64 protein-coding genes (2 of these 64 only partly in view) are annotated in these 57,671 nt (G+C 38.3%); 9 read left to right on the top strand and 55 right to left on the bottom strand.

The window, feature by feature from the left end; all coding sequences use genetic code 11:
- Positions 1-864: the 5' portion of a Na/Pi cotransporter family protein gene (locus ACGTNH_RS09200; RefSeq protein WP_394586422.1), read on the bottom strand. The gene continues 774 nt to the left of window position 1, outside the view; the window shows 864 of its 1,638 coding nt (coding positions 1-864); its start codon is at positions 862-864; the stop codon falls past the left edge of the window.
- 221 nt (positions 865-1,085) lie between these two features.
- Between ACGTNH_RS09200 and ACGTNH_RS09195 the strand changes: the two genes are divergently transcribed.
- Positions 1,086-1,586, top strand: coding sequence for a DUF1189 family protein (locus ACGTNH_RS09195; RefSeq protein WP_394586421.1), 501 nt, complete (start codon positions 1,086-1,088; stop codon positions 1,584-1,586).
- Positions 1,587-1,594: 8 nt separating this feature from the next.
- Here ACGTNH_RS09195 and ACGTNH_RS09190 read toward each other — a convergent pair whose 3' ends face one another.
- Positions 1,595-2,239, bottom strand: coding sequence for an NfeD family protein (locus ACGTNH_RS09190; protein WP_394586420.1), 645 nt, complete (start codon positions 2,237-2,239; stop codon positions 1,595-1,597).
- Between the two features lie 253 nt (positions 2,240-2,492).
- Between ACGTNH_RS09190 and ispG the strand changes: the two genes are divergently transcribed.
- A complete protein-coding gene (gene ispG / locus ACGTNH_RS09185) occupies positions 2,493-3,602 on the top strand; it encodes a flavodoxin-dependent (E)-4-hydroxy-3-methylbut-2-enyl-diphosphate synthase (RefSeq protein ID WP_394586419.1) in 1,110 nt (369 codons plus the stop codon).
- Between the two features lie 36 nt (positions 3,603-3,638).
- On the opposite strand, the gene ACGTNH_RS09180 is transcribed toward ispG, so the two are convergent.
- Both ACGTNH_RS09180 and ACGTNH_RS09175 read right to left on the bottom strand, forming a co-directional pair.
- Entirely contained in the window at positions 3,639-4,055 is a 417-nt protein-coding gene (locus ACGTNH_RS09180; protein WP_394586418.1) for a hypothetical protein, read from the bottom strand.
- A 279-nt stretch (positions 4,056-4,334) separates the two neighbouring features.
- On the bottom strand, positions 4,335-5,039 hold the full coding sequence (locus ACGTNH_RS09175; RefSeq protein WP_394586417.1) for a lytic transglycosylase domain-containing protein: 705 nt from the start codon (positions 5,037-5,039) through the stop codon (positions 4,335-4,337).
- A gap of 165 nt (positions 5,040-5,204) precedes the next feature.
- Here ACGTNH_RS09175 and ACGTNH_RS09170 point away from each other — a divergent pair, with 165 nt between their 5' ends.
- Entirely contained in the window at positions 5,205-5,489 is a 285-nt protein-coding gene (locus ACGTNH_RS09170; RefSeq protein ID WP_394586416.1) for a DUF2624 family protein, read from the top strand.
- A 31-nt stretch (positions 5,490-5,520) separates the two neighbouring features.
- Here the strand turns inward: ACGTNH_RS09170 and ACGTNH_RS09165 are convergent, their stop codons facing one another.
- Positions 5,521-6,414 (bottom strand): deoxyribonuclease IV, encoded by an 894-nt coding sequence (locus tag ACGTNH_RS09165; protein WP_394586415.1) that lies wholly within the window; start codon positions 6,412-6,414, stop codon positions 5,521-5,523.
- A 14-nt stretch (positions 6,415-6,428) separates the two neighbouring features.
- Complete coding sequence (locus ACGTNH_RS09160; protein ID WP_394586414.1) at positions 6,429-7,751, bottom strand: DEAD/DEAH box helicase; 1,323 nt, start codon at positions 7,749-7,751, stop codon at positions 6,429-6,431.
- Between the two features lie 166 nt (positions 7,752-7,917).
- Here ACGTNH_RS09160 and ACGTNH_RS09155 point away from each other — a divergent pair, with 166 nt between their 5' ends.
- Positions 7,918-8,865, top strand: a complete 948-nt coding sequence (locus tag ACGTNH_RS09155) for a 4-hydroxy-3-methylbut-2-enyl diphosphate reductase (protein WP_394586413.1) — start codon at positions 7,918-7,920, stop codon at positions 8,863-8,865.
- Positions 8,866-8,908: 43 nt separating this feature from the next.
- On the opposite strand, the gene ACGTNH_RS09150 is transcribed toward ACGTNH_RS09155, so the two are convergent.
- The 36 genes from ACGTNH_RS09150 to gpr all read right to left on the bottom strand — a co-directional run bounded on the left by ACGTNH_RS09150 (position 8,909) and on the right by gpr (position 44,908).
- The gene (locus tag ACGTNH_RS09150) at positions 8,909-10,024 is read right to left on the bottom strand and encodes a Nif3-like dinuclear metal center hexameric protein (protein WP_394586412.1); all 1,116 of its coding nucleotides are present in this window, start codon (positions 10,022-10,024) and stop codon (positions 8,909-8,911) included.
- Complete coding sequence (locus ACGTNH_RS09145) at positions 10,021-10,722, bottom strand: tRNA (adenine(22)-N(1))-methyltransferase (RefSeq protein WP_394586411.1); 702 nt, start codon at positions 10,720-10,722, stop codon at positions 10,021-10,023. Before ACGTNH_RS09145 ends, ACGTNH_RS09150 begins: the two co-directional genes overlap by 4 nt.
- Before the next feature lie 63 nt (positions 10,723-10,785).
- A complete protein-coding gene (cccA, locus tag ACGTNH_RS09140; RefSeq protein WP_394586410.1) occupies positions 10,786-11,151 on the bottom strand; it encodes a cytochrome c550 in 366 nt (121 codons plus the stop codon).
- 722 nt (positions 11,152-11,873) lie between these two features.
- Entirely contained in the window at positions 11,874-13,001 is a 1,128-nt protein-coding gene (rpoD, locus tag ACGTNH_RS09135; protein WP_188375672.1) for an RNA polymerase sigma factor RpoD, read from the bottom strand.
- 30 nt (positions 13,002-13,031) lie between these two features.
- Positions 13,032-14,861 (bottom strand): DNA primase, encoded by a 1,830-nt coding sequence (gene dnaG / locus ACGTNH_RS09130; protein ID WP_394586408.1) that lies wholly within the window; start codon positions 14,859-14,861, stop codon positions 13,032-13,034.
- A 41-nt stretch (positions 14,862-14,902) separates the two neighbouring features.
- Positions 14,903-15,361 carry a YaiI/YqxD family protein gene (locus tag ACGTNH_RS09125; RefSeq protein WP_394586407.1) on the bottom strand — a complete coding sequence of 153 codons (459 nt, stop codon included), beginning with the start codon at positions 15,359-15,361 and terminating at the stop codon, positions 14,903-14,905.
- Between the two features lie 199 nt (positions 15,362-15,560).
- On the bottom strand, positions 15,561-16,373 hold the full coding sequence (locus ACGTNH_RS09120; RefSeq protein ID WP_394587681.1) for a pyruvate, water dikinase regulatory protein: 813 nt from the start codon (positions 16,371-16,373) through the stop codon (positions 15,561-15,563).
- Between the two features lie 29 nt (positions 16,374-16,402).
- Complete coding sequence (gene ccpN / locus ACGTNH_RS09115) at positions 16,403-17,032, bottom strand: transcriptional regulator CcpN (protein ID WP_394586406.1); 630 nt, start codon at positions 17,030-17,032, stop codon at positions 16,403-16,405.
- 82 nt (positions 17,033-17,114) lie between these two features.
- On the bottom strand, positions 17,115-19,199 hold the full coding sequence (gene glyS / locus ACGTNH_RS09110) for a glycine--tRNA ligase subunit beta (RefSeq protein ID WP_394586405.1): 2,085 nt from the start codon (positions 19,197-19,199) through the stop codon (positions 17,115-17,117).
- Positions 19,192-20,079, bottom strand: a complete 888-nt coding sequence (gene glyQ / locus ACGTNH_RS09105; protein ID WP_394586404.1) for a glycine--tRNA ligase subunit alpha — start codon at positions 20,077-20,079, stop codon at positions 19,192-19,194. The genes glyS and glyQ overlap by 8 nt, the downstream gene beginning before the upstream one ends.
- Before the next feature lie 277 nt (positions 20,080-20,356).
- Positions 20,357-21,109 (bottom strand): DNA repair protein RecO, encoded by a 753-nt coding sequence (gene recO / locus ACGTNH_RS09100; protein ID WP_394586403.1) that lies wholly within the window; start codon positions 21,107-21,109, stop codon positions 20,357-20,359.
- Between the two features lie 14 nt (positions 21,110-21,123).
- Positions 21,124-21,264: a YqzL family protein gene (locus tag ACGTNH_RS09095; RefSeq protein ID WP_394586402.1), complete on the bottom strand. Its 141-nt coding sequence runs from the start codon at positions 21,262-21,264 to the stop codon at positions 21,124-21,126.
- A gap of 98 nt (positions 21,265-21,362) precedes the next feature.
- Entirely contained in the window at positions 21,363-22,268 is a 906-nt protein-coding gene (era, locus tag ACGTNH_RS09090) for a GTPase Era (RefSeq protein ID WP_394586401.1), read from the bottom strand.
- A 28-nt stretch (positions 22,269-22,296) separates the two neighbouring features.
- Entirely contained in the window at positions 22,297-22,671 is a 375-nt protein-coding gene (locus ACGTNH_RS09085) for a diacylglycerol kinase family protein (protein ID WP_394586400.1), read from the bottom strand.
- A complete protein-coding gene (ybeY, locus tag ACGTNH_RS09080) occupies positions 22,646-23,113 on the bottom strand; it encodes an rRNA maturation RNase YbeY (RefSeq protein ID WP_394587680.1) in 468 nt (155 codons plus the stop codon). The genes ACGTNH_RS09085 and ybeY overlap by 26 nt, the downstream gene beginning before the upstream one ends.
- A gap of 4 nt (positions 23,114-23,117) precedes the next feature.
- The gene (locus ACGTNH_RS09075) at positions 23,118-25,235 is read right to left on the bottom strand and encodes an HD family phosphohydrolase (protein WP_394586399.1); all 2,118 of its coding nucleotides are present in this window, start codon (positions 25,233-25,235) and stop codon (positions 23,118-23,120) included.
- A 63-nt stretch (positions 25,236-25,298) separates the two neighbouring features.
- On the bottom strand, positions 25,299-26,255 hold the full coding sequence (locus ACGTNH_RS09070) for a PhoH family protein (protein WP_394586398.1): 957 nt from the start codon (positions 26,253-26,255) through the stop codon (positions 25,299-25,301).
- Positions 26,256-26,257: 2 nt separating this feature from the next.
- Positions 26,258-27,442 (bottom strand): sporulation protein YqfD, encoded by a 1,185-nt coding sequence (gene yqfD, locus ACGTNH_RS09065; protein WP_394586397.1) that lies wholly within the window; start codon positions 27,440-27,442, stop codon positions 26,258-26,260.
- The gene (gene yqfC, locus ACGTNH_RS09060; protein ID WP_394586396.1) at positions 27,439-27,738 is read right to left on the bottom strand and encodes a sporulation protein YqfC; all 300 of its coding nucleotides are present in this window, start codon (positions 27,736-27,738) and stop codon (positions 27,439-27,441) included. Before yqfC ends, yqfD begins: the two co-directional genes overlap by 4 nt.
- Before the next feature lie 67 nt (positions 27,739-27,805).
- Positions 27,806-28,330 carry a YqfB family membrane protein gene (locus tag ACGTNH_RS09055; RefSeq protein ID WP_394586395.1) on the bottom strand — a complete coding sequence of 175 codons (525 nt, stop codon included), beginning with the start codon at positions 28,328-28,330 and terminating at the stop codon, positions 27,806-27,808.
- Positions 28,331-28,359: 29 nt separating this feature from the next.
- On the bottom strand, positions 28,360-29,349 hold the full coding sequence (floA, locus tag ACGTNH_RS09050) for a flotillin-like protein FloA (protein WP_188375657.1): 990 nt from the start codon (positions 29,347-29,349) through the stop codon (positions 28,360-28,362).
- Between the two features lie 3 nt (positions 29,350-29,352).
- On the bottom strand, positions 29,353-30,699 hold the full coding sequence (locus ACGTNH_RS09045) for an NfeD family protein (RefSeq protein ID WP_394586394.1): 1,347 nt from the start codon (positions 30,697-30,699) through the stop codon (positions 29,353-29,355).
- Positions 30,700-30,817: 118 nt separating this feature from the next.
- On the bottom strand, positions 30,818-31,264 hold the full coding sequence (locus ACGTNH_RS09040; protein WP_394586393.1) for a GatB/YqeY domain-containing protein: 447 nt from the start codon (positions 31,262-31,264) through the stop codon (positions 30,818-30,820).
- Positions 31,265-31,284: 20 nt separating this feature from the next.
- Positions 31,285-31,458, bottom strand: a complete 174-nt coding sequence (rpsU, locus tag ACGTNH_RS09035) for a 30S ribosomal protein S21 (protein WP_082233792.1) — start codon at positions 31,456-31,458, stop codon at positions 31,285-31,287.
- 125 nt (positions 31,459-31,583) lie between these two features.
- Positions 31,584-32,255 carry a deoxyribose-phosphate aldolase gene (deoC, locus tag ACGTNH_RS09030; protein WP_394586392.1) on the bottom strand — a complete coding sequence of 224 codons (672 nt, stop codon included), beginning with the start codon at positions 32,253-32,255 and terminating at the stop codon, positions 31,584-31,586.
- 150 nt (positions 32,256-32,405) lie between these two features.
- Positions 32,406-33,152: a 16S rRNA (uracil(1498)-N(3))-methyltransferase gene (locus tag ACGTNH_RS09025; protein ID WP_394586391.1), complete on the bottom strand. Its 747-nt coding sequence runs from the start codon at positions 33,150-33,152 to the stop codon at positions 32,406-32,408.
- Between the two features lie 11 nt (positions 33,153-33,163).
- Positions 33,164-34,096 carry a 50S ribosomal protein L11 methyltransferase gene (gene prmA / locus ACGTNH_RS09020; RefSeq protein ID WP_394586390.1) on the bottom strand — a complete coding sequence of 311 codons (933 nt, stop codon included), beginning with the start codon at positions 34,094-34,096 and terminating at the stop codon, positions 33,164-33,166.
- 110 nt (positions 34,097-34,206) lie between these two features.
- Positions 34,207-35,334 (bottom strand): molecular chaperone DnaJ, encoded by a 1,128-nt coding sequence (gene dnaJ / locus ACGTNH_RS09015; protein WP_188375651.1) that lies wholly within the window; start codon positions 35,332-35,334, stop codon positions 34,207-34,209.
- Positions 35,335-35,487: 153 nt separating this feature from the next.
- Positions 35,488-37,317: a molecular chaperone DnaK gene (dnaK, locus tag ACGTNH_RS09010; protein WP_394586389.1), complete on the bottom strand. Its 1,830-nt coding sequence runs from the start codon at positions 37,315-37,317 to the stop codon at positions 35,488-35,490.
- 38 nt (positions 37,318-37,355) lie between these two features.
- Positions 37,356-37,907, bottom strand: coding sequence for a nucleotide exchange factor GrpE (gene grpE, locus ACGTNH_RS09005; RefSeq protein WP_394586388.1), 552 nt, complete (start codon positions 37,905-37,907; stop codon positions 37,356-37,358).
- A gap of 138 nt (positions 37,908-38,045) precedes the next feature.
- Positions 38,046-39,068, bottom strand: a complete 1,023-nt coding sequence (gene hrcA / locus ACGTNH_RS09000) for a heat-inducible transcriptional repressor HrcA (RefSeq protein ID WP_394586387.1) — start codon at positions 39,066-39,068, stop codon at positions 38,046-38,048.
- Between the two features lie 98 nt (positions 39,069-39,166).
- Positions 39,167-40,306 carry a radical SAM family heme chaperone HemW gene (gene hemW / locus ACGTNH_RS08995; RefSeq protein ID WP_394586386.1) on the bottom strand — a complete coding sequence of 380 codons (1,140 nt, stop codon included), beginning with the start codon at positions 40,304-40,306 and terminating at the stop codon, positions 39,167-39,169.
- A 66-nt stretch (positions 40,307-40,372) separates the two neighbouring features.
- Positions 40,373-42,187, bottom strand: a complete 1,815-nt coding sequence (gene lepA, locus ACGTNH_RS08990; protein WP_394586385.1) for a translation elongation factor 4 — start codon at positions 42,185-42,187, stop codon at positions 40,373-40,375.
- 91 nt (positions 42,188-42,278) lie between these two features.
- Positions 42,279-42,548 carry a hypothetical protein gene (locus tag ACGTNH_RS08985; RefSeq protein ID WP_394586384.1) on the bottom strand — a complete coding sequence of 90 codons (270 nt, stop codon included), beginning with the start codon at positions 42,546-42,548 and terminating at the stop codon, positions 42,279-42,281.
- Between the two features lie 13 nt (positions 42,549-42,561).
- A complete protein-coding gene (gene spoIIP / locus ACGTNH_RS08980) occupies positions 42,562-43,731 on the bottom strand; it encodes a stage II sporulation protein P (protein ID WP_394586383.1) in 1,170 nt (389 codons plus the stop codon).
- 79 nt (positions 43,732-43,810) lie between these two features.
- Positions 43,811-44,908: a GPR endopeptidase gene (gene gpr, locus ACGTNH_RS08975; protein WP_394586382.1), complete on the bottom strand. Its 1,098-nt coding sequence runs from the start codon at positions 44,906-44,908 to the stop codon at positions 43,811-43,813.
- 152 nt (positions 44,909-45,060) lie between these two features.
- Here gpr and rpsT point away from each other — a divergent pair, with 152 nt between their 5' ends.
- On the top strand, positions 45,061-45,321 hold the full coding sequence (gene rpsT / locus ACGTNH_RS08970; protein WP_188375642.1) for a 30S ribosomal protein S20: 261 nt from the start codon (positions 45,061-45,063) through the stop codon (positions 45,319-45,321).
- Positions 45,322-45,423: 102 nt separating this feature from the next.
- Here rpsT and holA read toward each other — a convergent pair whose 3' ends face one another.
- On the bottom strand, positions 45,424-46,437 hold the full coding sequence (holA, locus tag ACGTNH_RS08965) for a DNA polymerase III subunit delta (RefSeq protein ID WP_394586381.1): 1,014 nt from the start codon (positions 46,435-46,437) through the stop codon (positions 45,424-45,426).
- A 333-nt stretch (positions 46,438-46,770) separates the two neighbouring features.
- On the opposite strand from holA, the gene ACGTNH_RS08960 reads away from it, so the two are divergent.
- Positions 46,771-46,905 carry a YqzM family protein gene (locus ACGTNH_RS08960; RefSeq protein WP_188375641.1) on the top strand — a complete coding sequence of 45 codons (135 nt, stop codon included), beginning with the start codon at positions 46,771-46,773 and terminating at the stop codon, positions 46,903-46,905.
- A gap of 43 nt (positions 46,906-46,948) precedes the next feature.
- Here the strand turns inward: ACGTNH_RS08960 and ACGTNH_RS08955 are convergent, their stop codons facing one another.
- The 4 genes from ACGTNH_RS08955 to ACGTNH_RS08940 all read right to left on the bottom strand — a co-directional run bounded on the left by ACGTNH_RS08955 (position 46,949) and on the right by ACGTNH_RS08940 (position 50,442).
- Positions 46,949-48,016, bottom strand: a complete 1,068-nt coding sequence (locus tag ACGTNH_RS08955) for a DNA internalization-related competence protein ComEC/Rec2 (RefSeq protein WP_394587679.1) — start codon at positions 48,014-48,016, stop codon at positions 46,949-46,951.
- Positions 48,016-49,200 carry a ComEC/Rec2 family competence protein gene (locus ACGTNH_RS08950; protein ID WP_394586380.1) on the bottom strand — a complete coding sequence of 395 codons (1,185 nt, stop codon included), beginning with the start codon at positions 49,198-49,200 and terminating at the stop codon, positions 48,016-48,018. Before ACGTNH_RS08950 ends, ACGTNH_RS08955 begins: the two co-directional genes overlap by 1 nt.
- Positions 49,190-49,774: a ComE operon protein 2 gene (locus ACGTNH_RS08945; RefSeq protein WP_394586379.1), complete on the bottom strand. Its 585-nt coding sequence runs from the start codon at positions 49,772-49,774 to the stop codon at positions 49,190-49,192. Before ACGTNH_RS08945 ends, ACGTNH_RS08950 begins: the two co-directional genes overlap by 11 nt.
- Positions 49,775-49,845: 71 nt before the next feature.
- The gene (locus ACGTNH_RS08940) at positions 49,846-50,442 is read right to left on the bottom strand and encodes a helix-hairpin-helix domain-containing protein (protein ID WP_394587678.1); all 597 of its coding nucleotides are present in this window, start codon (positions 50,440-50,442) and stop codon (positions 49,846-49,848) included.
- A gap of 77 nt (positions 50,443-50,519) precedes the next feature.
- Here ACGTNH_RS08940 and comER point away from each other — a divergent pair, with 77 nt between their 5' ends.
- Positions 50,520-51,323, top strand: a complete 804-nt coding sequence (gene comER, locus ACGTNH_RS08935) for a late competence protein ComER (protein WP_394586378.1) — start codon at positions 50,520-50,522, stop codon at positions 51,321-51,323.
- A 78-nt stretch (positions 51,324-51,401) separates the two neighbouring features.
- On the opposite strand, the gene ACGTNH_RS08930 is transcribed toward comER, so the two are convergent.
- The 8 genes from ACGTNH_RS08930 to ACGTNH_RS08895 are packed head-to-tail and all read right to left on the bottom strand — an operon-like array spanning position 51,402 to position 56,398.
- Positions 51,402-52,130, bottom strand: coding sequence for a class I SAM-dependent DNA methyltransferase (locus ACGTNH_RS08930; protein ID WP_394586377.1), 729 nt, complete (start codon positions 52,128-52,130; stop codon positions 51,402-51,404).
- Positions 52,127-52,480, bottom strand: a complete 354-nt coding sequence (rsfS, locus tag ACGTNH_RS08925) for a ribosome silencing factor (RefSeq protein ID WP_394586376.1) — start codon at positions 52,478-52,480, stop codon at positions 52,127-52,129. The genes ACGTNH_RS08930 and rsfS overlap by 4 nt, the downstream gene beginning before the upstream one ends.
- Positions 52,481-52,511: 31 nt before the next feature.
- Positions 52,512-53,072, bottom strand: coding sequence for a bis(5'-nucleosyl)-tetraphosphatase (symmetrical) YqeK (gene yqeK, locus ACGTNH_RS08920; RefSeq protein ID WP_394586375.1), 561 nt, complete (start codon positions 53,070-53,072; stop codon positions 52,512-52,514).
- A complete protein-coding gene (locus tag ACGTNH_RS08915; protein WP_394586374.1) occupies positions 53,056-53,625 on the bottom strand; it encodes a nicotinate-nucleotide adenylyltransferase in 570 nt (189 codons plus the stop codon). Before ACGTNH_RS08915 ends, yqeK begins: the two co-directional genes overlap by 17 nt.
- Positions 53,626-53,640: 15 nt before the next feature.
- Positions 53,641-53,931, bottom strand: coding sequence for a ribosome assembly RNA-binding protein YhbY (gene yhbY / locus ACGTNH_RS08910; RefSeq protein ID WP_394586373.1), 291 nt, complete (start codon positions 53,929-53,931; stop codon positions 53,641-53,643).
- 1 nt (position 53,932) lies between these two features.
- Complete coding sequence (gene aroE / locus ACGTNH_RS08905) at positions 53,933-54,769, bottom strand: shikimate dehydrogenase (protein ID WP_394586372.1); 837 nt, start codon at positions 54,767-54,769, stop codon at positions 53,933-53,935.
- A 10-nt stretch (positions 54,770-54,779) separates the two neighbouring features.
- Positions 54,780-55,880: a ribosome biogenesis GTPase YqeH gene (yqeH, locus tag ACGTNH_RS08900; RefSeq protein ID WP_394586371.1), complete on the bottom strand. Its 1,101-nt coding sequence runs from the start codon at positions 55,878-55,880 to the stop codon at positions 54,780-54,782.
- Positions 55,880-56,398, bottom strand: a complete 519-nt coding sequence (locus ACGTNH_RS08895) for a YqeG family HAD IIIA-type phosphatase (RefSeq protein ID WP_394586370.1) — start codon at positions 56,396-56,398, stop codon at positions 55,880-55,882. The genes yqeH and ACGTNH_RS08895 overlap by 1 nt, the downstream gene beginning before the upstream one ends.
- Positions 56,399-56,731: 333 nt before the next feature.
- Here ACGTNH_RS08895 and ACGTNH_RS08890 point away from each other — a divergent pair, with 333 nt between their 5' ends.
- On the top strand, positions 56,732-56,884 hold the full coding sequence (locus ACGTNH_RS08890) for a sporulation histidine kinase inhibitor Sda (protein ID WP_188375629.1): 153 nt from the start codon (positions 56,732-56,734) through the stop codon (positions 56,882-56,884).
- A gap of 237 nt (positions 56,885-57,121) precedes the next feature.
- Positions 57,122-57,671, top strand: partial view of a Na+/H+ antiporter subunit A gene (locus ACGTNH_RS08885; protein WP_394586369.1) — the start only. It continues 1,784 nt past the right edge of the window; 550 of the gene's 2,334 nt are visible here — the first part of the coding sequence; the start codon lies at positions 57,122-57,124; its stop codon lies off the right edge, out of view.

The raw sequence follows: 57,671 nt of genomic DNA, 5'->3' as shown, positions 1-57,671 counted from the left end.
ATGAGCAAATGCGATGGTCATCTCTGGATTTAAGTCTAACGTTACACGCAGCCAATCTACAAAAGCGTAAAATGGTACGAGCAGTATTAAGAAGACGGCAGCACCTAGGACGTTAAAGATAACGTGAGCTGCAGCAGCTCTTTTGGCTCCTACGCTAGCCCCAATAGCAGCCAGCACAGCTGTAATTGTTGTTCCAACGTTATCTCCAAATAAGACAGGCAGCGCTGCTTGTAAGTCCATTAATCCTTCGCCAAACAGTTGTTGCAAAATACCAATTGTCGCACTTGAACTTTGAACAATTACAGTAAATAAAGTACCAATGACTACCCCCAATATCGGGTTATCACTCATACTTAACGTTAACTCTTGAAAGGCTTCCAGACTTCTAAGCGGCTTCATGCCTTCACTCATAACATCTAGTCCAAAGAATAAAGCACCTAAACCAAACACAGTCTGTCCCCAATTAGCTACTTTTTTGCTCTTGAAAAAGAATAATAAGAAGGACCCTACTGCAATTATTGGGAGGCCATAAGCTCCAACATCAATACCTATAATAAAAGCGGTAACTGTAGTACCAATGTTCGCACCCATTATAACCCCTATGGCTTGTCTAAACGTCATAAATCCGGCGTTAACTAAGCCCACGGTCAGAACGGTCGTCGTCGTACTACTCTGTACAAGCACAGTTACAAACAAACCAGCTAGAACTCCCATAAATGGGTTGCTGGTAAACTTATCTAATATCTCTCTTAAACGTTCTCCTGCGGTCCGCTGAAGTCCGTCTCCCAAGTATTTTAAGCCAAATAGGAAAATACCTAGACCACCAATGAACTCAAAGATCATCTGTTGCACATCGATTTCCACAGTTTCTCCACCCTTTCTTCATCCAAGTTTGTTTTTATATCTTTATAAAATACCTTCCTCATTATTGACGATGTAAAAATGCTTTGTAAAGGGATTTTTCGAATCTTAACATTAAATTTACATTCGCGTTATTTTGACGAATATTCCTATCTTTTTAACTTGCCTTTATAGAGCGTTGTCGATTACGATAGTATCGATTAATGTAAAGGGGATATTTACATATGAGTAAAACGCAGCAATTAATAAAAAGCTTTTATCATAGCAAGATGCTCGCGGCATTCCGAATTCAGCCAATGGGTAAAGCCATCAGTTACTTGTTTTTCTTAAGTCTTGTCATCTTAATTCCTGTGCTTTTAGGATCTTTGTTCACGTACTTTTTTACAGAGGAAGAATTTACAGCAGCCAGCGGTGTTTCAAGCGGCATTTTTATCGTTATTTTTCTTCCATTTTTATATTTTTTTATAGCAGCCGCATTATTTTGTTTAGTATCTGTACTTGCTAGTATGGCATTGCTATACACACGTATCCGCTCTTTACGTACGGATTATAAACAGTTATGGAATATAACAGCTTTTTCCATCACCGCTCCGACCTTAGTATTTGTTATTCTAGAAATATTTATTTTTTCAAGTTCCTGGTTAATATTGTTGCATCTACTCTTTTCACTCGTCTACATCGGGCTGGCTCTCCAACATTTGCCCATAAAAAATAGACCAGCATAATGACTGGTCTATTCCTCCGTAGGTTTTGATATTTTTTTAACTAATATCCTGGTGCCATCTACGGAAACAACCCTTAATTCGTCTCCTTTATAAATCCATTGTCCATTTGATACAGCGCTGTATTCTTCCTCATCAATTTGAATGGTTCCTACAGGTCTCATGTCCGTCAATGCTTTCCCTGTTTTGTCTACCAAGTCAGCGTAAGACTCCTTCATTGAATTATAACCCATCTCGGAACTTAGCTGATCAACTAAAGCAATCTTTGTCCACATTTCTCTTCTTTTAAATACTTTTAGAAACATAAGAGAAGAAGCACCCCCGATCAACACACCTATCACTGCATATAAACCTGAAACCCAGTTAGGAGCGCTAAAACCAACAGCAATGATCATAGCTGTTGCACCAATCGTAGCTAGCGTACCATCATTTACTACTTTTCCATCAATGATAATTAAAGTTAACCCTAAAATATAAACAAACATCATAAGAGCAAACATATCCGGAGTTAGAAAGGAGTAAAAATAAACGGTAATGAAACCTAAACCGAGTACTCCAAAAAGACCACGCGTATTAACAAGTAATTCTCCAATTAAAAACAATGTACCAAACAGGGTGACGAGCAAAACGATCCAATCGTGCGATAATAACCCCATTCCATTCACCTACTTTCCCTTCCTCTCTATTGTATACGTTTACTTAAACATTTTGTTTCAAAATAGCAGTAAAGTTTTTCATCTCTTTGTCCTCATGATATAATTCTATAGGCTAACATACAATTCTGTCGAAATTATTGTAAACAATCTGTTAGTTTTAAGTGTCTATACTTCTCATTTAAGATGATACCCCTTATAATAAAAAGTGGTATTTATAATGAGCTTTTTTCCAGATATAAAGGAGCGATTATTAATGGCAATAACTCACAGAAAAGATACTCGACCTGTAAAAGTCGGCGATCTGACCATAGGTGGAGCAGATCAAGTTGTGATACAGTCCATGACTACAACTAAAACTCACGATGTAGAAGCTACCGTAGCTGAAATTCATCGTTTAGAAGAAGCAGGGTGCCAGGTTGTTCGAGTAGCATGTCCAGATGATCGAGCAGCGGATGCGATTCCTGAAATTAAAAAAAGAATTAACATCCCATTAGTGGTGGATATCCACTTCGATTATAAAAAAGCGCTAAAGGCCATCGAAGGCGGAGCAGATAAAATCCGAATTAATCCAGGCAATATTGGAAAGCGAGAAAAAGTAGAGGCTGTTGTGGAAGCAGCGAAAGCTAAAAATATTCCGATTCGAATCGGAGTGAATGCGGGATCTTTAGAACGTCATATTCTCGAGAAATACGGTTATCCAACTGCCGAGGGTATGGTGGAAAGTGCACTTCACCATATAAAGATTCTTGAAGACCTAGACTTTCACGACATAATAGTTTCTCTTAAAGCATCGGATGTGAAGTTAGCTATTGATGCTTACGAAAAAGCAGCTGAAGTAATCTCTTACCCGCTTCACCTTGGAATTACTGAATCTGGCACATTGTTTGCCGGAACAGTTAAAAGTGCAGCAGGATTAGGAGCTATTCTGAGTAAAGGAATCGGCAGTACTCTTCGAGTAAGCTTAAGTGCTGATCCCGTTGAAGAAGTTAAGGTGGCCAAAGAGCTGTTAAAATCGTATGGTTTAGCTTCTAACGCAGCTACGTTGATTTCATGCCCTACTTGCGGTCGTATTGAGATTGACTTAATTTCAATTGCTAATGAGGTGGAAGAGTATATTCAAACGATCAAAGCGCCTATAAAAGTAGCAGTCCTTGGATGTGCAGTTAACGGTCCTGGCGAAGCAAGAGAAGCAGATATTGGAATTGCCGGAGCTCGAGGAGAAGGTCTTCTTTTCCGTCATGGGGAAATCATTCGTAAAGTCCCTGAAGACATTATGGTTGAGGAATTGAAAAAAGAAGTCGATAAACTTGCCGAAGAACATTATGAAAAAGAGCGTCTCGAAAAAGAAGAACAAGAAGCATAATCAAAGGTGGACCAAAACGGTCCACCTTTTTTCGGGTTAAAATATTTGAGTTACGGGAGCTAAGAATAATGAAAATAGGATGGAGACAATACTTATGATTATCGCCATATTCCCTAACGTATCCGCTCCACGTCTTTTACCGATAACACCAAATACAATCCCAACGATCCCAAGTAAAAAAGGTGCAAAGAAGAAGGAAAGGATTGCAGCGGATAGTCCCACCCAAGCCATACCTGACTTGACTTCTTCTTCCATGTTCGTCTCTGCTTCCCGAGAACGGATAGGTTCATTTATAGGCATCGCAGCTTCTTGAGCATATTCCTCATCATAGCTTTCACCATAGACAGGTTGATTAGCGACTCTTTCTACTTCTGTAGAATAATCGATTTCTTCTCCATGCTTTTGAAGCTCTTGTTCTTCCTGATCCCCTACAGACTTATTTGTTTCATCCATACAAAACCCTCACTTTCTGTTTGAGAATCAAGCTTAGTATGTGAAGAAACACATTTTTTAGGTGAGGTATATAATGGGATTAACAAAGTAAAGAAGACTGGGAAAAATCTGAACAATACATAAAAACATCCGAACGATTCTGTAGAAATCAGTTCGGATGTTTTAGATTAAAGCACGCAATAGGACCGAGCCTCATAAAGCAAAGAGTGCTATCCTGCGGATGCGACTCATGATCTGCATCTATGCTAAAATTCTTTTTTATGATGCCAGGCTCTTTCATCAATTTGCACTAGCTAAAGTATCATGTGCATTAGCTTTTGACTGGATCTCTTTCGCATACCAGCTTTTTGCATCTCCATTCTCTTCTATATACTCCTTTAAGCCGCCTACTCCTCGATGATAAGCAGTTAGAGCTTTGTCCCAATTATTGTACTTGTTGAATAAAAAATCGAGGTATACTACAGATAATTGAATGGAGTAATAGGGATCAAATAATAACTCTTCTTCATAAGGCAAGCCGGCCATATCAGCAATCCATGGTGCTGTATTCTTCATAAACTGCGCCATTCCATAAGCTTTACCATATTTTGTTTCAGGGCCCACAAGCTCAGGATCAAATGTGTCCCCTGTTTCAACTTTCAGCAATTCGTAAACCATAACAGGGTCTACCTCATATTTTTCTGCTTGTTTAACTAAAAATAAAGCCCAGGGCTTTTTAAATTCACCATTACTGTCTTTGTAAAAAACATTAGCTTGCTCCTCTAAGTATGACCAATTTTCAAAATCATCACTTTGAGATTTATCTGCATCAGAAGTTAAGTATTCGTATTCTGACTGCAACTTCTCATGTTCTTCCGTAAGCTGCTCATTTTTTTTAGCTAATAAACGATTATCTTTATCTTTATAATAATTTACAATCAAAACGGAACCGGTAATTAAAACAATCGTAAAGCTAATTTGAGCAAACATTGTAACAGCTCGCAAAACTAACACTCCTTCTGCCAACAATTCTTCACTTATGGCATACATTGAATCATAATACTTCTCTCTTCTTTAAAACTCAATCAAAACCCCTATGGTAAAAATTAGAACGATTCCTGTACTGTGAACATAAGGTGTACTGAATAGAAAAAGAAGGAGATTGGATAGATGAAAAACATGGCCCAACAGTACATTACCCATAAATTAAAAAACATAACCGCAGAAGAACTAATTTATTTTAGTCAAATGTACGATATCCCTCTTACTTATAAAGAAGCAGAGAAAATTGCAAAAGAGTTAAAGGAAAATAAGGAAAATCCTTTTGAAAAGCAAGGCAGAAAAAGAATGCTGCGAAAACTTGCAGTCATCACCTCTAACGACACGGCCCGGTCTCTAGAAATGTTATTACATCGTTTGGCTAAACAGTATGGCGTAGAAGAGTGGCTTAAATGAAAAAAGAGAGTGCTCTTGAGCACTCTCTTTTTTACTGATTCATAATCTTATCTTTTAGTTCCTCATCAAATGTTCCTTTTTTCAGCATATCAATTTCAAATTGATATGGAGGCTGTTTATTTTTCTTGTCTTCTCCTACATATGGAGTTTCAAGAATTTTAGGAATGTCTTTAAATGTTTTATGGTGCACAATATAATGCAAAGCATCATAACCAATGTGACCAAATCCAATATTTTCATGGCGGTCTTTTCCTGCGCCTTGAATATTTTTGCTGTCATTGACATGTACGACTTTAATTCTGTCGATTCCTACCACGCGGTCAAATTCTTCAAGCACTCCATCGAAATCGTCGACTACATTATAACCCGCATCGTGAATGTGACAAGTGTCTAAACACACAGAAAGTTTTTCATTCAGATTAACTCCTTCGATAATCTGAGCGATTTCTTCGAAGGTTCGACCGCACTCAGATCCTTTTCCTGCCATTGTTTCTAGCGCAATTTGTGCTGACTGGTCTTTGTGCAGCACTTCATTTAAACCTTCAATAATTTTCCCTATTCCTTTATCGGCGCCCTGCCCTACGTGAGAACCAGGATGTAACACGATTTGCTTTGAGCCAATGGCTTCCGTTCGCTCGATTTCATTCCTTAAAAAATCGACTCCTAATTCAAATGTTTCAGGTTTGGTCGTGTTCCCAATGTTAATGATATAAGGGGCATGCACAATAATGTCGTCAATTCCGTTCTCTTGCATATGTTTCGTACCATTTTCAATATTCAATTCTTCGATGGGCCGCCTTCTCGTATTTTGAGGCGCCCCCGTATAAATCATAAAAGTAGATGAACCATAAGATGCAGCCTCTTCACTTGCTCCGAGCAACATCTTTTTCCCCTTCATAGAAACGTGCGATCCAATTTTTACCATAGTTATACTCCTCTCTATCTCTTCTTGCGAAAGCTGTCTCTTTTGAGTTTCTTATAATTTTTGTCTGCTTCTTGTTTCATCTTTTTCTTATAACCTGGTTTAACCTTTTTAGGTTTTTTGACCATGTGTTTTGCTTTCTTTTCAAGATCATTTTGGTTGGGGGTCCGTTTTTGTCTTTCTTTATATGACTTCGCCTCTACCCATTCCCCATCTTTTACTTCATAAAATGTAAATGATAACCCACGCTTTTCTAGCTTCTCAATTAAAGGCAAATCTTTTTCTGTATATAAGTTGATAGCCGTTCCTTCTAAGCCCGCTCTAGCCGTTCGTCCTACACGATGAATATAAAATTCTTCTTCTTTTGGCATTCTGGCATTGATGACGTGACTAACGCCTTGAATATCAATTCCTCTCGAAGCAAGATCTGTGGCTACAATGTATTGATAACGTAAGTTTTGAAGTTCTTTAAGCATGCGCTTCCGTTCTCTTGGACTTAACCCGCCATGAATAATCCCGGTCTCTAAGCCTTTATCTAACAATGCAGACGCCAACTCATCCGCTTGATCTTTGCCATTTGTAAAAATGATGGCTAAATACGGCTGGATGCTTTTTGAAATCTCAAAAATCACATCAGCTGGTTCTTTATGTCGTAGAGCAACTAAACGATGCTCCATTGTCTCCGGTGACGGTTTATCATCTTTAATTTCGATGTGAGTTGGATTAACTAAATATTTTTTGAGGAATGGCTGCAATCGCTCAGGAATTGTAGCAGAGAAAACTAATAATTGAAGGTCCTCATTCATACGAAGTAAAATTTGATCTACATCTTCTATAAAACCTAAATCCAGCATTAAGTCTGCTTCATCGAGCACGAAAGATTTTACATGATGAACGTTTAAAGCTTCTTCCTTTACCATGTCTAAAATTCTTCCTGGAGTCCCTACAATTATTTGCGAAGGATTAGCCGAAAGTTTATCTAACATCCTTTGCTTATCCGTACCCCCAATCACTAAGCTGGAACGCCACACTTCTTCTTTTCCAGCAAGTTGAATTGCTTTTCGCACTTCATTATATATTTGCATGGCTAGCTCCCGAGTAGGTGCAGTTACAACAAATTGCACACTTTCTTCGGCTTCATTTATCTGGTTAAAAAGCGGCAGTAAATAAGCATGAGTCTTACCTGAGCCAGTATGTGACTGGCCAATCATACTTTCACCTCGTAAAGCTGCGGGTATAACCCGCTGTTGAATCGGCGTAGGATTTGTAAAACCCAGCCCCTCTATAATTTGCTCAACACTTGAGCCTATTGCGTATTCCTTAAATGAATGATTACTCATAACGTACTCCTTTAATGTATATTATCCCTATCCTATTATAATCGACTATAGGTTGAATTGCACGGATCATAGAGATTCTTTGTCATATATAGCTTTAGCCTTTATAATAGAGGATGAATTAATTCGTTTCAAAGTTGTTTTTAGAATAAAGAGGAGGATTTATGAAATGGAAGTCATAAAAATCGCCCCTCGCGGTTATTGTTACGGAGTGGTAGATGCTATGGTTATTGCTCAAAATGCTGCAAAAGACCCTAATCTGCCAAGACCGATATATATTTTAGGTATGATTGTCCACAACTCTCATGTTACCGATGCATTTGAAAGTGAAGGAATTATAACCGTTGATGGTAAAAACCGTTTAGACTTACTAGAAGGTATTAATGATGGGACTGTTATTTTTACAGCTCACGGTGTTTCACCAGAAGTTAAAGAAAGAGCAAAGAAAAAAGGATTAATGACCCTTGATGCCACGTGTCCAGATGTTACTAATACCCATAATCTTATTAGAGACAGAGTTGCAGAAGGATATGAAATTGTATATGTTGGGAAAAAAGGTCACCCTGAGCCGGAAGGGGCTATGGGAGTGGCACCCGGGAAAGTGCACCTCGTGCAAACTGAAGAAGATGTTGCAGAACTTAACCTTGATCACGACAAACTGATGATCACAAACCAAACAACAATGAGTCAATGGGACGTCTATGACGTGATGGAAAAAGTGAAAGAAAAGTACCCTCACGTAGAGAAGCATCAAGAAATTTGTATGGCCACACAAGTCAGACAAGAAGCTGTGTCCGAACAAGCAAAAGAGGCTGATTTAACTTTAGTAGTAGGGGATCCAAAAAGTAATAACTCTAATCGTCTAGCTCAAGTTTCAATGGAAATCGCAGGCACTCAAGCTTATCGTATCGCAGACGTTACTGAAATAGATTTGGATTGGCTCGAAGGCGTTTCAAAAGTGGCTGTAACTGCAGGTGCTTCGACTCCTACTCCAATCACTAAAGAAGTAATTAAATTTATCGAACAATTCGATCTTGAAAACGAGGAGACATGGATCCGCGAATCCAAAGTGGAACAGAAAAAAATTCTGCCACGAGTCAGAGCAAAGAAAAAATAAATAAAAAGGCCGCTTGTTCAAAATGAATGAGCGGCCTTTATATTTATAAAAAGTGGAAAGGTTCGGTATTCGATTGAGAAATAATAACTTGAACATCTGTTTCAAAACAAGATTTTATCCATTTCTTCAATTCAGGCATCATTACTTTTTCGACATGATGCCCTGGATCAATTACGTTCAATCCATTTTCTTCAGCTTCTTGTGCAATGTGAAATGTCATATCACCTGTAATGTAAACATCTGCTCCTTGATTTAATGCAGCACTAAAATACTTCTCTCCGCTCCCCCCAAGCACAGCTACTCGCTGTACCATTTGTTCAGGATTCCCCACAAAACGTAAATTGGAAATATTATATTTTTCTTTCACTCGATCACACAATTCCTTTAGTGTCACAGAATTTTTCAGAGAGCCTATTCTTCCCACCCCTTCGGATGAACCTTCATTTAAAAGCGGGTAGAGATCATAAGCAGCTTCCTCGTAAGGATGAGCAGTCCGCATCGCATCTATAACATGGGAAAGTGTAGATTTTGGAAGAATGGTTTCAATTCTTTTTTCTTCCACTTTCTCTAATTCGCCTTTGTTTCCGATATATGGATCACTGCCTTTTTGAGGCTTGAAAGTGCCCTGCCCATTTACTTGAAATGTGCAATGACTATAATCACCTATATGACCAGCCCCAGCATCACTTATAGCATCTCTAACTTGATCCGCATGTGTATCTGGAACAAAAACGGCTAGTTTAATAAGCTCATCTTTTTTTGTTTCAATTAACGGTTTAACATCTTTTATATCAAGCAGTTCGCTCATCACATCATTCACTCCGCCTTGAGCAATATCCAGGTTCGTATGAGAAGCATATACGGAAATATCATGTCTTAAAAGTTTCTGGATCGTTCTTCCTTTAGGGGTGGAAACATCGATCTTATCCAATTTAACAAACAGTAACGGGTGATGGGCTATGATGAGGTCAACGTCATTTTCTATAGCTTCGTCTACTACGCTTTCTAAAACGTCTAATGTAACCATAACTTTTTTTACCGTCTGCTTTTTTGAACCCACTTGCAGTCCTACGTTGTCCCAATCAAATGCAAAGCCAGTAGGTGCTTTCTCTTCCAGCTTTGAAATTACTTCCCCTACTGTTAATTCGTTTGGACTCATCTTAGAACCTCCTCTAACCAGTTAATTTCTTTCTCAAATTGTTTAATTTTCTTAAAATCAGGCTCAGAGGCCCTTTTCATTTGTCCAACAATTCGTTGTTTCTTTGCTTTTTCCTCTTCCCACTTCTTACAAAACGCAGAATTCTTTTCCCGGAGTAAATGAGGACCTAACCATAACTGTAACTCTAACATTTTTTCATCATAATTACTTTTGGGATTCCCTTTTTCAGCTACTAAAATTTCATATACATGGCCACTTTCTTCGAGAATGACTTCATTTACTAAATTATACTCGTGGTCAATCAGCCACTTTCTGATCGATCGAGCATCAATATTCGGTTGAGTAATGATTTTAGAGACATGAGTAAGTTTGTCTTTCCCTTTATCCAAGATCTCCTTGATTAAGGGCCCCCCCATCCCTGCAATAACAATTTGATTTACTCGATTATCAATAACTTCTAATCCATTGCCTTGAATCACTTCAATTTGATGGGTAAGCTGACGATTATTTACTTCTTCTAATGCGCTTAAATATGGCCCTCTATTTAATTCGCCTGCTATTGCAAATGCTTCTGGCTCATTTTGACAGACATAGCATGGGAGATAGGCATGATCAGAACCTATATCAGCAAACCTGATAGGCTTTTGCAAAAACTCAGCGACGGTTTCCAGCCGCTTGGATAATTGATCAGCATTCATTACACTTCTTCCCTCTCATAAAAAGAAAAGCTTTCTGAAAGTGCCAGAAAGCTTTTCTAATATTTATTGATGCTCTTCAGCAAGCCATTCTGCTAACGTAGCAGCATCATCACCTGTGTAAAGACCGGCCGGCATAGCGCCATCCCCTTTACCATTTTCAATGATGTCTTGGATTTCAGCAGCATCATATCTTGAGCCAACTTCTTGTAGGCTCGGTCCATTCTGTCCTTCTAAATCCCCGCCATGACAGCTTGAACACTGTTGTTCATACATTTCTTCTGGTCCTGCGGCTGTTTCTTCGCTTTCTTCTCCATCTTCTGCATTTTCAATTGCTTCTCTTTCATTAATTCCTACTGATGATACAACAATCATCACTAGTATTCCTAAAACAGCAATAAGTGCAAAAGGAATCACAGGGTTTCTTCTCATTAGTTGCATCCTCCTTATGTATCCCTTGAAAGTTTGAGAGATGTCTAATCGACTATATTTATTTTACTTGAAATTCTTCCCTTAGGAAAGGGAAAACAGTGAAATCTTACAAAGTTATTAATATTACTAGTACGGCTAACCCCAAAAATCCAAACACCTGTAAATATACCACTTTCTTAAATACCCCCGCTATCATCCAAACCAAGCAGTGAGCCATTATTGCCAAGTAGACAATTGTGTTACTAAATGTTAAATGATTAATAACGTGAATGGTAAGGATAAGGAATAATAATAAGACATGAAAGTTTATCATTCGCCTTATTAAAATGTCGTTAGTAAACCTATACCGATAAGAGGTGTAAGCGATACCAACAAATATCGACAAAAGACCTGTTTGCATTATAATACCCATTTCAGTAAAATAAATGACAAGAAATGAAAGTGGTAACAACAAAAGGTTCATAAAGAAAAAAATAAAAGTTACTATTTTTTCATTATGTCTCGATTTATCATTTAAGCTTATAATGAGAGAGCTTTTATCTTCTCCCTCTGTATATAATGCTAATAAAAAGTCGCAATATCGGGTTGGGAGCAACTTATTTTGTTTCCAATAAGTTATTTCTTTCACAATTGTTTCCTTTCGGTGGTCCATAATGATCACCCCGAAACATTTAATAAAACTTTAGGGACCATCTTATAGGCCCCTAAAGATTAGTACGATTTTATTCCATAAAGTCTTTGAGTCGTTTACTGCGACTTGGATGTCTAAGTTTTCTTAAAGCTTTAGCTTCAATTTGACGAATACGCTCTCGCGTTACTCCAAACACTTTTCCAACTTCCTCTAAGGTGCGAGTACGACCATCATCTAACCCAAAACGAAGACGTAATACATTTTCTTCACGGTCGGTTAACGTATCTAAAACGTCCTCCAGCTGTTCCTTTAACAGCTCATAAGCTGCATGGTCAGAAGGAGAAGTAGCCTCTTGATCCTCAATGAAGTCTCCTAAATGAGAATCATCTTCTTCTCCGATAGGAGTTTCAAGAGATACTGGTTCTTGAGCAATTTTCAAAATTTCTCTCACTTTATCTGGAGTCAGTTCCATGTCTTGTGCAATTTCTTCAGGAGTTGGTTCACGACCTAAGTCTTGTAATAACTGACGTTGCACACGAATCAATTTGTTGATGGTTTCTACCATATGAACCGGAATACGAATGGTTCTTGCCTGGTCAGCAATTGCACGTGTGATCGCCTGCCTGATCCACCAAGTAGCATAGGTACTAAACTTAAATCCTTTACGGTAGTCGAATTTCTCAACGGCTTTAATTAGTCCCATGTTACCTTCTTGAATAAGATCGAGAAATAACATACCTCGTCCGACATAGCGCTTTGCAATACTTACAACAAGTCGTAAATTGGCTTCTGCTAGTTCTCTCTTAGCTTCTTCATCACCATCTTCAATACGATGAGCTAAACTTATTTCGTCGTTAGCAGATAAGAGATTTACTCGACCAATTTCCTTTAAATACATACGTACAGGGTCATTTATTTTAACACCTGGAGGAACACTTAAATCATTTAAATTAAACTCTTCCTCTTTATTGAGCTGCTGCATGCTCGGATCCTGATCTGAATCACCAATTACTTCAATCCCTTGTTCACTCAAGTACTCATAGTACTCATCCATTTGATCAGATTCCAATTCAAAATTAGAGAGTTTTTCAGCCACTTCTTCATAGGCTAAAATTCCTCTCTTCTTACCTATTTCAAGTAATTGTTCCTTTGCTTGCTCGAGAGTTAGTTCACTTTCATTTTCTTTAGAACGTGATGGCTGTTGTTGCTTATCTGCCATGAGTCCCCCTCCTTCCAACTATCCATACCATTAATGAGTATTTTTCAACTCTTGTTTTCTTCTCAATATTTCCATTGCAATTTCTGCAGCTTTTATGGGGTCATTGTGCTGCTCTGCTTTTTTTTGTTCTGCTTCAAGACTTTTTATATCATTACGATCAGTGTTTTCTGAACGTATTCTATGAAGATAATCCGATATTTCTTGATCTGACATTTCTTCATCCATCCCGGAGGACATCGTCAATTGGATAACTAGATCCTTAAGTGACTGGTCTTCCAGCCGCTCAATAAATTGACTGACGTTTGGTTCATGGCCATCTTCATAGTATGCATATAAGTGCGTAACAATAACTTGGTGTTCAGAAATATTAAAAGCCCCGCCTAATTCCTCTTGCACTTTATCAGCAATGACAGGATTCTTCAACATGTTTGCAATCAGCTTTCTTTCTGCATTATGAAATGCTGGCAGCAGCTTTCGGTGGGTGGAACTTCGTTTGACCGGCACGTTATGCTGCGGCCTTCTTTCATAGGTTTGAAGAAGATTTGCATTGCTTTTTTGTGCTTTAAGTTTTTCCACTTCACTCTTTAACGTGTCTATCGACATTTGAAACTCTTCTGCCAAAGCTTTTAAATAATGCTCTCTCTCAATGGCTCGCTCTAATTGAGCAATCTCCTGTAATACCTTTTCGATATAAGCAATTCGATCTCCTTCTAATTGAAGGTTATAATTTCTACGCAGAAAATTTATAATAAACGACGTATAAGGATCACTTGCTTCTATAACTTCTCTTTCAAAGCGATCTCCGCCAAATTTCTTTATATAATCATCAGGGTCAAGTCCTTCTGGTAATCGTGCTACGTTGGTTTGACAACCCGTTTGCTTTAACAGCTTTGCCGCTTTTGATGCTGCAGTCATCCCCGCAGAATCGCCATCATAACAGACTATCACTCGATCAGCGTATCTCTTAATTAATTGAGCTTGAGTTTCCGAAATGGAGGTCCCCATCGTTGCTACACCATTACGAATTCCTGCCTGATCGGCAGAAAGGACATCTGCATATCCCTCAAATAAAACCATTGTCTTTGACTTGCGTATCGAAGACCTTGCAAGATCAAAGTTAAAAAGCAACCTTCCTTTTTGAAAAAGTTCTGTTTCTGGAGAATTCAAGTACTTTGGTTCTTGATCGCCTAATGACCTTCCCGCAAAAGCAACTGTTTTGCCTAAATGATTTCTTAAAGGAAACATAATTCTACCTCTGAACCGATCAAAATATTCTCCTTTTTCATTGGCATTTAATAAGCCTGCTTTAACCATCGTTTGAGGATGAAAACCTTTCTTCTCTAAGAAAGTTGCGACAAAGTCTGGAGATGTAGGTGAAAAACCTAAGTGGTATTTTTGAATCGTCTCTTCAGTAAACCCCCGTTCTAACAAGTACTGTAAAGCGTTCTTGCCTTCCTTAGAATTACGCAACATATGGTGATAAAGTTTGGTCATCCACTCATGTGCATCCAAGATACTTTGGGCTTCCGGATCAGTTTGTTGAACCGGGGTTTCATTAAATTGCTCAGGAAGGGAGTGCCCCGTTTTATCTGCAACTCTCCGAACGGCTTGCAGAAAACTATACCCTTCGATTTCCATTAGAAACGAGTATACGTTTCCTCCTTTTCCACATCCAAAACAATGAAAGATCTGCTTATCACTCGAAACAGAAAAAGACGGGGTGTTTTCTCCGTGAAAAGGACATAAGCCGAAGTAGTTCCTTCCTTGACGCTTTAATTGAACATATTCACCAACCACTTCGGCAATATCAACGGATTTTCTTATCTCGTCCACTTTTTCTTCTGGAATGTGTCCAGCCATTTTGCATCACCGTACCAGTTATATAGTTTCCTTTTATTTAGCTAAAACTCTCGATCAGCTATTAACACATATAAAGCTTCCGAGAAGTTCCTGCGGTCCTCATCCGTAAAAGCTCGTGGACCCTTCCATTTTTTCTTTCGCCTAAAGGTTTGTTGTCGAAGATGCTTCTGATTCATAATATCAAAGGCTTCCCCCTCTTTAATTAGTTTACCTCTTGGCGTAATAACGTAAACCCCCCGGGGAGTAAGTAATACCGCTAAAGAATAATCTTGAGTTATAACTACATCTTCGGGTTTAACGTGATTTAAAATAAAAAGATCCACAGATTGAGATCCGTGATCGAGAAACGTCCAATTTTCCCCGTTTGTCTCATGTTTAAAATGATTCACGGTAGCCACAAATTTTGGCTCAATCTGAAAACCGGCACACACAGAACGAATTTCTTCCTGCACAGGACAACTATCGGCATCTACCCACACACTCATGTTTTGTTTTTGCATACTTGAGTAATTCTACAATAATCGTTAGATTCCTGCTCTTTTCTTAATGTTTTATTATTCAGAAAAGTATCTTCATGTAAATAGCAATATGATTATTTTTACACAAATAATTATTATAATACATAAGATTTGAAAAATCCATATAAATACCAAGAAAAAACGCGCTTATTTTTTAAGCGCGACATTTCTTCATTTGTTATTAGAGAGAATTTTCCCTCTTTAAATTCATAATAACGTTCGCAGTCTCCTCAACAGCTTTGTGGGATACATCAATAACTTGGCAGCCTATTCGGTCTACTACTTCATTAAAATGCTCAATCTCTTGTTGAATTCTATCCATGTTAGCATAGCTGGCCTCTGATCCTAAGCCTAGTGATTTCAAGCGCTCCCTGCGAATATCATTCAGTTTCTGGGGACTAATCTTTAAACCTATACATTTTTTAGGATCTACCTTGAAAAGTTCTTCTGGAGGTTCTACCTCTGGAACAATAGGGACATTCGCTACTTTTAACCTTTTATGGGCTAAATATTGAGAGAGTGGAGTTTTAGAAGTACGTGACACACCTATTAATATAATATCGGCTTTAGTTATCCCTCTTGAATCCCGGCCGTCATCATACTTAACAGCAAATTCTATCGCTTCTACACGTTTAAAATAATCTTCATCTAATTTATGAACCAGCCCTGGTTCGAGTCGAGGCTCAGAATTAAAATACCTCTGCATTGCATCCATCATTGGGCCCATAATATCGATACATTCTAATTCATACTCTTTTGCTTTCTCTATCAAGTGAGATCTGAATTCCGGTATGACGAGTGTGAAGCCGATCATAGCATTGTGTTCTTTTGCCTGAGCTACAGCCTCATTTATTGTCCCTTTATCTTCAACATAAGGAATTCTTTGCACTTCAAACGGTCCATCATCAAACTGGCTTAATGCAGCTTTTACTACGAGTTCAGCAGTTTCTCCAACAGAATCAGATATGATATAAATAAAGGGTTTTTTCAATATTTTTTCCTCTCCTTCTTAGAAGGGGTTCCTTATAAGTGTTGATCGGTGGCAAGTTCAACGAGAGCTTTTGTTACACTAGTCTTTGTCAGCCTTCCGATGACCTCCATTCCGTTTTCAACTGGTTTTACAACAGGAAGCCCATCAATCTGTTTCTCGATAAGCTTTTGAGCTGCATCCAATAAAAGGTCATCCTTTGTGCAGATGGATACATTTGGCATTCTAGTCATAATGATATGAACAGGAACAGAAGTTAAGTCCTGATTTCCTATACTTGCCCGAAGTAAATCTTTTCTAGATAATACACCTACGAGTAAAGACTCTTCATTAATCACAAATAGAGTTCCTACATCCTCTAAGAACATCGTACATATGGCATCATAGACTGATACGTCTTCTTGTACCACTACTGGAAGGGCCTGATACTCATAGACTTTAAACTTTTTTAATTTTTCAGTTAAAAGTTCAGACCCTGTTTTACCAGTAAAAAAATAGCCGACACGAGGACGGGCATCTAAATAACCCGCCATCGTTAATATAGCTAAATCAGGCCGTAAGGTTGCTCTCGTCAAGCTTAAGCTTTCTGCAATACTTTCTCCAGTAATCGGACCGTTCTCTTTCACAATTTGAATAATTTGTTCTTGTCTGTTGGATAGTTCCATTCTTTCACCACCCTAATCACCAACTGTGACATACTATTTAATTATTATAGCTCATTTATTTTGTTGGGTAAAAGAACGTGACTTAATATTGCTGCTTCCACTCTACCTCATTAAAGTCAGCAAATTGTAAAATATCATTGGCAATGTTCTTTAGTAGAGCCAGACGATTAGTTCGGACCTTTTCATCTTCAGCCATGACCATCGTTTGATCGAAGAATGAGTGAATAGGATGCGCGAGTTCGCCTAATTGTTCTAAAGCTTTCTCTAAATTGCCAGACTTCAAATCACGAATATATAATTCATGAACTTTTTCGTAGGTATTAAAAAGATTAGCTTCACTGTTATTTTGAAACAGATCAGTATTAATTGTAACTCCCTCTGTTTTTTTAGCTAAATTCAATACTCTTCCCAGGGCTTCATGGACCGGTTTGAAATTAGAATCATTACGTTTTTCAGATAAAAGTTCTGCTTTTTTTAATGTAACCGAATACTGTAGTATGCCGTTACTGAGCACAGCTCTTACAATATCTGGAGCTATACCTTCATCTTTAAATAAGAAGGAAGCACGTATACGAAAAAAATCTTGTACTTCTTTTACTAGTTCATCTTTGTCTTTAGTCAGTAAATCTCGCTCGACATACAAATCAATAACACTATTTAATAACGCTTCTACTTGAATTTCCCAATTTTGTGTTTTAAGTATTTGTAAAATGCCGAGAGATTGACGTCTTAAGCCGTATGGATCTTGAGAACCTGTCGGACTGTTTCCAATAGCAATGGAACCGATAATGGTATCTAATTTATCAGCTACACTCACAATCGACCCGATTTCAGTTTGAGGAAGCTGGCCATTTGATTGACGAGGCATGTAGTGTTCATTTATAGCAATCGCTACTTCCTCATCCTCTCCAAAGAGTTTCGCATATTTCTCTCCCATAACTCCTTGTAATTCTGTAAATTCATCAACCATATGAGTAACTAAATCGAATTTACTTATTTCAGCTGTCCTAAGTGCCTTTTTCTTTAGATTATCTTTGCTATCTAACTTATTACAGATGTCTCCGGTAATCGTCTTTACTCGATCTACTTTATCTGCAAGAGTGCCAAGCTCAACTTGATAAACCATGCGATTAAGTTTCTTTAATTTCTCGTCAATCGAACCTTTTTGATCTTCTTGGTAGAAAAATTGTGCATCAGCCAGACGGGCTTTTAATACTTTTTCGTTTCCTTTTGAAACATTTTCAATATGCTGAGCATTGCCGTTTCGAACAGCAACAAAATAAGGTAGCAGTTTTCCTTCGTTACTTTGAACAGGAAAATATCTTTGATGTTCTTTCATCGATGTTATTAAAACCTCATCAGGAACTTCTAGAAAATCCTTGCTAAATGTTCCACTGAATACAGTAGGATATTCTACTAGATGTGTCACTTCATTTAATAGACCTTCATCGATCAGGATGGTCCAATCTTTATCTTCTTCCATTTGTTTTAACTGCTTTTCAATCTCAGTTTTTCTTTCGCTCTTATCCGCCAATACATATTCAGCTTTTAAGACAGAGTCATATGAGGAAGCCTCAGCTATTGTAGTCTTTCCACCCAGGAAGCGGTGGCCGTATGTCACGTTATTTGTTTCTACATTTTCAATTTGAAAAGGGATCACTTCATCTTCAAATAACGCTATAATCCATCGTATTGGACGGACATAGCGTAAATTGAAATCTCCCCACCTCATATTTTTAGGGAAACTTAACCCTACAATTACATCTTTAAAACCTTGTAACAATTCTCTTGTCAGCTTACCTTTTATGAATTTTTTCACGTGAACATACTCTGTACCATTCATTTCTTTAAAGTAAATATCTTCCACATTTTTCCCCTGACCTTTTGAAAATCCTATCGCAGCTTTTGACCAATCTCCTTCATCAGTAAGAGCAATTTTTTTCGCTGGCCCTTTTGCTTCTTCTGCTATGTCCGGCTGCTTGTTTTCAACACCGAATATTTGAACCGCTAATCTCCGGGGCGTCGCGTAAGATTTTACAGATTGATATGGAATTCGCTGCTCCTTCAACCATGCTTCGGTATTTTTCAAGAGCTGTATTTCTGCATCATCAATAAAACGAGCTGGTAATTCTTCAAGACCTAGTTCAAATAACACGGTTTTACTCATGAGAAGAGTCCTCCTTCTTCAGCATTGGAAAGCCCAATCTTTCTCTTTCTTCTACGTATGTTTTAGCTATGGAGCGTGCCAGGTTTCTCACTCTCCCAATGTATCCCGTACGTTCTGTAACTGAAATAATGCCTTTTGCATCTAATAGATTAAATGTGTGTGAACATTTTAAAACATAGTCATAAGCTGGGAATACTAACCCCTTTTCCATAATTCTTTTCGCTTCTTTTTCATAAGTAGTAAATAAATCAAACAACATCTCGTCATCTGATTCTTCAAAAGTGTACACAGAATGCTCATATTCAGGCTGTGTAAATATATCCCCAACTGTGACCCCGCTAGTCCACTCTAATTCAAAGACATTTTCTTTATCTTGAATGTAGGAAGCCAATCGCTCTAGCCCATACGTAATTTCTGCGGATACAGGACGAGCTTCTAAGCCACCTATTTGCTGAAAGTAGGTAAATTGAGTAATTTCCATGCCATCCAGCCATACTTCCCATCCTAATCCAGCGGCTCCAAGAGTTGGATTCTCCCAGTTATCTTCCACAAAACGAATATCGTGCTGATGTGGATCAATTCCTAATGCTTTAAGGGAGTCCAAATATAATTCTTGAATATTGTCAGGTGAAGGTTTCATAATCACTTGAAATTGGTGATGTTGATACAATCGGTTAGGATTTTGCCCATACCTTCCATCCGCAGGTCTTCTAGAAGGTTCCACGTAAGCTACATTCCATGGCTCTGGGCCAAGACTTCTAAGAAGCGTCATTGGGGACATCGTCCCTGCCCCTTTTTCTACATCGTAAGCCTGCATAAGCAGACACCCTTGATTTGACCAATGCTTCTGCAAAGTTAAGATCATGTCTTGAATATTCATTCGACTTACCTCCTATTATTCTAATAGCATAAAGAAACCCCGTCCCTATGCCAATTATGACATAGGGACGGGGTTGATTTCCGCGGTTCCACCCTATTTGCTTCCGTAAAAACGAAAGCCACTTTAAACGTCTCTTGCTCCAGAACGCCTTCGCCGGCCTGTGTCACTCGATTTCCACCATCACGAGTTCTCTATTCACACAGAATCCGCTTACTACTTTCCTTCAATGCAAACATATAGTTAGTAAATAGAATCATACTGAATCCTATTTATTTTGTCAATTATTATCGGTAAACAAGTCGATCTGTTTAAGAAACTTTTTCGACTTTAAGAAATATCCACCATAACGATCATAGTATTCATCCATTAACGTACGCAGCTTTTTCTTGTTTTCGTCTTTCATCGAAACTTGCCCTAACCGACTAACATCCATATGTAAAAATAATCGCAGCAGTTTGGCCAGCGGCTCGGTTAACCCATATGCCTCGGGGTCGACTTGTTTGCAGCGAAAACAAAGAAAACCACCTTCCACAACAGAGAAAGAAAATGGGCCATCTGCCGCTCCACAGTTTAAGCATGCATCAACTTTTGGAGCAAACCCAGCTTTACGATACATTTTTAACTCATACATCATAGATAATATTTCACAGTCTTTCCCTTCTGCCATCCAAACAAAAGTTTGAAGCAGTTGTTCATAAAGAAAGGGATCTGGTTTTTTCTCCTCCACTAACTTATCCGTCAATTCAGCTAAATAAGATGCGTATGCAGTTTTAATGATATCTTCTCTTATCGAACGCAGTGATGTTACCATTTCACCTTGACTAAGCGCTCCGAGTCCTGATCCTATTTGAATCAAAAATTGACCATGAATAAAAGGTTGGGTAACCGAGGCCATACGGCTCTTAGGTTTTTTTGCCCCTCGAGCCATGACCCCAATTTTACCTTTTTCTCTTGTAAATAAAGTAACGATCTTATGAGTTTCCCCATAATCTCTCGTACGAATGACAATTCCCTCAATTTTTTCTAACAAAGCATTCACCTGCTTTATCCGATTGGGTCTTCTTGTTCCATTGCAGATGAAGCATCTTCAATTCCCTTTTTATTGTCGGCTTCTAATTCCTTCATTAGCAAATAGGTTTCTATGTTTCCTGTCTGTCTAAATACATTCCAATACAGATCTAGCACAAGAAACACTCCTTTCCTATAAATCATAAAAGAAAATGTAATGACAACCTTAGGTTGCTTCATCTACAACAAATGATGAATTTTAATTTTTTCCAGTCTTAGTATTCTTCTTCCTTATAGCCGAAGTCACTCAGTTGGATCTGTCGATTTCTCCAGTCTTTTTGCACCTTGACCCAAAGTTCCAGGAAGACTTTACTGCCTAGTAAGGCTTCAATATCTTTCCTTGCTCTCTGTCCAACTTCTTTTAGCATGCTTCCCTGTTTTCCGATGATAATTCCTTTTTGTGATTTTCGTTCTACAATTATTGCAGCCTGTATAAATACAGCGTTTGAATCATCACGCGGCTTTATCGTCTCGATCACAACAGCAATAGAATGAGGGATCTCTTCTCTAGTTAAATGAAGAACTTTCTCTCGAATCAGTTCACTGACAATAAAGCGTTCGGGGTGATCAGTAATGTGATCTTCAGGGTAAAACTGTGGTCCTTCCGGTAGATGAGATTTAATGACACCTAGTAAATGATCCACATTATTGCCCTCTAAAGCAGAAATAGGTATAATCTCCTCGAAATCAAGCTTTTCGCGATATTCATCAATTAGCGGAAGAAGCTGGTCCGGGTGTACTCGATCAATTTTATTAACGATTAAGAAAACAGGCTGATTAATTTTTTGCAATCGGTCTATAATAAATTGGTCGCCACGCCCGTATCCTTCTTCAGCGTTAATCATAAACATAATAGCATCAACTTCATTCAATGTATTCTCGGCAACATTTACCATGAAATCACCTAGTTTATGTTTAGGCTTATGAATACCTGGAGTATCAATAAAGATCATCTGGGCATCCTTCTCAGTCAACACCCCTTGGATTTTATTACGAGTTGTTTGCGGCTTATCGCTCATGATGGCAATTTTTTCACCAATCACACGATTCATAAATGTTGATTTGCCTACATTAGGGCGTCCTATAATAGCAACAAACCCCGATTTAAATTGTTCTTCCATTGTATTTCCTCCATCTTTTAGCATCAACCTACAACAATACCATGACTTTAGGCAAAAAGATAATTAAACCTATAACAATTGAGCTGCCTGCTGCTATTAGCACAGCTCCTGCTGCAATATCTTTAATTGTTCCTATTAATGGGTTAAATTCCGGTGCTAAAAAATCCATAATTCTCTCAATGGATGAATTAATCATTTCAAGCGTGATCACTAATGCCATAATTAAAATTAATACGATCCATTCAATAGCCGTAATCTGAAACCACGCACTGCACAAAATGACTAAAAAACTAATGAATAAATGAATTTTTAAGTTTTTTTCTTCACGCACTGCTTCCTTCAGCCCATTAAACGCATAAGACAAACCTATCCACTTTTTATGACCTTTGTAATCCGAATTCATCTAAGATATCCTCTTGTCTTACAAACATTTTCTTTTCATCTTCTTCATTCATGTGATCATATCCCAATAAATGTAAGAAACCATGCAGTGCGAGAAAAGCAAACTCTCTTTCTAAAGAATGCTTATAGTCTTCTGCTTGTTCTTTTGCTTTATCTACAGAAATGACAATATCCCCTAAGAGTACTGGTAAATCTTCATTCTGCACTTCTACTTCTCCTTCACCTAATTCCTGCATAGCGAAGGAAATGACGTCAGTTGGATTATCTTTTTGACGATAATTACGGTTTAACTCTTGGATTTCTTTATTATCAACAAAAGTTATAGATAGTTCACTTTCACCGGCTATATTCTCTTTCTCACCGGCAAATTGAATAACTCTCTCTACTAAATCTACAAATGCTTCATCAACTGAATTCGTTTCATCGTGAAAATCAATATGAATCATATTACTTTGCCTCCTTTACGGCTTCATCCTGATGTGGGTATTTTATACGTGAATGGAAGATCCCTTGAAGTGTTTCACAAATTGCATTTTCTACCTTCGATAGTTCGTTAAAGGTTAAATGGCAATCATCTAATTGTCCGTCTAATATACGGTCTTCAATAATAGAGTGAACAATGTTTTTAATCTTCTCCTGAGTAGGATCTTCAAGGGACCTGACGGCTGCTTCAACAGAATCGCAAATGCAAACGATAGCCGCTTCTTTAGATTGGGGTTTTGGACCAGGATAGCGGTATTTTTTCTCTTTCACATGCGGATCTTTTTCTTTAGCCTGATAATAAAAATACTTTAACAATGTCGTTCCATGGTGTTGTTTAGCAATATCAATAATTTCTTTAGGGAGCTTCTCTTTATTCAATAACTTCGCACCATCATATGGATGGTTGATTATTATCGTAGCACTTTCTTCGGGTTTTAGAAAATCATGAGGATTTTTTACGCCCATTTGGTTTTCTATAAAATAGTGGGGTCTAACCGTCTTACCCAGGTCATGATAATAAGCAGCCACTCTTGCAAGTAAGCCTTTCGCTCCTATAGCTTCACAAGCAGATTCACTTAAATTCGCAACCATGACACTATGGTGATAGGTCCCGGGAGCTTCCGTTAAAATTTTTCTCAGAAGCTTATGATTAGGATTCGATAATGCCAGTAGTTTATTGTCAGAAAGAATATCAAATGTGGATTCAATCAAAGGTAGTAAACCAAACGTTAAAACCACAGATAACAGGGCACTTAATATTCCATAACCTGAAAACGTTATCCAATCAGTCCATGTATACTTCTCAAAAGAAAGGAATACTGTAAAACTTAACGCCATACAATTAACTACAGCTATGCCGATTCCTGTTTTTGCAATGAACTGACGGTCACTTGTATTCCATAAGAAAAATATTCCCGCAAATTGCGAAAGCAATACATAGATACCAGCATGAGCATTTAGTGTACTAGCTACTTCCCCATTAAACAATACCGTAGCCATTAAAGCGAAAACAACGCTCATTAATAATGCAAATTTTTCGCTGCAAAGTAGTTTTATTAAAAGCGCGCCCATAGCCGCAGGCATAACGTAATAGAGCGATTCATTTGATAAGGAAAGGACGCTTACGCCTTTCATCAGACTCATAAGAATAACCGAAATGAGAACTACTACAAATAGGTGCCGAAAGGTTAATGACTCTTCTCTTATCATCTTCCTAAAGTGATAATAGAGAACAGCACCCAAAAGTAAAGAAAAGATCGCCAACCCTAAGTAAGGCATCACATTTCTTTCTTCATTTAATAATCCTGTTATTTCTAGTTCCTCATAAATGTCGCTTGTAATAATCACTCCCTCTGCCACTATGACTTCTCCCGCCTGGATCATATCAGGCTGAACTTGAGAAACTGCTTCTTTTCGAGCTTCATCAGTAGCTTCTGCATCGAAAAAAGCATTCTCTACTAAAGCAAAATTACCAAGTTCAGTTACTTGTTCTTTTAAACGATCAGGAACAGACGAATACCGTATTTTTAACAGAAGCGTCTGCTCCTTATCTTCTAAGTCTGTCGTGCGGATCCCTTCATTAAAATAAGATTGTAAAGAACCTAGAAGAACTTCTTCGCTTTGTTGCAGTTCTTCCTCAGAGGCTTGAACAAATGGAAGAAATATTTCGGTAGGTAAATCATTGGTTATATTATCTGAAAGCAAAGCATTTAATTGATCCAGCTTTTCCTCAGATGAACGGGCTTCTGACAAATTAACTTTTTCTACGGCCTCAAAAACTTCTGTTATGTACCCAAGCCTTTCTTCAGTTATCGTATGAGAGATTTGATAGTGATCTTCAACAGCTTGAGTAGCCTCTCTTATTCTTTGCTCCGTGTTCTTTTCGTTCTCAATTGTAATGGGTGAGTGGATGGTCTCATTTGCTACACTAAATTTCTCCAGGTTATAAGTTTCTGTATGTACATTCGTTGAAGCAAGTAAAAAGAAAAATAACGCTATAACAAAAGCGGTGAACATTACCTTGAACCCGGGCCCGCTTTTATTTTTAAAACGATTTATATTAGGTTTTAGATGCTTATGCAACTCACTCACCCACCTTACATATTATTCCAAAAAACGGTAATAATAAAGGCCCTTCTCTGGGCCTTAGTTTTTTTCGTACGCGTCAATAACTCGTTGAACAAGGGGGTGGCGGACGACATCAGTCTGGTCTAGATGAATGAATGCTGATCCTTTCACATGACTAAGTTTTTCTTCAGCCACTTTAAGTCCAGACGTCACTCCTTTTGGCAGGTCCACTTGAGTAATATCACCCGTTATAATCATTTTTGATCCAAAACCTAATCTCGTTAGGAACATTTTCATCTGTTCAGGTGTGGTATTCTGCGCTTCATCTAAAATAGCAAATGCGTCGTCTAACGTACGCCCTCTCATATACGCAAGGGGGGCAATCTCAATTGTCCCTCGGTCAATAAGACGTGCGGTATGTTCTGCACCAAATACATCGTGTAGAGAGTCATAAAGTGGGCGCAGATAAGGATCTACTTTTTCTTTTAAATCGCCTGGCAGGAATCCGAGGCTTTCTCCGGCCTCTACAGCAGGACGTGTTAAAATTATTCGTTTAACTTCACCATTTTTTAATGCATTAACTGCCATTACAACAGCCAAATACGTCTTACCAGTTCCTGCAGGACCAATACCAAACACAAGATCATTATTTTTTATAGCCGCAACATAGCTGCGTTGACCAAGTGTTTTTACTCGTACCGATTTACCTTTGGCATTTTTAGTGATTTCGTCTTCAAAGAGAGCTTCAAATTGATTAATTTTCCCTTTTTTAGCTAACTCAACAGCATATACAACATCTCGCTCAGTAATAGATAAACCTTTTCTTATTAATGCTAGTACAGCTAAAAGGATTTCTTCCACAAGCTTCACATGCTCAGCTTCACCGGAAACGTTCACTTGTTCGCCTCTAGAAATAATCGTCACTTTCAACTGTTCTTCAATACGTTTTAAATGGCGGTCTTCTGTGCCAAATAAAGATAAAGCTTCAGTTGGATTATTTAATTGTAGATCTATTGTTTTCAGTTCTCCTTGCATACTCAATCTCCTTGGGAAACATACTTGGTTTCTGCTATATTTTCTTCCACTTTCACTAATAGGATTAATTTTACTTTACCACGGTCCTCACTCTCGTGCAAAATTTTTTCCTCTGTAATTTCGGCGTTTTCCTCAAGCTGCATCAGAAGAGAATGCTTTGCTGTTCTCAAGGTTTCTTTTATCGAATCGTCTTCAGATAACGTGTGAAGTTTGTTTTCATTTGTAAAGGTAGTTGTTTGATTTAATTGAACTGGAACCTCCCATCCTAAAATCTTAAATCTATGGTCATAGCTTTCCTTTCTTACATTATTTTCATTCTTTCTCCAAAAACCCCATATCGGAATTGAAACTTCATTAATTACTAATGAATATGACTGGGAAGAACCTCCATCTGTTAAACCCTGCTTCTGTTTTTGGGGGCTTTCTATTTCGACTCGGTACCAAGTTTCCGCAATGACTTCTCCCTCGGATTCAATATACTTTCCACTGTCTTCTTTTAACTCACCCGTGGCTAGTAAAGTTCCCTTTTTAACTACATCATTCACTTCGACTAATGGTCGTCCTTTAGAAATAAACATCTTAGTTATTATCCCTTTTTTCGAAGCCACAATGTTGGAAGGTCGAGGTTCTTCAGCTTCATCATAGTTTGTCTGCTTTACGCCATATAACTGATAACTTGTCCCTTGTTTCTTCACTCCAACCCATAATAATTCTGGAATATCCTCCAACAGTAAACGCTGGACTTCGCGGGGCTGTTTCATTGAAAATGTTGTGGATCCTGGTTGTATTCCATACGTTTTTAATTTAGACTCCACTTCAGCTTCTAACTCTGGATCAAGCCCTGTGACCTTTATAGACCATAAAGTATTTGCCAATAAAAAAGCGGCCATGAATCCAATAATTAAAGCTGAAACGAAAGCTTTCCTGCTAATTAGACGCTTATAAAAAAAAGGAGCTCCTTTTTTAGAATTAATCTTTATTTTGCATCGATAATGTTTCCTTAGTTTTCTTATCTTTGGCCAATCCTGCCATAATATTGTCATTTGAACTTTATTATCGCTTAAGTATTTGATATTAGATAAGGTACAACCTTGGTTAACACAAGCGTGCATAAAGGCTTCTAAGACTTGTCCTTCAGCAGTAATGATTAACTTCCCTTGTAAAACTGTAAGTTGCCCTTTCTTCATTTCACCCCTCCCTCCTTCAGCTCTTTAAAATCAATTGACTGCAGTTCACCTTCCAGCAATAACTCTTCCTTTAACATCATTTTAATTCGTAAATCTTTTCCTTTAATAGACAACTCGCCCCTGCGGTATTGAATCCTTATTTCTTGATCAGAGAAATGGAGCAGACCTGTGCAATTTTCTACGTAGGCGTGTAGAGATCCAATCGTCGTAATCCGTGGAAGGTCTAGCATTACATCAGCTGGCAGGTCAAAATACTGACTCACCCAATTACGTAAATGATTTTGCCATTTTGACATGCCGCTCCCCCCTCACTTATACATACGAAAAACGCACGAATTGTATCACAACAATTCGTGCGTTTCTTTATCTTTTTCTCGGATGAGAGCTATGCGGCTTGTAGGCTCGAGGCTGCCCTAAAATTTCTGACATAACAATTCCTTCAGCCAGGCGGTTACGATTAAACTTTGTCGAATATTTTAAAGATGTTTTTTTCGTATTTGGTTCTTCTTGAACAAATACTTCCATTTTATTTTTATTTAGATCTTTTTCATCAAACGTAAATGATTCTTGCGTTCGTTCCCCTTGATAGTCTGACATCTCATCAAGGCGCTTTTGTTTCTGCTCATAATAATCCTCTATACGTCCCTTGGTATCTTGAGCAACTTCTCTTGACTGGCGCTGCAAGTCCTGCGCCTTATCCATACTCCCTCTTACTGGTTTCTGCTGCATCGGACCAGAAGGAGTTCGAGTAGGCTTAGGTTGTTTAGGAGCACCACCCTGTTTCTCAGAATCTTCCTTGTTCATACCTGAGAACCAGCTTATTAATCCTCCAATAATTGCCGCCACAATTAAGAAATTGCTAAAGATTAATTCAAATAGTTCATTCATAGCAATTCTCCTTTATTTCATGAGGAAAATTATTGATCGTCATTCTCCTTATCTTCTGATAGGTCACCTAATGTCTTTCTCATGTCTGTATCTGCATTAATGTTTTGATAATTCATGTAGTCCATAACACCCATTTTACCAGAACGAAGGGCTTCCGCAAGTGCTTGTGGTACTTCAGCTTCAGCTTCCACAACTTTAGCCTGCATTTCTTGTACTCGTGCACGCATCTCCTGCTCTTGAGCAATCGCCATCGCACGACGTTCTTCTGCTTTCGCTTGTGCAATGTTTTTATCTGCTTCGGCTTGGTCAGTCTGCAAGATGGCTCCAATGTTTTTACCGATATCAATATCAGCAATATCAATGGATAATATCTCAAAAGCTGTTCCTGCATCTAAACCTTTACCTAATACATTTTGAGAAATCATATCAGGGTTTTCAAGTACCTTATTATGATTCGTACTAGAACCAATGGTTGATACAATACCCTCACCTACACGAGCAATAACCGTATCTTCTCCAGCACCACCGACTAATCGATCAATGTTAGCACGAACAGTAATACGGGCTTTTGCTTTCACTTCGATACCGTCCATCGCTACACCGGCAATAAAAGGCGTTTCAATCACTTTAGGGTTTACACTCATTTGCACAGCTTCTAAAACGTCACGTCCTGCTAAATCAATAGCAGCAGCACGTTCAAAGCTTAACTCTATATTGGCACGCTGAGCGGCAATTAGAGCATTCACTACACGGTCTACGTTACCACCAGCTAAATAGTGGCTCTCTAATTGGTTCGTGTCTACATTTACACCTGCTTTATGAGCTTTAATCAGAGGGTTAATTACTCTGGAAGGGATGACCCTTCTTAACCTCATTCCAATCAGTGTGAAGATACTGATTTTAACTCCTGCCGCTAATGCGCTAATCCATAGCATGACTGGTATAAACGTGAATAATACCGCTAATACGATAATAATAATCCCCACGATGATAATGGGCATCAATTCTTGAATCGTCATCTCTTATTCCTCCTCTAGTTTGTTTTGTGCTCTTACTACAATTCTTGATCCTTCTGTCTTCACAATAACGATGGGCTGGTTAGCTCCTATAAAACTTCCTTCAGAAACTACATCTAACCTTTCATTATCAAATACTGCAGTGCCTGCTGGGCGAAGTGGAGTAATTGTTTCTCCTTGTAAACCAATCAACTCAAGACGTGTGACAGAAGATACATACCCTTTTTCAGTGGAAGTAGCATCGCTTAATATCACACGTTTGAAAAATCCTCTTTCTAAGCCAATTGTTTTAAATAAAATGATGGAAACTGCAATAGTAAAAATTAACGCAATCCCTATGCTCATTGCCATTTGTCCCATATCAGCCGATGAAAGCATTAAAGAAGTAACAATAGCTACAACACCAACTATTCCAAGAATCCCGCTGGATACAAAAAACTCCGCAATTATTAATCCTATGCCTAGTATAAGCAAAATAATTGCTTCATATCCTGCGAGTCCAGCAACAATGTGACCATAAAAAAACAGTACTAAAGATATAGCGCCCATTGTTCCCGGTATACCAAAGCCAGGCGAATATAATTCAACGACTAAGCCGATACTGGCTACAGATAGTAGAATAGGGATAACGACTGGATCCGTAAGAAATCGAGCAAAATTCTCAGCAGGTGTTGGGTTATTCTCCACTACTTTTGCTTCTGATAGTCCCAACTCACTAAGTAATTCGACACGATCCTGAACAATACCCTCTGCGTAGCCGACTTCCTCTGCTTGATTTGGACCAAGCGTTAAAAATTCCCCCTCTGGAGCTCCATAATCTGGTAAGTCCACAGAACTGTCAGCCATAGCTCTAGCATATAACGGATCTCTATCATTTGATTCTGCAGCAGCTACCATAGAAGAAATCCAAGCAGATTGGGCTTTCTTATCAGCAGCTGTACCATCAGAGTTAATAACACCTGACGCGCCTATAGTTGCTTGCTGCTTCATATAGATTTGATCTGCATTTAAAGCGATATATGATCCCGCAGAATATGCCTGGCTTGTAATGTACGCTGTATTTGGAACCTCTAAATCTTGTAACAGCTCACCGATTGCACCAGCAGCATCTACTCTTCCACCGGGTGTATCGATCTCAAATATGATATGATCTGCACCGTTTTCAACTGCTTCACTAGTTGTTCGCTCTAGAAAAGCTGTCATTCCTCGCTCAACTGTACTTTCAACGGGGATCACGTACACCTGATCTCCCTCACCATCCGCTTGAACGGTTGAAGAAATTTGAACAAAACATAGAAACAAGGCAAGTAAAGCGCTTGCGCAACACGTAATAAGCTGAATCGGTCTGAGCATTTCCATCACCCCCTCATTCTATCTTATCCGTTGAATAGTATCTATACGTATTTATTATAAAATAAGTTTCATAAAAATTAAAAAAGTCTCCCTTACCCTAAGGGAGACTTTCCTACAATTAAGATAATTGCTTAAGTACGAGTTGATTCACTTTGGAACCATCCGCTTTACCCTTAACTTTAGGCATCACGGCACTCATCACTCTGCCCATATCTGCTTTAGATGAGGCTCCTACTTCTTGAATGGTTTCCTGAACAATCTGATCAAGTTCTTGGTCAGATAGCTGTTGAGGCATGTATACTTGTAAAATATCAATTTCTTGATAAAGCTCTTCTACAAGATCTTCGCGTCCAGCTTCTTTAAACTCATGGAGGGAATCTTTACGCTGTTTTACCTCGCGAGATAAAACTGTAAGTTCTTCTTCTTCAGAAAGTTCATTTTTACCTAGTTTAATCGCTTCATTTTGCATAGAAGCTTTCACCATGCGAATGACTGACAGAGTCTTTTTGTCTCTAGCCTTCATCGCTGTTTTCATATCTTGGTTTAGACGTTCAGTAATAGACATCTATTTACACCCTCTTTAGATCACTTGCGCTTTCTAGCGGCCTCAGACTTTTTCTTACGGCGTACGCTAGGCTTATCGTAGTATTCACGCTTACGATATTCAGCTAATGCACCGCTTTTTGATACATCGCGCTTGAAGCGACGAAGAGCATCTTCAAGTGACTCGTTTTTACGAACGCGAGTTGTTTTTGACATGCTATTTCCCTCCCTCCGAAGCAAAAAAACTGTTTCTCTGCTTGTATGAGTGTCACCACTCATACCTTCGACAATTATATTATATTGGAAGGGTATGGTCAACTTTTTTTGAAAAAGATGTGTTTTTAATAATCAGAGGATCCTTGATCTCCATTAATAATTGCAATTCCGGCACTGGCTCCAATTCGTGTCGCACCGGCTTCAATTACCGCCTTTGCCCCTTCATAATCTCTTACCCCACCAGATGCTTTAACGCCTAAGTCAGGTCCTACAGTTTTGCGCATTAGACTAATATCTTCAACTGTCGCTCCACCACCCGAGAAGCCAGTTGAAGTTTTTACAAAATCAGCTCCACCATCTTTAGTTAGCTGAGATGCAGTAACTTTTTCTTCTTCAGAAAGCAGAGAAGTTTCAATAATTACTTTAACAAGAGCCTTACCTTCAGCCTCATTAACAACTGCTTGGATATCTTGAAGAACTAAGTCATTACGACCAGATTTTAATTCACCTAGATTAATTACCATATCTATTTCAGTAGCGCCGTTTTCGATGGCTTGGCGAGTTTCAAATACTTTTGTATCTGTAGTAGTTGCTCCTAATGGAAAACCGATAACTGTACAAACTTTAACATCTGTACCTTCTAGCAACTCCTTACAAATGCTCACCCAGTGAGGGTTTACACATACAGACATGAAATTATTTTCACGTGCTTCTTTACAAACCTGCTCAATTTTTTCTTTAGAAGTATCGGGTTTTAATTGTGTATGATCGATGAATTTCGCTAAATTTTGTTCCATATTTTATCTTCCTTTCGGCTGGTTGTACGTACATCTATTGTATCATAGCACGATTCTGATAAGAAAGCGAATTGTTATGAAAGGGTTACCATGTAAAGGGCGGTTTATTCAAATAACCCAACTCTTGATGACTCAGGAGACTATGACTATTTATTCTTCTAGTTGATAAGAGAGAGCTGATAAAAAATAAAGGGGAGCCGTTTCCATTCTAAGTATTCTAGGGCCTAAGCGAATAGCCTGAAATCCTGATTGAAGAAATGTCTCCACTTCTTTCTCAGAGAATCCCCCTTCAGGACCAAATGCAATAATAATTGAATTTCCTGGCTGAACTTTTTCAAAAATAATTTTAATTGTTTCTGAATGACCGTTTCTTGCTTCCCCTTCGTACGCTAAAATTTTGTAATCATAGCCTTCGAGGCTGACAATCTCATTTATCTTCATTAGTTTCTTCACTTCAGGTATATAGGTACGCTCAGATTGCTCACTTGCTTCTTTAGCAATTTTCTCAAGCCGCCAGATCTTTTTATCTGACTTCTTAGCATCCCATTTAGCAATCGATCGGTCAGCTTGATAAGGGATAAAAGAGTCAGCTCCTAGCTCTGTGCCTTTCTGAACCACTTGTTCTACCTTATCGCCTTTACCCAAGCTTTGGACAACAGTTACTTTAACGGGCAGTTCAATTTCTTGGGTGATCCATTCCTCTATTTTACAAAGCACTTGCTCTGAACCTTCAATCCGTAAAATTGAGCAGAGTGCTGTACCTTCATCAGGATGCACGCAAATTAGTTTATTACCTTCAACCATACGCATAACATTCACGATATGATGAACATCTTCACCCTTAATGTATACGTGAGTTTGTTCCATATTTAAAGACTCTACAAAATACCTTTGCATAACGTCACACCTTATTTCTTAGCGATAATCAAAACCCAGTCTTCCATTTTATTGGTTTCTATAATATCAAAACCTGCTTGCTTCAAACGATCTAGAACTAATTCTTTTTTACCGGAAATAATGCCCGAAGTGATAAAGTATCCATCTTTTTTCAATAGACGATAAGCATCATCTACGAACTTTATTATGATCTCTGCCAATATATTTGACACGATTAAATCAGGCTCGACCATTACATCCTTGAGCAAATCGTTTTTCTTGGAGGTAATTTGGTTCTGTACTTGATTTAATTCAGCATTATTATTCGTGCTTTTAACAGCCACTTCATCTAAATCAAAGGCATGAACATGTTTTGCACCCAGAAGAACAGAAGCTACACTTAATATGCCAGATCCAGCACCGACATCCAATACTGTGTCACCAGGACTTAAATATCGCTCTAAAGCTTGCATACTTAAAACAGTCGTAGGGTGGGTTCCTGTACCGAATGCCATGCCAGGATCCATCTCAATAATAAGCTCATCGCTGGACACAGGCTCATACTCTTCCCATGTCGGGATGATAGTAATTCGTTCAGAAATCTTTACTGGTTTGTAATATTTTTTCCATGCAGTGGCCCAATCTTCTTCGTGAATTTCATTTAAAGTAACAGCATTTTTTCCAATGTCAATATCATACATTTCCAAATTAGTCACTGACTGCTTAATAGAATCAACTGTTTCTCCGAGAAAACTGTTCATTTGTAAATATGCCTTTACATACACACCTTCTTCAGGATAATCTTGGGGGTTTAATTCGTATATTTCCCCAAGAGCCGTCTCTTCTTTAATCATGTCTCGGGGGTCCTCAATAACTACCCCGCTAGCTCCAGCTTCGTGCAATATATTAGATACTGGTTCAATCGCTTCATTCGAAGTGTGAATACAAATTTCTGACCACTTCATTATTGGATCAACTCACTTTTCTCGTAATAAGTATAAAAAAGAAAGTGCCTAGCACTCAAGGATCCGGGCAGTCCCGTACAATGATATCTGCTAGACACTCTTAGTTGAGATCAATCACCTTTAAACGCACGCTTCATTCTCTCGAAGAATGTACCATGCTGTTCTTCAGTGGCTTCATTTCCACTAATTTCATTAAATTCTCGAATTAGTTCTTTCTGTCGATCTGTAAGATTCTTTGGTGTAATCACACGAATTTTCACATGTTGGTCTCCATGTCCTCTTCCATGTACGTTCGGAGAACCTTTTTCTTTTAGACGAAAGGTTTTTCCTGTTTGCGTGCCTCCAGGGATTTTAAGTTTTACCTTTCCGTGGACAGTAGGCACTTCAATTTCATCACCTAGAGCTGCCTGAGCAAAAGTTAGGGGGATTTCACAGAAAATATGATCTCCCTCGCGTTCAAAGAATTCATGGGGCTGTACACGAATGACAACGAATAAGTCGCCTGCCGGACCACCATTTACTCCGGCTTCCCCTTTTCCAGGCACCCTAATTTGCTGCCCTTCTTCTATACCAGCTGGAATGTCAATATGAATTTTCTTACGGTTCGTTACGCGGCCATCCCCTCCACAAGTATTACACTTGTCTTTAACGATTTGACCGCTGCCTTGACAGTAATGACATACTCGTCGGTTCACAACTCTACCAAATGGGGTGTTTTGCTCTTGGTTAATTTGGCCGCTTCCCTGGCAATGTGAACAAGTTTCAGGCGATGTTCCCGGCTTAGCCCCTGACCCATCACATGTATCACACGTTTCTTCTGTAGGTATCTCGACGTCTGTACTCTTTCCAAAAATCGCCTCTTCAAACTGAAGCGTCATGGAATATTGCAGGTCTGCACCTTTTCTTGGGGCGTTAGGATCTCTTCTGCGGCCTCCACCTCCGAAGAACATATCAAAAATGTCTCCGAAACCGCCAAAGTCTTCTCCTCCGCCGCCAAAGCCACCGAAACCTTGACCTTGAGGACCTGCATGACCAAATTGATCATACTGAGCACGCTTTTGCTGATCGCTTAAAGTTTCATAAGCTTCCTTAGCTTCTTTAAACTTCTCAGATGCGTTTTCTTCTTCACTTACGTCTGGATGATATTTACGTGCTAATTTCCGGTATGCTTTCTTAATTTCATCCTTAGAAGCATCTTTAGATACACCCAGCACTTCGTAATAATCTCGTTTACTCACTTGTCGATCACTCTCCCGGACACTATTGCATAAGGTTTATATTAACACTCTCTCTTACGTTAAAGCAACTATTTAGAGAGTTGTACAGAATGGCCATACCTGAAAAAAGTCAAAGTCAAGATGATCCTGACTTTGACTTTTTCTTTTCAACCATTACTTTTTGTTTTCGTCCTCGTTAACTTCTTCATAATCTGCATCTACAACATCGTCTTCAGCATTTCCTTGCTCGCCTTGAGCAGCTTCAGCTTGTTGTTGAGCTTGTTCATAGAGTTTAACGGAAAGGTTCTGAACTTGTTCTTGAAGAGCTTCTTTCTTCTCTTTAATAACTTCAAGATCTTCCCCTTCTAAAGCAGTTTTCAATTCTTCTTTTGCTGATTCAGCTTTATCTTTCTCTTCATCAGAAACTTGATCGCCTAGATCTTTGATCGTTTTATCTGTAGTGAAGACCAGCTGGTCAGCTTCATTCCGCAGTTCAATCGCTTCACGTTTCTTCTTATCTTCTTCAGCGTTTTCTTCAGCCTGACGAACCATTTCTTCTACTTCATCGTCAGAAAGACCAGAAGAAGACTTAATAGTAATAGACTGCTCTTTATTCGTGCCCATATCTTTCGCACGGACATTCACGATACCATTCGCATCAATATCGAAGCTTACTTCGATTTGAGGTACACCACGAGGTGCTGGCGGGATATCTGTCAATTGGAAACGGCCAAGCGTTTTGTTGTCTTGAGCCATTTCACGCTCCCCTTGAAGGACATGAATGTCAACAGCAGTTTGGTTGTCAGCAGCAGTAGAAAATACTTGAGAGTGACTAGTTGGGATTGTTGTATTACGCTCAATTAGCTTCGTTGTTACACCGCCCATAGTTTCGATACCAAGAGAAAGTGGTGTAACGTCTAGAAGAACAACATCTTTAACATCACCCTGAAGGACTCCGCCCTGGATAGAAGCACCTAGTGCTACTACTTCATCTGGGTTTACACCTTTAGAAGGGTCTTTCCCTACTTCTTTCTTAATCGCTTCTTGTACAGCAGGGATACGAGTAGATCCACCAACAAGAATTACCTTGTGAATTTCATTAGAGCTTAATCCAGCATCTTTAATAGCCTGACGAGTAGGTTTCATTGAACGCTCGATTAGGCCAGAAGCCAACTCTTCAAATTTAGCACGTGTCAGCGTCATTTCTAAGTGAAGCGGACCTGCTTCTCCGGCTGTAATAAAAGGAAGAGAAATTTGAGTTTGAGCTACACCTGAAAGATCTTTTTTCGCTTTCTCTGCAGCATCTTTCAAACGCTGTTTAGCCATTTTGTCTTGTGATAAATCAATTCCATTTTCTTTCTTAAATTCAGCAACCATGTGATCGATAATGACTTCATCAAAATCATCGCCGCCAAGGCGGTTATCACCAGCTGTAGCTACAACCTCAAAAGTACCGTCACCGATGTCTAGAATAGAAACATCAAACGTACCGCCTCCAAGGTCATAAACTAGAATCGTCTGGTCTTGATCTTCTTTATCAATACCATAAGCAAGAGCAGCTGCCGTTGGCTCGTTAATAATTCGTTCTACTTCTAATCCAGCAATTTTACCTGCATCTTTAGTTGCCTGACGTTCCGCATCATTAAAGTAGGCTGGCACTGTAACTACTGCTTTTTCTACAGTCTCGCCAAGATAATCTTCAGCGTACCCTTTGATATACTGAAGGATTATTGCTGATACTTCTTGAGGAGTGTACTCCTTCCCTTCTACTTCTACTTTGTGGTCTGTTCCCATGTAACGTTTAATAGAAAGAATCGTATTTGGATTAGTGATCGCTTGACGCTTAGCTACTTCACCAACCTGGCGTTCCCCATTTTTAAACGCTACAGCTGAAGGAGTTGTACGGTTACCTTCCGGGTTAGGGATAACCTTCGCTTCTCCCCCCTCCATAACTGCCACACAAGAGTTCGTTGTTCCTAAGTCAATTCCAATGATCTTACTCATAAATTTATCCTCCTCTACATTATTTAAATATCAATTCATTATTGATTTACTTTTACCATTGCCGGGCGAATAACACGATCATTTAATCGATACCCTTTCTGAAGCTGCTCAACAACTACATTGGATTCATAGTTATCATCTTCCACTTGCATAACTGCTTGGTGCAAGTGGGGATCGAATACTTCTCCTTGAGCTGGAATTTCTTCCACGCCTTCTTTATCAAGAGCAGCTTGGAATTGGTCATAAACCATTTTCATTCCGCTGGCAAAATTTTGAGCGGATTCTCCATCTACTTCAACTTGTAAAGCTCTTTCAAAATTGTCTAATACAGGAATGAGCTCTTCAACTAAAGATTGAGCTTTATATTTCCGATCGGCCTCTTTCTCTTTTTGAGTGCGGCGACGAAAGTTATCATAATCAGCCTGAAGACGAAGAAGGCGATTGTGGATTTCTTCTTTTTCTTCCCGAAGCTGATCCAGTTCACTATTTTCTTCGACTACTTCAGCCTGGCTTTTTTCAGCAGTTTCATTTTCATTTGATTGATCAATAATCTCTTGTTCTGAAACTTCTTTTTGCTTTTTTTCTTCCATGACGTACACCTCCTTAGTTCCCTAACACCGTTATGACTATAACATGAATTTATATTCTTAAAAAAGCAAAAGACAAAAAGAAGCGATGGGATATCTTACCTCCCCATCTGTTATTCCTTCTACACTGCGCAGCTAAAACTAGTACCACGCTCGGAATGTATCTGTCATTTGCTTAGATAACACATTTAAAAGTGAAACAACACGGTTATATTCCATTCTTGTTGGACCCAGCAAAGCGATTGTACCCACTTGTTCGTTACCTAGCGTATAACTTGCAGTAATTAAACTGCAGTTTTGCATAGCATCAAATGGGTTTTCATGACCAATTCGGACATGAACTCCTTTTTCACCTGACCTTAAAAGATCAGCCATTTCATTCTCTCTTTCAATAATGCCATACAAGGAGCGAACTTTATCTAAATCCTTAAATTCCGGCTGCCTTAAGATGTTCGTTTTTCCACCAACGTATAATTTTGTCTGGTGATCATCTAATAAAGCGGCTTGCAAGTACGTAAATGCGTGTTCATGTTGATCTGTATGAGATTTTATTAAATCAAAAACCTCAGACTGCAGCTTTTCATATAGATGCACAAGTGGAATGCCTCTTAAACGATCATTTAAAATGTTCACCATTGTTTCTAATTGAGAGTGATCCATTTCAACAGGTACATTAAAAGCTCTATGTTCCACATGTCCTGTATCTGTAACTAAAATCGCTATCGCAGATTGATCATTTAGAGGAACAATCTGCAGCTGCTTTAGTTTTGTCTCAAATACTTCAGGGCCGAGAATAATGGATGTGTAATTTGTGAGCTCCGATAAAATGCCCGCAGACTTTTGAACGACTCTTTCAAATTCCATTCTTCGGTCATTGAATGCTTGCTTAATCGTCCTCAACTCTTGGTTAGATAACCGGAGAGGTGATAGCAAATGATCGACATAAAAGCGATAACCTTTCTCAGAAGGAACTCGTCCCGAAGAAGAATGAGTTTTTTCTAAAAATCCCATCTCTTCTAAATCGGCCATTTCATTTCTAATTGTAGCAGAACTGTGAGTGATCTCGTCCTTCTTTGACAATGACCTTGAACCTACAGGTTGCGCAGTAAGGATAAACTCATCAATTATGACTTGCAGAATTAATAACTGCCTATCCGTTAACATCGATAATCACCCCTGTTAGCACTCGATTTAAGTGAGTGCTAAATCTAATAATAAATTATCAAAAGGCCTAATCGTTGTCAATGGATATACTTCGTTTTTTAGCTTTCTAAAAGAAATTCCTGAAAAACTTCATTCCCTAACAGTCTGCCGCGTTCTGTAAGAAATACATTTCCATTTCCTTCTTTTAATAATCCTCTTTGCTTCAAATATGGAACAGCATCTTTAAATACACTTTCAATCGTACATCCGTATTTTTCTTCAAAGCGTCCAGTAGACACTCCTTCCACTTTTCTTAGGCCGAGAAACATTTCTTCTTCCATTTGTTCTTTCGTACCTACAGTCTCTTTATGCAATATTGGTTTTCCATTAGACATAGCCTGCTTTACATAAGCAGGCAGCGGTCGAATATTAATCGTACGCACTCCCGGCAGATAGCCATGAGCACCTGCACCTATCCCGAAATAATGCTCATTATTCCAGTATGTCAAATTGTGCTGACTCTCATAACCCGGTTTAGCAAAATTACTAATTTCGTATTGACAGACCCCTTGAGCAGCTAATTTAGTTTGAAGAAGCTCGTACATTTCAGCTTCTTCTTCCTCAGGAGGCTTAATAAGTTTCCCTTTTTTATAACGTTGATAGAAAATAGTCTTTGGTTCTATTTGCAATGAATAGGAAGAATAATGAGGAAGGTTAAACTGCAGAGCTTCATCTATAGTTGCCTCAAAATCTTTTACTGACTGGCCTGGCAAGGCATACATTAAATCAATGCTAATGTTTGTTAAACCCTCATTAATTAAGCGGCCAACATTCGTATAAACATCTTTTACTTGATGAACTCTTCCTATCTTTTCTAACATGACATCGTCAAAAACCTGAACCCCTAGAGAAATACGATTAACTCCATAAGCTTTTAACAGCTTCACTTTATCTAAATCTAAATCACCGGGATTCGCTTCAAAGGTGTATTCAGCGCATTGAGAAATATCAAAGTGTTCATTAATCATTTTCAATAACTTCTCCAATTGCTGCGCATTTAAAGCCGTAGGTGTACCTCCCCCTACGAATATCGTTTGAACCCGTGCTTTTTCTAAAGGAACATACGTATGAATTTCTTTCTCTAACGCTTCTAAATACTCATCAGCGAGACGTTCATTATAAAAGAATTTCGTGAAATCACAGTAATGACAAATCTGCTGACAAAATGGAATATGGATATATGCTGAAGAAATATTCATGCTGCCCAACCTTTCATAAGGAAAACCGCAAGAGTAGTGCCCCTGCGGTCCATAACCTTACATATATTAATCATCGTCAATCTCTAATACGGACATAAACGCTTCTTGTGGTACTTCTACTGAACCTACCATCTTCATACGTTTTTTACCTTCTTTTTGCTTCTCAAGCAGTTTACGCTTACGGGAAATATCTCCCCCGTAACATTTAGAGAGTACATTCTTACGCATAGCTTTTATCGTTGTTCGAGCTACAATCTTATTACCGATTGCTGCCTGCACCGGTACTTCAAATTGTTGTCTAGGGATCAGCTTTTTCAGTTTTTCTGCAATAATTTTTCCTCTTTCATAAGCAAAATCACGATGAACTATAAATGATAACGCATCAATCGTATCGCCATTTAGCAGAATATCCATCTTAACTAAGTTAGAAGTACGATATCCTACAAGCTCATAGTCGAATGAAGCGTATCCTTTTGTTTGAGACTTCAACGAATCAAAGAAATCATAAACAATTTCAGAAAGAGGAATTTCATAGATGATGTTGACGCGGTTGTCATCCAGGTATTGCATATCCAAAAAATTACCGCGCTTACGCTGACAAATTTCCATGACTGGTCCTACGTAATCGTTAGGTACCATTATGGTCGCTTTCACGTAAGGTTCTTGAACTTCTTCCACCTTTTGATTATCCGGCATCATAGACGGGTTATCAACTTCTACCTCACTGCCATCTGTAAGTTTCACTGAATAAATTACACTTGGCGCCGTCGTAATTAGATCAATTTTGTATTCACGTTCGATTCTTTCCTGAATAATTTCCATGTGCAACATGCCAAGAAAGCCACACCTAAAACCAAATCCTAAGGCTTGAGAAGTTTCCGGCTCAAACTGCAAAGAGGAATCATTCAATTCTAACCTTTCTAAAGCATCTCGCAAGTCATTATAATTACTTGCATCTACAGGATAAAGCCCACAAAACACCATCGGGTTCATTTTTTTGTAACCCGGAAGCGGCTCTGATGCTGGTCGGTTTGCTTGAGTAATCGTATCACCGACACGAGAATCGCCTATGTTCTTAATCGAAGCTGTTAAATATCCAACATCACCCACGTTCAACTCTTTCAGCGGGGTAGGTGTAGGCCGGAACACACCCACTTCGTTTACTTCAAAGACTTTTTCAGTAGCCATCATCTTTATTTGGTCGCCGACTTTGACAGACCCTTCACGAACACAAGTATATGCAACTACCCCTCGGTAAGAATCATACAAAGAATCAAAGATAAGTGCTTTCAAAGGATCCTCAGGGTTGCCCTCTGGCGCCGGAATGTCTGAAACAATACGTTCAAGAATTTCATCAATCCCAACTCCTTCTTTGGCGGAGGCTAGAATAGCGTCTGATGCATCAATTCCAATTACATCTTCAATTTCCTGTTTAATTCTTTCTGGATCAGCTCCAGGGAGATCAATTTTATTAATAACAGGGATAATTTCTAAATCGTTCTCTAAAGCTAAATAAACATTCGCTAAAGTTTGCGCTTCAATTCCTTGAGCAGCATCTACAACAAGGATTGCCCCTTCACAAGCTGCAAGACTTCGGGACACTTCATATGTAAAATCTACATGCCCTGGTGTATCAATTAAATGAAACGTGTAGTCTTGTTGGTCATTCGCTGTGTAACTAAGTTGGACGGCGTTTAGCTTAATTGTAATACCTCGTTCTCTTTCTAAATCCATCGCATCTAAAAACTGCTCCTTCATCTCTCTCTGCGTTAGAGCATTCGTTTTCTCCAGAATTCGGTCTGCAAGTGTCGATTTCCCATGATCTATATGAGCAATAATCGAGAAATTGCGTACCCTTTCCTGTTTTGGTCGTGTTGTCATCTTCATCACTCCTACTATTTCGGCACACCTATCTATGATGATTATAGCAATAGGAATGGCTTGATTCAATCAATAGTCCATAAAATCATGATCAGTTCGAACCAACGAAGGAATATAGTAATAATAATATGAAATCAAACCCGTGACTGACGCCTTCACCAAGTCCGTCAGCCACTTGAGCTATAAATGGCGGATCTTCATTAAATTTATTGTAACCGCACGCTTTATCTTCTTGTTTTATTTCAGTCTCTTGTACTACAGCTTGGTGCACCATTTCGTCTTTAGTATCTTGTTTAATTCCATAAAGTGATCCTCCTACAAAGAGAAACAACCCGCACATAATGAGAACCAGGATCTTCAAAGAATCCCCTCCTTTAATCGTTCTCAGAAACTTCTTCAGCCTGCCAATAGTACTCACTAAACACCTCGCCTACTGCTTCTGCTGAACGATAAAGCTCATCTAAGTTATTTTCTACCCCGCCAAATTCAATCAAGCTTGCATTTGGATCCAGATCTTGATTATATATGCCATCTACTCCAGACCCTTTCTTCGTAATAACACCACGACTTAAACCTGGAAACTCTTTTTCAAGGCGTTCATGTAGTTCTGTAGCTAACTTCAGATTCTTTTCATATTGGCTATGCTCTGCTCCTATAACGAAAATCGTCCTAGCGTAATTTTTGCCATCGATTTCGACGGTGGTTACATCACGAGGGAGGCTATCTCTATGAAGATCAAAAAAATAATTAAAGGTTTTTGTTTCTGCAATGGCACTTTCCACTACAGTACGTGCCGCATCATATGACTGATGGTATTCCATATTTTTGTCTTTTAATACAGCGGACATATCAGTGTAATCCACAGAAGATCCTATTCCATTTCTTTCTAAAGTTTCTGCTAACCTCTTACCAACTAACGTAATATTAACTTCTCCGTGAAAGGCTTCTGCAGCAGGGGTGTTATCAGGTAAGTGAGGTAAGAATGATTCTCTATTGTGAGTATGGTAAATAAATACTTTTGGATCATTTGCCCCTTCTTCAGTTTCTTTTTCTTCTTCACGATTTTGGTCATTTTGCTCCGCATCTTTTGCTTCCCGATCTTTCTGCACGACATCCACTGGTGCTTCTGATTCTATAGGTAATGTAGTATAGTCTGTCCCTTCTCCTGCAATAACAATTTCACTGTTGTAAGACGATAACCCCGGGATTTCTCTTCCAAGCAGACTCCTTAGATCATGTGGCTTTACGTTAGTTAACAGCTGAAAGGAAAGTGCGGAAAGACTAGGTAGTTTTGCCCCCTCTGGGTGAGCCTCAGCAAACTTGCGATTTTCCATTTCAAACAAATGGATAAAAGCCTCCCCACCTATTTGCGTGGTAAAATTCTGGATGTTTGAAGAATATAACTTGTATGTAGTCTTTGCCCCAGTAAGTAGACCTACCCCTATAAATAAAAGTAAAATAATGAGGATAGCTCCAGCTAGCAGAACTGACCATTTCTTAAATATATTGGGATTTCTTTTCTTGAATTTTTGAATAGATCCCATCGTTCTATTCCCCCTAACATGGACTCTAGTAAATCCTATGTCAGGGAAAATTATAATAGAACGAGTTCTCTTAAATAGATTAGAATCTTGTATAGGAAGAAGATTCTCCTTCTTCTATTTCTTCATGTAAAGCACTATTAATACCAGACGCAATGACGTTTGCCATATCGTGCACAAAAGCATCAACTTCTTTAGGAGTAACCATTAAATTATGGCCTAACGGAGTTAACACCTCTTTTATTAATTGCTTTTTCTCTTCAACCCCTAATTGACCAAGCATCCCGAGCACAGCTTTACGCTCATTGTCTCCAGGCATATCTTCTTCAGTGAGCGTTTTTCTTTCGAATGGATTCATAGAAGGTGATAGAGCATTTGATGGTCTGTCTTTCTCCTGCCACTCTCTCCCAAAATGCTTTAAAATATAATCGATACTATCGTTTGTAATTGTAACTGCGTCGACTACGGTAGGCACGCCGATTGAGATAACGGGTATACCATACGTTTCCTTACTAATTTCTTTACGTTTATTCCCAACACCAGAACCCGGATGTATGCCTGTATCTGAAATTTGAATTGTAGCGTTAATCCTATCAATGGATCTAGAAGCAAGGGCATCCACTGCGATGACGAAATCTGGATTAATCTCATGAATAATCCCGTGAATCATATCACTGGTTTCAATCCCAGTAACTCCCATAACCCCCGGAGAGACAGCCGATACAGGCCGATAACCGTTTGCCACCGTTTCAGGGTGAAGTTCAAACAAGTGACTTGTAACAACAACTTCATTCATAACAAGCGGTCCAATGGCATCTGGAGTGACATTATGATTACCCAGTCCTACTATTAAACAACGCTCAGACTCTTTAATCCCTAAAGCTTCCATCACCTTTTTTAATTGTCTGGAGAGACACGTTGCCAGTCTTACCTGCATCTCAGTATCCTGCTTACGAATAGCAAGCGACTCAAGTGTAATATAGCTTCCAGCTTTTTTGCCGATTCGTTCCGCTCCTGCTTGATCTACTTTCACATAGGTTAGAGTAATATCTTCAAATTTCTCTTCGTTCACGGTCACCCCATCTTCGGATTGACTCCGATCCTCCTCTGGATGAACATTCATTTCTTGTGCTTCTAAAGCTAAATCCGTACGAACCGAAAATTCTTCCTGGTTTGACATGTTTTCAGACCTCCTTACGAATAAGTTTTCCTTTGATTATCGTTACTATGCAAATGTTCAAAGGAAACCTATTGAAAACACTCGGACGCTTTGGTAAAATGACTCTTGTTCGATATGAACGAGTTTAATGTTTTTACCTGGGAGGTGAAACCATGCCTAATATTAAATCAGCTAAGAAACGTGTACGTGTTAACCATGATGCTCGCGCTCTTAACGCTGCTTTCAAATCTGATATGCGTTCGGCAGTTAAACGTGTAGAGAAGTTAGCAGCAAGCAAAGAAGCAGACCAAGCTAAAGAAGCACTAGCCACAGCCGTTAAGAAAATTGACAAAGCTGTACAACGCGGTGCCCTTCACAAAAACAACGGGAATCGTACGAAGTCTCGTTTATCTAAAAAAGTTAACGCGCTTTAATGAATTACGTTTTTTATGACCAACAGACGATCCTTACTAAAGGATCGTTTTTATCTGCACATAAAAGCCTTCAAGCATGATCTGCTTGAAGGCTTTTTATACCTAACGTGTTTGAATATAGAATCCATTTTGTTTGATATGGATCAACTTGTAAAGCAGCAATTCAAAAGCTAATTCTTTTTCCATCAGCCCTTGTTTCATCATTAAATCTGTCTCCGCTAATTCCTGAATAATATGGTTGACCTCCTCTGTAGTGAAAGCTCTCTCTCTTTTTAATGCCATCTTTATAACAAAAGGATGAGCTTTTACATAATCGCGCATTTGATTTTGAGCATACCCTTTTTGTTTTAATGTTTTAACTTGACTTATAATTCTAAACTGAGAAGCCAATAATGCAACTAAAGATATCGGCTCCTCGTTTGCTTTCAGCAAATCTTTAAAAAGCATGATGGCTTTCCCTAAGTTTTTTTCCATTACGGCGTCCACCATCTTTAACCCCGATGTTTCTGCACTATGTGATAGTAGATCTTCTGCTAATTCACGTGTAACTAGTCCACCTTCTCCAACATTCAAGGCCAACTTCTCCATTTCATTTCGAAGAGCAAGCAAGTTTGTCCCCACTTCTTGTGCAAAGAGCTCGTGAATGGACTCCGGTATAGTTATATGTAAATCATTTGCAATGGACTGAATCCATTTATCAATATCCCATTCTTTCACAGGCTGTAGCGATTGCACCTCAGCATGTTTCTTTAATTGCTTAAATACCTTTTTTCTCTCATCTAATTTTTCATAAGGTGCGATTAATAGAAGCACGCTATATTCAGGAGGGTTTTCTATGTAACGCAGTAATGAGTCAATATCGTGTTCAAATGCTAATGGCTCTGGTCTTGCTTTTAAAAATACTGGGTTATAAGCAATGACAACTTTATTGTCCCCTAAAAAAGGAAACGTTTCAGCATCTGTTATTACATCTTCGATGGGAATTTCTTCTAAATCATATTGAGAAATATTAAATTCCCGATCTTCTGGAACGAGCGTTTGTTCAATGATCTTTTTTTTATGATTTTGTATTAAATAATCTTCGGCCCCGTATAATAAGTAAATCTTTTTAGCCACAGTTTGACTTCCTTTCCCCTGGTAAAAAAAATTGCGGTGGTGTCTCTTACTGGAGATGTTTTCGTTATACCATTCTATGGTTAAACTATAACATCTGTCAAAACATCACCACCGCAAGCATCTATATAAACGTTACTTTTATAACCCCGGACGCTATAAAAGTAAACGATGTTGTCTCCCTCATGAGTTTAGTGTGACCGTTTAGGGGAGAATTATCTTTGACAAGTCTTGCTAGAAGAGGCAATGAAAAAGCGAATAGAGGATCACTTACAAAGCATGTGGATTTTTGATCATTTATCACTTATAATGGAAAATGATATAGGAGGGGTAACCATGAATGAATTTAAGAAAGATATTCAATCTAAAACAAATGACGTCATTGATTCTGGCATCGGGTTTGTCGCTTCATTTGTTTTCTTCTTCGTCATTTTTGGGATAGGCGTATTATTCTCAGTTATTGGACAATAATCCATAATGAAGATGAAAGGCTGCTTATAGTAAGCAGTCTTTTTTAATTTCTTTCCGCATTATACGTCAGGTGAGGTAAAAACGTTCCATTATCACCTTTAAATAAAAACCTCACTCCTCCGTGCTTGTCTGTCCTGAAAACCAAACTCCCTTGTTCTTCAATGGCTTCAATAACCTCTGCATGCGGATGGCCGTAACTGTTATCGCGGCCAACCGAAATTAACGCTACTTGTGGGCTAAGGTGCTTTAGCCAGTTCGGATCTGTAGAAGTGTGGCTGCCATGATGACCGACCTTCAAAACATCTGCACTTAATTCAGGATAAGATTTTATTAAGTTCTTTTCTATCTGTTTTGAAATATCCCCTGTAAAAACCCAACTCAACCCACCTAACTCAGTATAAATGACTAAGGAATTTTCATTTGAATCTTCATGATCTTCCCCGGGATGCAGAATATAGAAAGAATAATTAGAAAAAACTAAAGCATCACCTTCCTTTACGATTCGTTTGTTTTTTAGTTCTTCATTATAGTAAGGACTAACGTAAATTCCTTCAATGAGAAAGGCAGAGTCGAGGTATTCTACACTTCCGCTATGATCTTGATCATTATGGGAAATGATTAAAGCATCGATCTTCTTTATGCCATTAGACTTTAAAAAGGGTTCAATGATGTAGTCTGAAGTGCTTGAAGGGTTATTAGTAAACAAAGAAGGACCTGCAGCATCAATCATAATTACTCCTTTCCTATAAGGTAGTTCTATAACAAAGGTGTCCCCTTGGCCCACGTCAAGCATCGTAACTTTGCCAAATGGGCTGATGTAAGGAAGTAAGCAATAAGCAACCAAAAGAAGGACAAGCAAGGTACCTGAGATAAAAGCCTTTTGCAAATGGTCAACGCTCCACTTTTTCATCATAATAGTAAAAATCACTAAATAAAGGCCACCCCAAATGATCGGCAGCTGACCTATTACCCATTGAATATTCAATTCACTGCTCAAAATCATGATGCTCTTTAGAATATACTCATGTGCTTTGATAAAAACAAAAGATAACTCGCTTGCTATCGAAGGAAAAACTAAACAAAAGAAGACAATTAGTAAATTAAAAGGAATTACAAAAAAAGAAAAAAAGGAACAAGTAATAAATTTAAAAATAAAGAGAGGGGGTTGAATTCATAAAAATGATATAGCTGGATAGGAAGAATTGCTAATTGGCTCACTAAACTAATAATAGCCGAGATAACTAGTGGAGGTTTAGTCCTTAACAGAGGAATGGATAGCAATAAAGCGAAAGTAACAAGAAATGAAAATTGAAAGCCTAAATGGAATAAGTAATTAGGCTTTAAGAAAAGAAGCCCAAGAGCTATTAAAGAAATTACATCACTCATGTTTATTCTTATTTTAAAAATATTAAGTATTATTAGAATGATGGCCATAAAAGAAGCTCTTAACACAGAAGGTTCGGCTCCGGCTAAAAAGCAAAAGATTGGAATAATTATTAATAAGGCCCCTCTCGTTTGCTCAAAAGTGGTTACACCGGTTCGAAACAAAACAAACGTTAGAGCTCCAATAAATAATCCTACATGCAACCCAGATATCGCCAATAAATGAGAAAGATTAAAATCTCTAAACCATTCGATAATCTCATCACTCAATAGACTGCTCTCCCCAAAAATTAACGCAGCAGCCCATATAAATGCTTCTTCTTCAATCGTCCGTTTTACTAGTTCAATAATGGAGTTTCGTGCTTGATAAAAATAGTTTAAAAACGAAGAGCCCTTGCAGGAGAGGTGATGAGGAGATTCGAGAAGGATCTCGGAGTAAATTCCTTGTTGAGCTAAATAATTACGGTAATTAAACTCGCCAGAATTTCTTGAAGTTTCGGGAGATCGGTGTATACCTTTTACTTCACAGTATGATCCATATTTAAACTGAGTAACGACAGCTTCATCTGTTTCCACCTCGCTCTTATAATATTGAAGAATAGATGTTTCATCTGAGGAAGTATGTTCAAACAGAACTCGTATGGTGGAATCGGTTTCTGTTACGGGAGATATAATTTTACCTGTGAGGTCCACCTCTTGTTCAATACTTTCAGAAGAGGGAATGGAAGGTGAATAGAAAATAAAACCGAAAATGAAAAAGAGTATGAAACCTCCCCTCCATTTCCAGTATTGAATTCTAAATATCCACAACAAAAAAGTTATGAGAAACACCAGGTTTGTTAACTTATCTAAAACACCAAATAAGCTACCAAACAGAAACGCAAAAACAAAAAGATGCAGGTTACCGTTCATACGTTTTTTCAAATGGAGCATGAAATAATTGATGTGCACGTTCCTTTAATACGCTTATCTTATCAGTATTAGTTTCATTATTTTCGATGTGTTCAATAAGCTCGTTTACAAATTGCGCTTTTTCCAGCGATTCCCCAGCTGTTTCATTCGGATGTTCAACTTTAACCATTTTAACATTTGCGTTCTCTAATAACTGAATGGCATAAGGGTGATTACGATAATCCTCACTATAATAAACCGCTTGAATGCCTGCCTGTATAATGGCTTTAGTGCAATGTAAGCAAGGGAAATGCGTTACATATATCTCAGCACCTTCCGTAGCAACACCAAATTTAGAGCACTGAAGTAAAGCATTCATTTCTGCGTGGATCGTACGTACACAATGTCCATCTATAACGTAACATCCTTCATCTATACAATGAACTCCGCCACTGACACTTCCATTATATCCTCCAGCAATCATGCGTTTATCCCGGATGATTACAGCTCCGACTGCCAGGCGTTGGCACGTACTACGTGTTTTTAATAAATAACTCTGTGCCATAAAATAATGATCCCATGATATTCTCTCCATCCTACTGACTCCTTTTCCTTCACTATTTTTTCAAGTGTACTCCGACTAATAACGCTCGTCAATAAACCCATTTATGGAATTTGAATGTGTTCCTCTAACGTTTCCAGGGTCTTTTCGCCGATCCCAGATACGTCTAAAAGTGAATCAGCATCCTTAAACAAACCCTTCTCGTCACGATATTGAACAATTGCATCTGCTTTGGACGGCCCTATTCCTGGCAGTGTTTGAATCTCCTCCAAATCTGCATAATTAATTCGTACTTTTGCAGGGGCACTTGCAGGGCCAGCTGTAGATTCAACCAATGAGCTTTCTTCAACTTGGCTAGTGACTAATATCACCATTTCATCCTGTACTTTCTGAGCCAAGTTGACACTTGTCTCATCAGCTTGGTCAGTTAACCCTCCAGCTAATTGAATGACATCATTAACTCTTTCTGCTTCTCCTATTTCATAAATTCCAGGGTTTATGACTTCACCTTTAACATCTACAAAAACACCAGCAGAAAGTTCGTCTTTTGTTTCATCTGTTACTATTGCGGGCATCTCTATTTTTTCAGCAGTCAGCGCATTTTCCAGCTTTACACCACCTTTCTGCTTAAGGTTAACAAACATAAGTACCATAAATATAAATATGATCAGACCAATCCACCCATATTTTTTAAAAAACACCAAAGACTTCAACTTCCTTTCATAATTTAAAATAGCGTGAATAAAGTAATTAGGTAAACGAAAAGGAGGAGATTCCCATGAAATACGGCATTATAGGTACAGGGAATATGGGGAGCATGCTAACACATGCCTTTATTTCAAGTGGAGCAGTTCGTGCGGATCATGTTGCCATATATAACAGAACCCCAGATAAAGCCCAAGTTTTAAAAAATGAATTTAAAGAACTTGCTATTGCTCCTTCCATTAAGGAATTAGGAAATACTTGTGACATTATTTTCATTTGTGTAAAACCTCATCATTACGAGTCTGTTATTAAAGATTTAATGTTATCCCCTTCTCAATGCTTAGTTTCAATTACTAGCCCTGTTTCTGTAGTGGATCTTGAAAAAGCCGTGAACAGCCAAGTAGTTCGCATTGTACCTTCTATAACTAATAGGGCCCACGCTGGCGTAAGTTTGTTTACATTTGGAAATAATATTACACAAGCTTTTAAAAGGGAATTATTATCGACTTTTGAATTTTTCTCTAAACCTGTTGAAATTGAAGAAGAAAATATCCGAGTAGCTTCTGATATTGTTTCCTGCGGGCCGGCTTTCTTAGGATTTCTAATTGAAAATATGATTGATTCAGCACACAAAATCGGCGGAATTTCAGAAGAGAAAGCAACGGTATTAATGGAGGAAATGATTATAGGATTAGCAGCTCTTTTAGACAAAAAAATTTACAGTTTTCCAGAATTAATTAAGAAAGTGACCGTGAAGGGCGGGGTAACCGGGGAGGGATTAGTGGCTTTAGAAGAGAACATTGATGATACCTTTCTAGCGTTGTTTCAGGCAACCCATTACAAGCATTATAGAGATAAATTATCCATTAAACTATAGGTTAATTATTCGACATATATTATTATTTTCCTGCAAAAACTTTCCTGCAAAAAAACGAAGGTGGCTTAAAGCCACCTCCTACACCTTTTGACAAACAAAGAAAATCCGATCTCCTTCAATCGAGGAATTATAACTAAAATCTGAGTGTATATCTAAGATGTTAAAACCAACTTGGCGTAACTCCTCTTTCAAAAAGTCTATTGAATAACCTTTTTGTTTGTGCGTTTCATCAAACCGGTCAAATAATTCGCCGCTTTTCACGAAAAAGGTTAAATCGTGTTCAACAGTATTTTGCTCTTCTCCTTGATCACAAAACCATATATACGATAAATCGTCATATACTTCAGCAAACGTCTGACCTACCAGATCATTTGAGATATGTCTCAACGAATGAACGTCAAATAAAAATAAGCCATTTGTTTGTAAAGCGCTATAAGCATTTTTAAATACGGATAATAATTGCTCTTCTCTTACTATATAATTTACCACATCGCAAAAGCTGATTACAGCATCGTAACCTGATAAACCCATAAGTTGAGAGATATCCTGTAATAACCATTGAATCTGATGACGTTTATCTTTATTTGCTGCGATAGCAAGCATATCCTCTGATAAATCAACGCCCGTCATTTGATAGCTGTCAGCAAGTCTATTGGTAATTTCCCCTGTTCCGCAGCCTAATTCAAGTATTGTCTTTGCCCCAGGGTGGTGTTCAGCCATGACTTCTTTCGTCCAACTTACCCAATCCGTGTAAGGTGCATCTTTCATCAAGCGATCATACACCTCAGCCATTCGGTGATAACTCAACCTTGAATTCCTTCTACAGAAACGGAAGCAGCATCTCCCCAAAGTCTTTCAAGGTTATAATAATGGCGTTCATCTTTATGGAAAATGTGACATACCACTCCATTTAGATCGACCAAGATCCAACGTGCTTTATCAAAACCTTCCATTCTTTTAACTTCAATACCATTTTCTTCTGCTTGTTCCTTTACTTCCCTAGCAATTGCTTGTACTTGTCGTTCATTCGAACCTTCACAAATTAAGAAATAATCTGCTACCAGCGATACATCGGCCATATCTAACACCACAATATCGTTTGCACGTTTTTCATCACATGCCTTAGCAGCAATTGTCACTAACTCTTTACTATCCATGTTATTCCTCCCATATAATCGTTAACGCAGCTTATACTAATGCATTATATGCATGAATGGTATCAGGATAAACCGTTCTTTTATTATTCGTTAAAAATTGGACTGTATTAACAAGAGATTGAAGACAAGCTTCATTCAAATCTTTTTCAGCAATCTCTCTTACTTGCTCTACCCCTTCAAAGTTTCGACCAGGCTCTATATAATCAGCTAAAAAAACTACTTTATCCAAAAGAGACATATTCTTTTTACCTGTAGTATGAGCTGCAATAGCTGACAATATTTCTTCATCTTGAATCTGCAACTCATCTTTGAGCATCATCGCCCCTACTGGACCGTGCCATAATTCATGATGATAACTTAATAAATCATTGCTCAGCTTCTCTTCGCGTAAAATCCAACTCTTTAACTCTTCTATAGGTTTGTGCTTTGCATAATCATGCAAAATTGAAGCCGTTTCAGCTTTTTCTACATCCGCCCCATATTTTTCAGCGAGCTTTACTGCTGTGTCCGTCACTCTAACAGTATGCTCAAAGCGTGATTGTTTTAGGTGGGGCCGTACAAATTCCAATAACTTTTCACGAGTCTGATACATATAATGAATGCTCCTTTATATACTCGTAAACTTCATGTGTTACTAAATATCTAATCGATTTACCTTGAGCTAAACGCTTCCTAATCATAGAGGAAGAAATGTCTATCCGTGGAATATCTACCAATTTTACATCTCTGCTTGAAGCTAATTGATAACCTTCTCTTCCAACTCCTACAAATTGGACCAGTTTTTTCAATTCATCTATACGGTGCCAGCGATCCAGATGTTGAACCATGTCCCCACCTATAATAAAACAAAAATTATTCCCCGGGTATTGGCTCTGCAATTGCTTAATTGTATCAATTGTATAGGATTTTCCTTCTCTTTCCAATTCAACAGTAGACAATGAAAATTGAGGGTTCCCCTCAATCGCTCGTTCAACCATTCTTAAGCGGTCTTCTGCCATGAGTGAAGATTTTTGTTTATGAGGCGGTACATGAGAAGGTACAAACCACACTTCATCCAAATGCATAACTTCAAGCACGTGTTCAGCCATAATCAGATGTCCTAAATGAGGAGGATCAAAAGTCCCTCCCAGCAAACCTATCTTCATGGTAACCTTTCTCCTTTAAGGCAGCTCGATTTGTTTGTTATCTTTAGATTCTTTATATAAAATAACAGTATTTCCTATCACTTGGACAATTTCCGCATCAGTGTGCATTGAAATCTCATTTGCTACTTCTTGATTATCATCGAAATTATTTTGCAATATGCTGACTTTAATCAGTTCCCTCTTTTCAAGAGCCTCAGAAATTTGAGTCGTCATATTCTCATTAACTCCACTTTTCCCCACCTGAAAAATCGGCTGAATATGGTGAGATTGTTTACGCAGATACTTTTTTTCTTTACTAGTTAACATTCTATTCTCCTTCCAACTTTCGTTCAAAGTCTTTCATTATGTTGTCTGTGTCAGGATTAGTACCCGTCCAAATTTTAAAAGAATAAATAGCTTGATGCAGCAACATTTCATATCCGAAATGAAGATCTGCACCCATGGATTGAGCTTGCGTTAAAAAGACCGTCATTTTAGGACGGTAAACAATATCACTAAATAAAGACCCTCGCACGTTTCTACTCAAACTTACAATGGATTGATGATCGTTGGGTGACATACCTACTGAAGAAGTTTGTACAACTATATCGTATTTGTCTATATTATACTCTGCTTCTTCTATACTTAATGGTTGAGAAAAATCTTCGCCTTCAAGTTCCCTGATAATATGATCAGCTTTAGCAACGGTACGATTGGCAAGATCTACTCTTCTCAAACCCTTCTGCAGAAAGGAATAATAAATTCCGCGAGCGGCCCCGCCGCTTCCTAATATGAGAACTTTGCTCGTTTCTTTTAAGGTGTCAGGGTATCGATTTTCAATAGAAGTAACGTAACCAACTCCATCAGTGTTGTAACCAATCCATTGGCCGTCTATTACTTTAACTGTATTTACTGCCCCTAAAAATTGTGCAGCATCATCAATATCATCTAAATACTCAATAATCCTCTCCTTATATGGAACAGTAACATTAAATCCATCTAAATCCTTAGCTTTCAATTTAACTATCTCTGTATCAAATTTATCGGGATCGATTTCAAATAACTCGTAAGTACCTTCCATTTGCTGATCCTTTATTAATTTTGAATGAATCCAAGGTGACAAAGAATGAGCAATCGGATAACCTATTAACCCTAGATGCAGCATATACAACCTCCTAAATTAAAGACTGGCGTAATGATACTTTTACACCCTCAGGGGCATGAACTGTAACCGATACTTTCCCTTGTGGCACAGTAACCCAACCTAAGCCTGAGAAAACAATATCCGTTTTTTCGCCAGGTATTTTAAAATCTTGAGCTTTCAGCGGCGGAAGTTCTTTCCTTGTTTCCTCATCCGGAGGTGTGAGAAGCTCACCTAAATGATTTTTATAGAGATCATCTGCTTTCTCGAGCTTAGTACGATGGATCTCCATCTCATTGGAAAGATAGCAAATAAAAGAACTTCTCTCCCCGGAAGTGAAATCGAGGCGAGCTAATCCCCCAAAAAACAATGTTTGTCCTTCATTTAATTGGTACACTTTAGGTTTCACTTCTTTTCTAGGAGTTATATGCTTTAAGTCACGATCTGAGACATAATGTGCCATTTGATGACGATGAATCACTCCTGGTGTATCATAAAGTGAAGTTGTATGATCTAACGGAATATCAATAAATCCAAGCGTGGTACCGGGAAAATAAGATGTGGTAATAACATCCGTTACTCCGGAACTTTGATGGATAAGCTGATTGATAAACGTTGATTTTCCTACATTTGTAGTACCAACTACATATACGTTCTCACCTTTTCGATGGTTATCGATTGCCTGAGATAGTTCTTCCATTCCTGTTCCCTTTTGGGCGGAAATCAAATGAATATCTTCTACTTTTAATCCATATTCTTTGGCGGTGATTCTAAGCCATTGTTTTAATTTATTTGAATTTACAGACTGGGGAAGTACATCCATTTTATTTCCGACTAAAAGAATCGGGTTATTACCAGTTAATCTTTGCAGACCGGGGATAAAGCTGCCGCTTAAATCAAAAATATCAACCAATTGTACGACAAGACCGCGGCTTTTGCTTATTTGATTTAACATGTTTAGAAAGTCTTCGTCTTGATACGGCACATCCTGCACCTCATTATAATGTTTCAAACGAAAGCATCGTTTACATATAACATCATCTCTCTCAAGTGCAGATTTTGGTGCATAGCCAGGCTTTTTTGGGTCAGAGGTTTGAATTTCTACTCCGCACCCGTGACATTTTATATCTTCCATTAATTTTCCTCCCAATTGATCTTCCCTTTACGCTTCATCCATTTAAGAATTCTGCGTTCAATTTTACGATTAAATTTTGTGAAGAACCCGTCAGTTTCTACTATAGGAACTACTAATATTGTATGAATACCTGCTATATTCCCTCCAAGAACGTCGGTCATTATCTGATCTCCTACTACTACAAGTTCATCTTTTTTTACGTTCATTTCTTTTTGGGCTTTCTTAAAAGCTTTTGAAAGCGGTTTTCTTGCACTATGAATGAATGTCGTATCTAGAGGCTCAGAAAAAAGCTTCACCCGTTTCTCATTATTATTAGAAGCAATTATAACTTGAATACCATGCTTATTCATACGTTGAAACCATTCTACAATTTCCTCCGTAGCATCCGGGGCATCCCATGCCACTAATGTATTATCTAAATCAGTAATTACACCCTTAATTCCTTTATCCTTTAAAATGAGAGGGTTAATATCATGGACACTCTCTACATGTTCATTTGGCAAAAATTTTTTCAACATTAACCTTATTCCACCCTTCACGACAAAATCTCCTTACCTATCATAAACAAAAAAAGACGACGTTTCAAAATAATCCTATAATTATCTCAAAGATTCCAAAAATCGTTCGACAAATCGCGACAGATCAGACCTGTGGATAACTTTATACACACATTCCACATGAACCAGTCACGATATTTACAGGAGTTTCCTGGATATTCAAGCTGAGTTATCTACAAACGGCTGTTGATAAAGGGGTTATTGTAGCTATAAGCCTCCCGTGATATGGTGAAATAGTAGTAAAACTTCCAATTCCTAAATATTCAGGAGGTGGCTGCCATTCGGCAGAGGAAGATGAAACAATTATCTGATACCCTGTTAATACAATCTTACCACAAAGCTATCCAACTCAATCTTTCACGCGAGTTCATTAAACAAATAGAAAGCGAAATCATCGAGAGAAAGCTCTATCACCTATTAGATCGTTCGAATTTCCGTGTAGGTTAGTTCCATTATTAGGAATACCTACCTCCTGTACAACGTCAATGTTATGATTGGCGTTTTTTTATTGAGATTTTTTTATTATAAGATTATGACGGCTTTCTTCATATTTATATATTCTGATGAAACCGGCAACAATATTATTGATTGCGATAGTATACAGTTGAATATTCGACTAATTTTTGATTACAATTGAGTGAACCAACTAAAACGTTGAACTTAGGCCGAGGGAGGAACAACCAGATGCTACTGGCTGTATTATTGCCTTTTATTATTGCAATTTTCATTCCATTATTAAGTAAATGGAAAACTAAACTTCACACAGGAGTTTTCGTCACAGCCGTACCCGTTGTGATATTTATTTATTTTATTCGATTTATAGGACCAGGATTCGAGCCTGTGCACTCAGAATATTCCTGGATTCCATCACTAGATATGAATATTCTTTTTTATCTTGATGGTTTGAGCTTGTTGTTTGTATTACTAATTAGTGGTATAGGCTCCCTAGTTGCTTTTTATTCGATCTATTATTTACATAAATCGGAGCAGCTGGGACATTTTTATGTGTATTTCTTATTATTTATGGGGTCTATGCTAGGTGTTGTACTTTCTGACAATGTTTATGTCTTGTATACGTTCTGGGAGTTCACATCGCTATCGTCTTTCTTGCTTATTGGGTTCTGGAACCATCGTGAAGGATCGCGTTACGGAGCATTAAAGTCTATGCTGATTACTGTATTTGGTGGTCTCAGTTTGCTTGGCGGATTAGTTTATATGAACGTTATTACTGGTA

It is taken from the genome of Halobacillus sp. B23F22_1 (assembly GCF_043497005.1).
Classification (GTDB): Bacteria; Bacillota; Bacilli; order Bacillales; family Halobacillaceae; genus Halobacillus_A.
This window is presented reverse-complemented; position numbering and strand designations above follow the sequence as displayed.

Bases quoted from the DNA above. Each gene is read 5' to 3' on its own strand.
- ACGTNH_RS09195 (WP_394586421.1), top strand. From the start codon at position 1,086: ATGAGTAAAACGCAGCAATTAATAAAAAGCTTTTATCATAGCAAGATG.
- ACGTNH_RS09190 (WP_394586420.1), bottom strand. From the start codon at position 2,239: ATGGGGTTATTATCGCACGATTGGATCGTTTTGCTCGTCACCCTGTTT.
- ispG (WP_394586419.1), top strand. From the start codon at position 2,493: ATGGCAATAACTCACAGAAAAGATACTCGACCTGTAAAAGTCGGCGAT.
- ACGTNH_RS09180 (WP_394586418.1), bottom strand. From the start codon at position 4,055: ATGGATGAAACAAATAAGTCTGTAGGGGATCAGGAAGAACAAGAGCTT.
- ACGTNH_RS09170 (WP_394586416.1), top strand. From the start codon at position 5,205: ATGAAAAACATGGCCCAACAGTACATTACCCATAAATTAAAAAACATA.
- ACGTNH_RS09165 (WP_394586415.1), bottom strand. From the start codon at position 6,414: ATGGTAAAAATTGGATCGCACGTTTCTATGAAGGGGAAAAAGATGTTG.
- ACGTNH_RS09160 (WP_394586414.1), bottom strand. From the start codon at position 7,751: ATGAGTAATCATTCATTTAAGGAATACGCAATAGGCTCAAGTGTTGAG.
- ACGTNH_RS09155 (WP_394586413.1), top strand. From the start codon at position 7,918: ATGGAAGTCATAAAAATCGCCCCTCGCGGTTATTGTTACGGAGTGGTA.
- ACGTNH_RS09150 (WP_394586412.1), bottom strand. From the start codon at position 10,024: ATGAGTCCAAACGAATTAACAGTAGGGGAAGTAATTTCAAAGCTGGAA.
- ACGTNH_RS09145 (WP_394586411.1), bottom strand. From the start codon at position 10,722: ATGAATGCTGATCAATTATCCAAGCGGCTGGAAACCGTCGCTGAGTTT.
- cccA (WP_394586410.1), bottom strand. From the start codon at position 11,151: ATGAGAAGAAACCCTGTGATTCCTTTTGCACTTATTGCTGTTTTAGGA.
- rpoD (WP_188375672.1), bottom strand. From the start codon at position 13,001: ATGGCAGATAAGCAACAACAGCCATCACGTTCTAAAGAAAATGAAAGT.
- dnaG (WP_394586408.1), bottom strand. From the start codon at position 14,861: ATGGCTGGACACATTCCAGAAGAAAAAGTGGACGAGATAAGAAAATCC.
- ACGTNH_RS09125 (WP_394586407.1), bottom strand. From the start codon at position 15,361: ATGCAAAAACAAAACATGAGTGTGTGGGTAGATGCCGATAGTTGTCCT.
- ccpN (WP_394586406.1), bottom strand. From the start codon at position 17,032: ATGGAACTATCCAACAGACAAGAACAAATTATTCAAATTGTGAAAGAG.
- glyS (WP_394586405.1), bottom strand. From the start codon at position 19,199: ATGAGTAAAACCGTGTTATTTGAACTAGGTCTTGAAGAATTACCAGCT.
- glyQ (WP_394586404.1), bottom strand. From the start codon at position 20,079: ATGAATATTCAAGACATGATCTTAACTTTGCAGAAGCATTGGTCAAAT.
- era (WP_394586401.1), bottom strand. From the start codon at position 22,268: ATGGAAGAACAATTTAAATCGGGGTTTGTTGCTATTATAGGACGCCCT.
- ACGTNH_RS09085 (WP_394586400.1), bottom strand. From the start codon at position 22,671: ATGAATTCGGATTACAAAGGTCATAAAAAGTGGATAGGTTTGTCTTAT.
- ACGTNH_RS09070 (WP_394586398.1), bottom strand. From the start codon at position 26,255: ATGCAAGGAGAACTGAAAACAATAGATCTACAATTAAATAATCCAACT.
- yqfD (WP_394586397.1), bottom strand. From the start codon at position 27,442: ATGAAGAAAGGGCAACTTACAGTTTTACAAGGGAAGTTAATCATTACT.
- yqfC (WP_394586396.1), bottom strand. From the start codon at position 27,738: ATGTCAAAATGGCAAAATCATTTACGTAATTGGGTGAGTCAGTATTTT.
- ACGTNH_RS09055 (WP_394586395.1), bottom strand. From the start codon at position 28,330: ATGAATGAACTATTTGAATTAATCTTTAGCAATTTCTTAATTGTGGCG.
- floA (WP_188375657.1), bottom strand. From the start codon at position 29,349: ATGACGATTCAAGAATTGATGCCCATTATCATCGTGGGGATTATTATT.
- ACGTNH_RS09045 (WP_394586394.1), bottom strand. From the start codon at position 30,699: ATGCTCAGACCGATTCAGCTTATTACGTGTTGCGCAAGCGCTTTACTT.
- ACGTNH_RS09040 (WP_394586393.1), bottom strand. From the start codon at position 31,264: ATGTCTATTACTGAACGTCTAAACCAAGATATGAAAACAGCGATGAAG.
- rpsU (WP_082233792.1), bottom strand. From the start codon at position 31,458: ATGTCAAAAACAACTCGCGTTCGTAAAAACGAGTCACTTGAAGATGCT.
- deoC (WP_394586392.1), bottom strand. From the start codon at position 32,255: ATGGAACAAAATTTAGCGAAATTCATCGATCATACACAATTAAAACCC.
- ACGTNH_RS09025 (WP_394586391.1), bottom strand. From the start codon at position 33,152: ATGCAAAGGTATTTTGTAGAGTCTTTAAATATGGAACAAACTCACGTA.
- prmA (WP_394586390.1), bottom strand. From the start codon at position 34,096: ATGAAGTGGTCAGAAATTTGTATTCACACTTCGAATGAAGCGATTGAA.
- dnaK (WP_394586389.1), bottom strand. From the start codon at position 37,317: ATGAGTAAGATCATTGGAATTGACTTAGGAACAACGAACTCTTGTGTG.
- grpE (WP_394586388.1), bottom strand. From the start codon at position 37,907: ATGGAAGAAAAAAAGCAAAAAGAAGTTTCAGAACAAGAGATTATTGAT.
- hrcA (WP_394586387.1), bottom strand. From the start codon at position 39,068: ATGTTAACGGATAGGCAGTTATTAATTCTGCAAGTCATAATTGATGAG.
- hemW (WP_394586386.1), bottom strand. From the start codon at position 40,306: ATGAATATTTCTTCAGCATATATCCATATTCCATTTTGTCAGCAGATT.
- lepA (WP_394586385.1), bottom strand. From the start codon at position 42,187: ATGACAACACGACCAAAACAGGAAAGGGTACGCAATTTCTCGATTATT.
- spoIIP (WP_394586383.1), bottom strand. From the start codon at position 43,731: ATGGGATCTATTCAAAAATTCAAGAAAAGAAATCCCAATATATTTAAG.
- gpr (WP_394586382.1), bottom strand. From the start codon at position 44,908: ATGTCAAACCAGGAAGAATTTTCGGTTCGTACGGATTTAGCTTTAGAA.
- rpsT (WP_188375642.1), top strand. From the start codon at position 45,061: ATGCCTAATATTAAATCAGCTAAGAAACGTGTACGTGTTAACCATGAT.
- ACGTNH_RS08960 (WP_188375641.1), top strand. From the start codon at position 46,771: ATGAATGAATTTAAGAAAGATATTCAATCTAAAACAAATGACGTCATT.
- ACGTNH_RS08950 (WP_394586380.1), bottom strand. From the start codon at position 49,200: ATGAACGGTAACCTGCATCTTTTTGTTTTTGCGTTTCTGTTTGGTAGC.
- ACGTNH_RS08945 (WP_394586379.1), bottom strand. From the start codon at position 49,774: ATGGAGAGAATATCATGGGATCATTATTTTATGGCACAGAGTTATTTA.
- comER (WP_394586378.1), top strand. From the start codon at position 50,520: ATGAAATACGGCATTATAGGTACAGGGAATATGGGGAGCATGCTAACA.
- rsfS (WP_394586376.1), bottom strand. From the start codon at position 52,480: ATGGATAGTAAAGAGTTAGTGACAATTGCTGCTAAGGCATGTGATGAA.
- yqeK (WP_394586375.1), bottom strand. From the start codon at position 53,072: ATGTATCAGACTCGTGAAAAGTTATTGGAATTTGTACGGCCCCACCTA.
- ACGTNH_RS08915 (WP_394586374.1), bottom strand. From the start codon at position 53,625: ATGAAGATAGGTTTGCTGGGAGGGACTTTTGATCCTCCTCATTTAGGA.
- yhbY (WP_394586373.1), bottom strand. From the start codon at position 53,931: ATGTTAACTAGTAAAGAAAAAAAGTATCTGCGTAAACAATCTCACCAT.
- aroE (WP_394586372.1), bottom strand. From the start codon at position 54,769: ATGCTGCATCTAGGGTTAATAGGTTATCCGATTGCTCATTCTTTGTCA.
- yqeH (WP_394586371.1), bottom strand. From the start codon at position 55,880: ATGGAAGATATAAAATGTCACGGGTGCGGAGTAGAAATTCAAACCTCT.
- ACGTNH_RS08895 (WP_394586370.1), bottom strand. From the start codon at position 56,398: ATGTTGAAAAAATTTTTGCCAAATGAACATGTAGAGAGTGTCCATGAT.
- ACGTNH_RS08890 (WP_188375629.1), top strand. From the start codon at position 56,732: ATGAAACAATTATCTGATACCCTGTTAATACAATCTTACCACAAAGCT.